The sequence below is a fragment of the Dehalobacter sp. DCM genome, from assembly GCF_024972775.1.
Lineage (GTDB): Bacteria > Bacillota > Desulfitobacteriia > Desulfitobacteriales > Syntrophobotulaceae > Dehalobacter.
Window position 1 is genome coordinate 3,854,191 of sequence record NZ_CP092282.1, and the last position, 57,671, is coordinate 3,911,861.

Annotated in this window: 49 protein-coding genes, 1 other RNA gene and 1 pseudogene (1 of these 51 running past the window's edge); 10 read left to right on the plus strand and 41 right to left on the minus strand. The window is 44.7% G+C overall.

What is annotated here, in order from left to right; all coding sequences use genetic code 11:
• Positions 1-224: 224 nt before the first annotated feature.
• The 9 genes from LPY66_RS17880 to LPY66_RS17920 all read right to left on the minus strand — a co-directional run bounded on the left by LPY66_RS17880 (position 225) and on the right by LPY66_RS17920 (position 7,959).
• Positions 225-536, minus strand: coding sequence for a hypothetical protein (locus tag LPY66_RS17880; protein WP_337985599.1), 312 nt, complete (start codon positions 534-536; stop codon positions 225-227).
• 199 nt (positions 537-735) lie between these two features.
• Positions 736-2,118 carry an MATE family efflux transporter gene (locus LPY66_RS17885; protein ID WP_337985600.1) on the minus strand — a complete coding sequence of 461 codons (1,383 nt, stop codon included), beginning with the start codon at positions 2,116-2,118 and terminating at the stop codon, positions 736-738.
• A gap of 537 nt (positions 2,119-2,655) precedes the next feature.
• A complete protein-coding gene (locus LPY66_RS17890; protein ID WP_337985601.1) occupies positions 2,656-2,793 on the minus strand; it encodes a hypothetical protein in 138 nt (45 codons plus the stop codon).
• A 161-nt stretch (positions 2,794-2,954) separates the two neighbouring features.
• Positions 2,955-4,385, minus strand: coding sequence for an IS1182 family transposase (locus LPY66_RS17895; RefSeq protein WP_337985602.1), 1,431 nt, complete (start codon positions 4,383-4,385; stop codon positions 2,955-2,957).
• 248 nt (positions 4,386-4,633) lie between these two features.
• The gene (locus tag LPY66_RS17900; RefSeq protein WP_337985603.1) at positions 4,634-4,786 is read right to left on the minus strand and encodes a DUF3102 domain-containing protein; all 153 of its coding nucleotides are present in this window, start codon (positions 4,784-4,786) and stop codon (positions 4,634-4,636) included.
• 273 nt (positions 4,787-5,059) lie between these two features.
• Positions 5,060-5,467, minus strand: coding sequence for a hypothetical protein (locus LPY66_RS17905; RefSeq protein ID WP_337985604.1), 408 nt, complete (start codon positions 5,465-5,467; stop codon positions 5,060-5,062).
• The gene (locus LPY66_RS17910; RefSeq protein ID WP_337985605.1) at positions 5,457-6,086 is read right to left on the minus strand and encodes a GTP-binding protein; all 630 of its coding nucleotides are present in this window, start codon (positions 6,084-6,086) and stop codon (positions 5,457-5,459) included. Before LPY66_RS17910 ends, LPY66_RS17905 begins: the two co-directional genes overlap by 11 nt.
• A 51-nt stretch (positions 6,087-6,137) precedes the next feature.
• A complete protein-coding gene (locus LPY66_RS17915) occupies positions 6,138-6,410 on the minus strand; it encodes a helix-turn-helix domain-containing protein (RefSeq protein ID WP_337985606.1) in 273 nt (90 codons plus the stop codon).
• Positions 6,400-7,959: a PucR family transcriptional regulator gene (locus tag LPY66_RS17920; protein WP_337985607.1), complete on the minus strand. Its 1,560-nt coding sequence runs from the start codon at positions 7,957-7,959 to the stop codon at positions 6,400-6,402. The genes LPY66_RS17915 and LPY66_RS17920 overlap by 11 nt, the downstream gene beginning before the upstream one ends.
• Before the next feature lie 332 nt (positions 7,960-8,291).
• Between LPY66_RS17920 and LPY66_RS17925 the strand changes: the two genes are divergently transcribed.
• Positions 8,292-9,491, plus strand: coding sequence for an MFS transporter (locus tag LPY66_RS17925; protein WP_337985608.1), 1,200 nt, complete (start codon positions 8,292-8,294; stop codon positions 9,489-9,491).
• 116 nt (positions 9,492-9,607) lie between these two features.
• Here LPY66_RS17925 and LPY66_RS17930 read toward each other — a convergent pair whose 3' ends face one another.
• The 11 genes from LPY66_RS17930 to LPY66_RS17980 form a co-directional block, all read right to left on the minus strand.
• Positions 9,608-10,603, minus strand: a complete 996-nt coding sequence (locus LPY66_RS17930; RefSeq protein WP_337985609.1) for a uroporphyrinogen decarboxylase family protein — start codon at positions 10,601-10,603, stop codon at positions 9,608-9,610.
• 80 nt (positions 10,604-10,683) lie between these two features.
• On the minus strand, positions 10,684-11,661 hold the full coding sequence (locus LPY66_RS17935; RefSeq protein WP_337985610.1) for a uroporphyrinogen decarboxylase family protein: 978 nt from the start codon (positions 11,659-11,661) through the stop codon (positions 10,684-10,686).
• Between the two features lie 60 nt (positions 11,662-11,721).
• Positions 11,722-12,354 (minus strand): corrinoid protein, encoded by a 633-nt coding sequence (locus tag LPY66_RS17940; RefSeq protein WP_337985611.1) that lies wholly within the window; start codon positions 12,352-12,354, stop codon positions 11,722-11,724.
• 71 nt (positions 12,355-12,425) lie between these two features.
• The gene (locus LPY66_RS17945; protein ID WP_337985612.1) at positions 12,426-13,229 is read right to left on the minus strand and encodes a methyltetrahydrofolate cobalamin methyltransferase; all 804 of its coding nucleotides are present in this window, start codon (positions 13,227-13,229) and stop codon (positions 12,426-12,428) included.
• Positions 13,230-13,423: 194 nt separating this feature from the next.
• Positions 13,424-14,242: a methyl-accepting chemotaxis protein gene (locus LPY66_RS17950; protein WP_337985613.1), complete on the minus strand. Its 819-nt coding sequence runs from the start codon at positions 14,240-14,242 to the stop codon at positions 13,424-13,426.
• Positions 14,243-14,295: 53 nt separating this feature from the next.
• Positions 14,296-14,589 carry a hypothetical protein gene (locus tag LPY66_RS17955; RefSeq protein ID WP_337985614.1) on the minus strand — a complete coding sequence of 98 codons (294 nt, stop codon included), beginning with the start codon at positions 14,587-14,589 and terminating at the stop codon, positions 14,296-14,298.
• Positions 14,590-14,774: 185 nt separating this feature from the next.
• Positions 14,775-15,122: a 4Fe-4S binding protein gene (locus tag LPY66_RS17960; RefSeq protein ID WP_337985615.1), complete on the minus strand. Its 348-nt coding sequence runs from the start codon at positions 15,120-15,122 to the stop codon at positions 14,775-14,777.
• On the minus strand, positions 15,109-17,430 hold the full coding sequence (locus tag LPY66_RS17965; RefSeq protein ID WP_337985616.1) for a molybdopterin-dependent oxidoreductase: 2,322 nt from the start codon (positions 17,428-17,430) through the stop codon (positions 15,109-15,111). The genes LPY66_RS17960 and LPY66_RS17965 overlap by 14 nt, the downstream gene beginning before the upstream one ends.
• A gap of 164 nt (positions 17,431-17,594) precedes the next feature.
• On the minus strand, positions 17,595-17,942 hold the full coding sequence (locus LPY66_RS17970; RefSeq protein WP_337985617.1) for a 4Fe-4S binding protein: 348 nt from the start codon (positions 17,940-17,942) through the stop codon (positions 17,595-17,597).
• Positions 17,929-20,247: a molybdopterin-dependent oxidoreductase gene (locus LPY66_RS17975; protein WP_337985618.1), complete on the minus strand. Its 2,319-nt coding sequence runs from the start codon at positions 20,245-20,247 to the stop codon at positions 17,929-17,931. Before LPY66_RS17975 ends, LPY66_RS17970 begins: the two co-directional genes overlap by 14 nt.
• Positions 20,248-20,320: 73 nt before the next feature.
• On the minus strand, positions 20,321-20,509 hold the full coding sequence (locus tag LPY66_RS17980) for a hypothetical protein (protein ID WP_337985619.1): 189 nt from the start codon (positions 20,507-20,509) through the stop codon (positions 20,321-20,323).
• Positions 20,510-21,005: 496 nt separating this feature from the next.
• Between LPY66_RS17980 and LPY66_RS17985 the strand changes: the two genes are divergently transcribed.
• Positions 21,006-22,997, plus strand: a complete 1,992-nt coding sequence (locus tag LPY66_RS17985) for a sigma-54 interaction domain-containing protein (RefSeq protein ID WP_337985620.1) — start codon at positions 21,006-21,008, stop codon at positions 22,995-22,997.
• 72 nt (positions 22,998-23,069) lie between these two features.
• Here the strand turns inward: LPY66_RS17985 and LPY66_RS17990 are convergent, their stop codons facing one another.
• Positions 23,070-24,296: an MFS transporter gene (locus LPY66_RS17990; protein ID WP_337985621.1), complete on the minus strand. Its 1,227-nt coding sequence runs from the start codon at positions 24,294-24,296 to the stop codon at positions 23,070-23,072.
• A 405-nt stretch (positions 24,297-24,701) separates the two neighbouring features.
• Here LPY66_RS17990 and LPY66_RS17995 point away from each other — a divergent pair, with 405 nt between their 5' ends.
• Positions 24,702-26,285 carry a PucR family transcriptional regulator gene (locus LPY66_RS17995; protein ID WP_337985622.1) on the plus strand — a complete coding sequence of 528 codons (1,584 nt, stop codon included), beginning with the start codon at positions 24,702-24,704 and terminating at the stop codon, positions 26,283-26,285.
• Between the two features lie 241 nt (positions 26,286-26,526).
• Here LPY66_RS17995 and LPY66_RS18000 read toward each other — a convergent pair whose 3' ends face one another.
• The 6 genes from LPY66_RS18000 to LPY66_RS18025 all read right to left on the minus strand — a co-directional run bounded on the left by LPY66_RS18000 (position 26,527) and on the right by LPY66_RS18025 (position 36,162).
• Positions 26,527-26,913 carry a 4Fe-4S dicluster domain-containing protein gene (locus LPY66_RS18000; protein WP_337985623.1) on the minus strand — a complete coding sequence of 129 codons (387 nt, stop codon included), beginning with the start codon at positions 26,911-26,913 and terminating at the stop codon, positions 26,527-26,529.
• Complete coding sequence (locus LPY66_RS18005) at positions 26,883-29,321, minus strand: molybdopterin-dependent oxidoreductase (protein WP_337985624.1); 2,439 nt, start codon at positions 29,319-29,321, stop codon at positions 26,883-26,885. Before LPY66_RS18005 ends, LPY66_RS18000 begins: the two co-directional genes overlap by 31 nt.
• A gap of 209 nt (positions 29,322-29,530) precedes the next feature.
• Positions 29,531-30,859, minus strand: a complete 1,329-nt coding sequence (locus tag LPY66_RS18010; RefSeq protein ID WP_337985625.1) for an MFS transporter — start codon at positions 30,857-30,859, stop codon at positions 29,531-29,533.
• A 79-nt stretch (positions 30,860-30,938) separates the two neighbouring features.
• A complete protein-coding gene (locus tag LPY66_RS18015) occupies positions 30,939-31,277 on the minus strand; it encodes an oxidoreductase (RefSeq protein WP_337985626.1) in 339 nt (112 codons plus the stop codon).
• Between the two features lie 10 nt (positions 31,278-31,287).
• Positions 31,288-33,711 carry a molybdopterin-dependent oxidoreductase gene (locus LPY66_RS18020; RefSeq protein ID WP_337985627.1) on the minus strand — a complete coding sequence of 808 codons (2,424 nt, stop codon included), beginning with the start codon at positions 33,709-33,711 and terminating at the stop codon, positions 31,288-31,290.
• 444 nt (positions 33,712-34,155) lie between these two features.
• Positions 34,156-36,162 (minus strand): sigma-54 interaction domain-containing protein, encoded by a 2,007-nt coding sequence (locus tag LPY66_RS18025; RefSeq protein WP_337985628.1) that lies wholly within the window; start codon positions 36,160-36,162, stop codon positions 34,156-34,158.
• Between the two features lie 304 nt (positions 36,163-36,466).
• On the opposite strand from LPY66_RS18025, the gene LPY66_RS18030 reads away from it, so the two are divergent.
• Positions 36,467-37,456 carry a uroporphyrinogen decarboxylase family protein gene (locus LPY66_RS18030; RefSeq protein WP_337985629.1) on the plus strand — a complete coding sequence of 330 codons (990 nt, stop codon included), beginning with the start codon at positions 36,467-36,469 and terminating at the stop codon, positions 37,454-37,456.
• 239 nt (positions 37,457-37,695) lie between these two features.
• Here LPY66_RS18030 and LPY66_RS18035 read toward each other — a convergent pair whose 3' ends face one another.
• Complete coding sequence (locus LPY66_RS18035) at positions 37,696-39,762, minus strand: sigma-54-dependent Fis family transcriptional regulator (protein ID WP_337985630.1); 2,067 nt, start codon at positions 39,760-39,762, stop codon at positions 37,696-37,698.
• Between the two features lie 320 nt (positions 39,763-40,082).
• Between LPY66_RS18035 and LPY66_RS18040 the strand changes: the two genes are divergently transcribed.
• The 6 genes and pseudogenes from LPY66_RS18040 to LPY66_RS18065 all read left to right on the plus strand — a co-directional run.
• Complete coding sequence (locus LPY66_RS18040) at positions 40,083-42,416, plus strand: molybdopterin-dependent oxidoreductase (RefSeq protein ID WP_337985631.1); 2,334 nt, start codon at positions 40,083-40,085, stop codon at positions 42,414-42,416.
• Positions 42,417-42,418: 2 nt separating this feature from the next.
• The gene (locus tag LPY66_RS18045) at positions 42,419-42,913 is read left to right on the plus strand and encodes an oxidoreductase (RefSeq protein WP_337985632.1); all 495 of its coding nucleotides are present in this window, start codon (positions 42,419-42,421) and stop codon (positions 42,911-42,913) included.
• A 3-nt stretch (positions 42,914-42,916) separates the two neighbouring features.
• Entirely contained in the window at positions 42,917-43,360 is a 444-nt protein-coding gene (locus tag LPY66_RS18050) for an FKBP-type peptidyl-prolyl cis-trans isomerase (protein WP_337985633.1), read from the plus strand.
• A 163-nt stretch (positions 43,361-43,523) separates the two neighbouring features.
• Positions 43,524-44,807: an MFS transporter gene (locus LPY66_RS18055; protein WP_337985634.1), complete on the plus strand. Its 1,284-nt coding sequence runs from the start codon at positions 43,524-43,526 to the stop codon at positions 44,805-44,807.
• 100 nt (positions 44,808-44,907) lie between these two features.
• Positions 44,908-46,122 carry an MFS transporter gene (locus tag LPY66_RS18060; protein ID WP_337985635.1) on the plus strand — a complete coding sequence of 405 codons (1,215 nt, stop codon included), beginning with the start codon at positions 44,908-44,910 and terminating at the stop codon, positions 46,120-46,122.
• Between the two features lie 141 nt (positions 46,123-46,263).
• A pseudogene (locus LPY66_RS18065) lies at positions 46,264-46,377 on the plus strand (helix-turn-helix domain-containing protein); the annotation flags it as partial.
• A 147-nt stretch (positions 46,378-46,524) separates the two neighbouring features.
• On the opposite strand, the gene LPY66_RS18070 reads toward LPY66_RS18065, so the two are convergent.
• The 13 genes from LPY66_RS18070 to nirJ2 all read right to left on the minus strand — a co-directional run.
• Positions 46,525-46,764, minus strand: a complete 240-nt coding sequence (locus tag LPY66_RS18070; RefSeq protein WP_337985636.1) for a DUF2922 domain-containing protein — start codon at positions 46,762-46,764, stop codon at positions 46,525-46,527.
• Positions 46,765-46,802: 38 nt separating this feature from the next.
• The gene (locus LPY66_RS18075; protein ID WP_337985637.1) at positions 46,803-47,030 is read right to left on the minus strand and encodes a DUF1659 domain-containing protein; all 228 of its coding nucleotides are present in this window, start codon (positions 47,028-47,030) and stop codon (positions 46,803-46,805) included.
• A gap of 92 nt (positions 47,031-47,122) precedes the next feature.
• A complete protein-coding gene (locus LPY66_RS18080) occupies positions 47,123-48,031 on the minus strand; it encodes a DUF3102 domain-containing protein (RefSeq protein WP_337985638.1) in 909 nt (302 codons plus the stop codon).
• 206 nt (positions 48,032-48,237) lie between these two features.
• The gene (locus LPY66_RS18085; RefSeq protein WP_337985639.1) at positions 48,238-48,999 is read right to left on the minus strand and encodes an SDR family NAD(P)-dependent oxidoreductase; all 762 of its coding nucleotides are present in this window, start codon (positions 48,997-48,999) and stop codon (positions 48,238-48,240) included.
• Between the two features lie 49 nt (positions 49,000-49,048).
• A complete protein-coding gene (locus tag LPY66_RS18090; protein ID WP_337985640.1) occupies positions 49,049-51,094 on the minus strand; it encodes an aldehyde ferredoxin oxidoreductase N-terminal domain-containing protein in 2,046 nt (681 codons plus the stop codon).
• A 34-nt stretch (positions 51,095-51,128) separates the two neighbouring features.
• Positions 51,129-51,605: a 4Fe-4S dicluster domain-containing protein gene (locus tag LPY66_RS18095; protein WP_337985641.1), complete on the minus strand. Its 477-nt coding sequence runs from the start codon at positions 51,603-51,605 to the stop codon at positions 51,129-51,131.
• Positions 51,606-51,852: 247 nt separating this feature from the next.
• Positions 51,853-52,659 carry a formate dehydrogenase accessory sulfurtransferase FdhD gene (gene fdhD, locus LPY66_RS18100; protein ID WP_337985642.1) on the minus strand — a complete coding sequence of 269 codons (807 nt, stop codon included), beginning with the start codon at positions 52,657-52,659 and terminating at the stop codon, positions 51,853-51,855.
• Between the two features lie 181 nt (positions 52,660-52,840).
• Positions 52,841-53,201: RNase P RNA component class A (rnpB, locus tag LPY66_RS18105), an RNA gene on the minus strand.
• Positions 53,202-53,639: 438 nt separating this feature from the next.
• On the minus strand, positions 53,640-54,794 hold the full coding sequence (locus tag LPY66_RS18110; RefSeq protein WP_337985643.1) for a Nif3-like dinuclear metal center hexameric protein: 1,155 nt from the start codon (positions 54,792-54,794) through the stop codon (positions 53,640-53,642).
• The gene (locus LPY66_RS18115; RefSeq protein ID WP_337985644.1) at positions 54,779-55,735 is read right to left on the minus strand and encodes a tRNA (adenine(22)-N(1))-methyltransferase; all 957 of its coding nucleotides are present in this window, start codon (positions 55,733-55,735) and stop codon (positions 54,779-54,781) included. Before LPY66_RS18115 ends, LPY66_RS18110 begins: the two co-directional genes overlap by 16 nt.
• A gap of 225 nt (positions 55,736-55,960) precedes the next feature.
• The gene (locus tag LPY66_RS18120; RefSeq protein ID WP_337985645.1) at positions 55,961-56,251 is read right to left on the minus strand and encodes a carboxypeptidase-like regulatory domain-containing protein; all 291 of its coding nucleotides are present in this window, start codon (positions 56,249-56,251) and stop codon (positions 55,961-55,963) included.
• 13 nt (positions 56,252-56,264) lie between these two features.
• Positions 56,265-57,287 (minus strand): siroheme decarboxylase subunit beta, encoded by a 1,023-nt coding sequence (gene ahbB / locus LPY66_RS18125; RefSeq protein ID WP_337985646.1) that lies wholly within the window; start codon positions 57,285-57,287, stop codon positions 56,265-56,267.
• Positions 57,274-57,671, minus strand: partial view of a putative heme d1 biosynthesis radical SAM protein NirJ2 gene (gene nirJ2 / locus LPY66_RS18130; protein ID WP_337985647.1) — the final stretch only. 616 nt of this gene lie beyond the right edge of the window; only the last 398 of its 1,014 coding nucleotides appear in the window; its start codon lies beyond the right edge, outside the window; the stop codon is at positions 57,274-57,276. The genes ahbB and nirJ2 overlap by 14 nt, the downstream gene beginning before the upstream one ends.

A 57,671-nucleotide genomic window follows, 5' to 3' on the forward strand; every position in this document is an offset into this window, starting at 1 on the left:
GCAAGATACTATCATCGTGTTTATATTTGACCTGATTTTGTCGATCACGCCCAGTATTTAATTGAAACGAATAATATAAAGACGGTGTCGCAAAACTACAAAGTTTGGCGGCACCGCCTAATTCTATCGGAATAGAAAGTCTAACTAAGGTATATAAATTAAGCAACTATCACTGGAAGGTGTAACGAAAAAACCTTGAAGGCCCAACTGCCTAAAGGATAAATCTATCTTTTCAATACTGACTGAAGATTTTCACTTGCTTTTTTAATATCCTGCATCAAGCTATAAATATCCTCAATCTGGGTATTTTGTTCCGCTGCTATGGCCAAATATTCTTCAGTTGAAGCCGATTGTTCTTCCGAAATGCTTGCTATATTATCCATTTCCTGCCGAATCCGGGAAAAGATTAGTGTTGTATTCTCAACCATACCACTTTCATTGGCGATATATCTGTCAATATCCTCAAAAGATGCTATGATATTCACAAAACTTTCATTTACCTGCTTGACAATGGCCTCCCCTTCTCCGGATGCCATATCCCATCCCGTTTACTAAATTGGGGTGATATCGGGGTAGCTAGCTCTAAGGGAAAGACATTTCAGTGCCAATCAGTTGTCAATGGTATTAATAAGAATTTATTAGCTTTTGTTAAATAAATTAACTTGTATTTGGATGTTATTGATTTACAGAAATATGAATCAAGCCCTAACGCTTGAATGGATGGCATCATCTGCGTCAAACGATGCTCAAACTTTCCGTTTCCGGTTCGGAACTGGTCTTCTTTAATCCTCTGAAAATCGTTACCCAAACCCCAATCGAAATTATCATGATCAAAATGTCTGTAATAGCTTGGGAATAGATAAAACCTTTAAAACCAAAGAGCTTTGTTAAAATTAATATTGCGGGGATATACAATAGCCCTTGTCTGGAGATTGACAGAATCAAAGATGGAACGACTTTACCCATGGATTGGACAGCGGTGGTGATAGTGAATTGGATACCGAGAAAAGGAAGCGAAAGGATCAGCGCATGGAGTATCAACGTTCCCAGTTCAATTACTTCTTTATTACTGCTGAAAAACATCATAGACTGACGAGAAAAGAGCAGAAACAAAACAAAGAAAAGAAGACCTGTGATCGTACATAAGAACGTTGCCTTGTTCACAACTTCTTTTAAGCGTGTATAATTTCCTGCACCGAAGCTAAACCCCATGAGCGGCTGACACCCAATAGCGATTCCCAAAATAATAAAGAGTGGGATAATGAAAGCCCGTGTAGCTACCCCCATGGAAGCCACAGTAAGATCCCCATAAGCAGCAGCATAGTTATTGCTGACAATATTTCCGACACTCATCAGAATCTGCCCCAAAGCCGCCGGGATTCCAATTGACAACATTTGAAAGGTAATCGTTCTATCAAAAGAGAACTTATTTGGGGCTAAGGCAAACATACTTTGTTTGCTTTTACTGCGGTAACAGCAAAGATAATAAATGACTCCGATAAAATTAGCGATGACGGTGGCAATGGCCGAACCGACAATTCCCATACCCAGGATTAGAACAAATACAGGATTCAATACAATATTTAAAACTGTTCCGATGAGCATGCCATTTAAGGATTCTTTGACAGCCCCTTCCGACCTTAAGAGCTGACCGAGACTGAAATTCAGCATGATGACGGCGCTAAAAAGCAGAATAATAAAGCAAAAATTATAGGTATAGGAAAAGGTATGGGTACTTGCACCGAGTAACGTCACGAGTGGTTTGAGAAAAAGAAGCGAAATAATAGTCAGGAATATACCTAATGCAACACAATACAAGATAGAAACGTTTAACGTCTTTTGGGCTTGCGCAAAATTGTTTGCACCGATCATTCTGGATAAGTAGGCAGAGCCGCCGGTACCGATAATGCTGCTGATCGCCATGGTCAGCATGGTTATAGGCATTGCCAGCGTAATTGCCGCTAACTGATTGGGATCATTAAGTTTACCGATAAAAAATGTATCCGTAATGTTATAGAGAATTTGTACGACCATTCCTAGAACAGTCGGTAGAGCAAGCCGAGAAATGGCTTTATACACGGACATGGAATCTAAAATTTGGATTCTTTCTTGATTCACGATGTTTCTCCTTCTCATCAATATGGTGTTTGTTTTTATTAGTTATATTAGTTAGATATACTATAGTTTTAAATCTAACTATATAATATAATTATCCTTGCTAGTTGTCAATTATTTACCACCCCCAATAGTCAAGATTTTAAGTATGTTACTGTAATAAAGGGTGATTATTATCATCAGTTATCGACCTTTTTATAAAACCTTAATCGATAAAAATATAACGGAATAACAGCTTATTTTTAAATACGGCTTTTCAGCTAACATATTACACAGGATGAAGCATGGAAAAGCAATTACGATTAAGACCCTTGATACGTTATGAACATCCCAAAGAGTAACGTAGTTGAAATGCTGTCATATAGAGCTAAAGTTCATATAATAAATTACCGGCGAATAGGTAAAAAATGAGATGGGGGCGACCCCAACCGCAGCTTCTGCTCGCCGTCAGCCCGCCCCCTTGTTTATCGTGATGCTGGAACTGCCCGCCTACACTTACGGCGGGTCGTAAAGGTCATTGGTTGTTGTATCAATGACCTTTTATATCCCCCCGGCAATCAGCGTGTTCATCACCGTCACCGCTTCAGCCAGCTGAATATTCTCCGGACTCATTGGCATGGACAAAGCCTTTGCCTGCTCGTTGATTAATTCGGAGATTGTACTATCAATCGTCTCCAACCCCTTTTTAAGGGTATTATAAACCTGTAGGGCCTGATTCTTTTCCTGAAGCGCCTGCTCCTTGCCCGATTGGCTTGATCCCTGTCCTTAAGCGCTTGGGTGTAAGTCAAAATCGACATTGAGGGTCTGTTGACAAACCTGGTGCAAAAAAAAATATATACCTATCCAACGGTCCTCAACCAAAGGTTTCTGCATAGAACAAAATCTAGAACATGAAGAAGATATGGGACAGCTGGCAAGAGCGGCGCTGTCCCATATTTCACTAGTCTTTTAAGATTTAATGCCATCGCTGAAAAGAAGCATTGTTCTTGAACCTTCCAGACGCCTCGTTTTCGGGTAAACCTTAAGTTGTGACATCGTTTTTGCAAAGCAAAGTTTCCTTCACTGATTACTTGACGCTTCCGCATGACGTGTCGGTAGATAGCAGTACCAATCAAAGCGTGATTACGTTCCTGATCCTCTTGATAGAAATCCCGTCTAATTTCCTTGTAATTCGCTTTTCCGTTAATACAGCGGCTTTTCAAGGGACAAGATTTGCAATCCTCAGATCGTGTAACATAGTTCTTGCCAACTCTATAGCGCACCTTCCTCACACCTATGAATCTCAGTGTGCAGCCGTTTGGACAAATATAGCAGTCGTTTTGGGGGTTATATTTAAAATCATCAATACTAAAAAGTCCTTTTTCTTTGCGCCAATTGGCATTATGCCCATTATTTAGATGGATATATCCTCTCATACCGAGTTTATGCAAGCCATGATGTACAGCCACTGTATCATAACCGCTATCCAATCCAGCCCAGCGGTAAGGAAGCTTCAACGTTTGTTTCTGATAGGCTATACGTTCAACACAATAAGGTGCATCTGTGACATCACCTGGCGTAACATGCACGTCTGTTATGATACCATATTGAATATCCGAGCTTTGATGACAAAGATAATGAAAGCCTGCAGGCTTGGGATGTCTGTGCATCCATCCTGCTTCAGGATCGGATACGGCCTTTTTTTTTACGGTTACAGTCATGTCAGCATCTTCGCTTTTTTGCCTGATGTTCTGGCCATATTCGTCATTTAGTTTTTGCCAGTACTCACTCGGCCCCTCCATGAGAAGCACTTTCTCTGCATTGCCATTAGCGGCGTTGGCTTTAATATGCGTGGAATCCATAACCACACATTCACCGCCGATAAGTCCAGCTTCAGCACATTTTTTTACCACCGTGTTAAATATCTCCTGAAACACTTCTGTATCCTTAAACCTGCGTTTGCGGTTTTGGGAGAAGATGGAGTGATCCGGAACTTTGTCTTCCAGATCAAGGCCGAGAAACCAGCGATAGGCGATGTTGACTGTAATCTCTTCCACAAGTTTTCGTTCGGAATCTATCCCGTACAAATAGCCGATAATTAACATTTTTACTAAAATGACCGGGTCAACTGATGGGCGCCCAATGTCACTGTACACCGGCCTCATGATTTCATATATGAAGCTGAAATCTATTGCCGAATCCAGCTTCCGAAGAAAGTGTCCTTTAGGTACAAGGTCTTCCATTAATACGCACAACATTCGGTTTTGTCTGCTTTTTTGTTCTGTCATCATCGTCATCACCCTATTTAATTATACCATTTTGGAGGGTGATACTTCTTGGGTAAATTTGATCTATGGATGGCGTTTTAAAATTTGCCCTTTTTGAACTGTACTAAGCTTGCTTAGTGGATTTCAAAATGACCCAATTTTAAATTAGGGTTGTACTGGTCCTTTGTCAACAGACCCTTGATGTCGATTTTGAACTGTCGGACCCATCGGAAAATCCAGGCCCATATTCCTCGTAGAGCTTGATCAGTCGCCTATTCCCCCTGTTTAACCAGATCCTTTGCTTCCTGTAAACGGCGGCCGATTTCAATGGCACTGGCAAGCAGGATTTTTTTGGTTTGGGTGGTTATCATATTTATTTCTGCCGCAATGATAAGTGGTGTCCGTTCGGTAGTTAAATTATCCATATGTTCGTCCCTTCATTATTCGTTTAATGACAGCATATGAAGACGGGCTACGGTTGGTGAGAGCTTTAATAAGCGTATTTCAAATAAAAAAATCCCCATCAAACCTGATGGGGAACCGATTCCTTATGTAGATGCAAAGTCAACCTGTAATCCGAGTTATAGGAAGTCTAAGGGGTTATGGGTAGTTAGTTATTTTACGAATATCCACCGCGGATTCCATCCTTCTTTTTTAGATACAACAGATCACGTTTGCAATTAACGCCGGAAAGAAAATTATGAAGCCAGCTTAATAAGCATATCAGCAAACTTTTTATGAAGCAAGACTTCATTCTTCACAAAGACGATCGCTGCGATATTGACCATCACTTTCGGGTGCCGGGTTTCTTTGATTTGAACATTCCCATCCGTGGCAGACAACATGGCCGAATTACTCTGATCCGTCAAGAATGCCTTGATATGCCCCACTAAGCCGCCTTGGTCTTCGACCGCATCGGCAAGTGCTTTCAACTCTTTTTCCAAGGTGTCTTTCACCCATGTGTACTCCCGGGCTATCACACGTTCGGCAGCAAATATGACCGCACCCTCATGATGCGTCACGATGACCCCATCCTTATCCGCTTCAGCAATGGATTTATTATTTATGAATTCCAATCGCGGGTGAACGTTATAGTCATTCTCCATATTCTATCTCCGCCCTTTTCAATAATTCTTTCCAAAATTCATTTAGGAGCTCACCTGCTGCCGATATGGGATAGCATTGAGCGTCCGGGTTATATCCCCGAATACTTTCAGTCACCTTTTCTACGTCATCGGCTTCAACTAAATCTATTTTATTGATCAATACCGCGATTGTATCCTGCAGCTGTTCCGAAACAAAGTTCGCCATTGCCGCAACAAGCCGAAACCAGCGCTTGGTATCAACAAGCGCGATCGTTGACACCTTTAATTCCAATTCTTCTTCGACTGTTTTTTTAATCTTCACTGGGTTTGCCAGACCGGTTGCCTCAATAATCATCCATTCCGGGTTGAACTCTTTTTCAATAGCCTGAATGGAATCCGTCAGCTGGGCGGAGGATGTACAGCAAGCACAGCCGGCAAAGAGATTCTTTACAGTTAGCTCCGCGCTGTCTAAAAGCAGATTATCAACGCCGACCGAACCGATTTCATTTTCAATAATAACGACTTCAATTTTGTTTTCTCCGCCATGGGAGAAGTCAACTAAAAATTTAGCCAGTTGGATCAACACACTTGTTTTACCTGAACCCAGAAAACCACCTAAAATTATGACTTTAATGCTCATACCCTCCTAATCTCGTTCAAGCAGTAAAAATGATAGTTGCAAATAAAGTAACTATTTATTAGATTCAAAATCAATTTTTGCAATTTCCCGAATTCGTTCGATTCTACTTAGAAATGAACTGCGATCGATAAACAGTTTTTTGGCAGCGGCAGAAGCATTGAACCGGCATTCGAAATAAACAAACAAGGTTTTATAATACTCGGTTTCTTTCTCTTGATCGTGCTTTTTCAAGGCGATCAGTTTTTTGCTGCAAATTTGTTCCGCCGTAAAATTTTCTGTACATTTGCTAAGGATATATGCCAGTACGTAATTGTTAGAAAACATTGTAGTTGTTCAAATAGCGAAGGATCTTCAAAGAAAAATGAAGATGGTGACAAATATCCCTGTCCGTAATACTTAATTGTAAAACTTCCTGAATTTTATCAAGACGATAATGCATGGTATTGCGATGAATTTTCAATTCTTTAGCTGACACGACACTATTCTGAAAATTCTCAAGGTAAATATAAAGGCTTTGCGTCAGGTTGGTCAAATTCTTGTGGTCGTGTTCAAGCAATTTAAAAACAGCAGGGTGACAGTAATCCTTTAAGTCATCACCCAAAGCATGTCGATCGATAAAGTCATAAACAACATAATCGTCATAATTATATATTTGCTTACCTTTGTTGAGGTTGTGTCCCAATTTTAATGCACTTACAGATTGACGGTAATACCTACGCAATTCAGCAATATCATGAAAACATTGGCTGAGCCCGCTGAACATTTTATACTTTTTTAAAAAAGTGCTTAACTCCTTAAACTTGCCAGGCAAAAAGGGATTTAGATCATTACAGTCAAAAATAATAATGATGTGGTCATCATAGAGAACGGATTTGCTTCTATCGATGATACTCTCCAACTGGTCCCTGGCATAAGAGATTGTCGTGGTTTCAACATCACTCTCTTCGAAGCTAGCCGTCAGAATATAGAGGTTATCCATCATCTCTAAATCCGCATTGGATTCAATCTCTTTGATGGCCTCAGATTTGCTGATTTTTCCGTCTAACAAATCAGTAACAAAATGTTCATAGATGACCCTTTTGGCAAATCGGTATAATTTACTCTTCTGCATTTCCGACGATAGCAGCTTGCAAAGTAGTTCTACGATCTCAAGATCTCTTTCCTCAAAGGGTCGAAAATATTCAACGACAGCAACATGGCCAATAATATTATCTTCAACAGAAACCTTTTTCAAGATACACCTGTTCATAACAACAGGTGTATCTGAAATAAATGGGAGTTGACTATTGTACATTTTTTCGATAATACGATGCTGTTTAAAATACTGTAACTTTTTATCTGGGATACGGCCTTTTAACACCATTTCATTCCAAGCAGAGTCATAGGAAAAAATATCCTTTGTAAAAGCAACTAGTTTATAACTTGCATCGGTTAAAGCAATCGGATTATTAAGCAGTTCATAGGCCGTATCAATAATCTGCTGTAGACTGTAGCCTTTCAAAAAAGTATCAATTATTCTTTTTAAATCTTCAGAAAATCTTAACTGTTCGGCAAAGATATCGTTTATCAAATTAAAAATGAATTTGAAATCATTTTTTTCATCCAGAATAATGATATTAGCTTCGATATGCTTGAATTTATCCGTCTGTCCTACCTCTGTGGAAATGAATAAAATTATATTGCCGTGTTGATTTCTCAGTGCCTCTTCTGAAATGAGAGAATAATCTCCGATATAAATGATCGTTGGTTCAAAAGATATCTGCCCTTTGCTTAAAAGATGCACGGTACTATATTGGGTATTCTTATTATGAAGATATACTATCGGATCAAAATTACTCAATTTGTCAATTATTTTGGTAATAGGTATTTTCATAAACCTTCTCCTAATAAAAATATCATTATGGCTAAATAATCACTCTTCCGAAATCGTAAGCCCTTTTTGCACTGTTATCAGGCTTCTTGTCAATCAACAAAATTCTCATTATGCATTAAGCAATACAATTCTGAAAATAATTCAGTTCTTGGCCTAATGCTATTTATAATCTTTTTTGATAATCTGAGAGCGGATAACAAACTATTTTGGACTTACCCGTATTGCTCAATTGTTTTGTCAATTGTGAAAAACGGGATCGGACAATTTTTAGGAAAGGAGAAAATATCTTTAAGAAAAGTACTTACCGCATTTTTTTATGAAGAGGTGTAGGAATGAAAGAGATTAACAGAAACCTGATTAAACTTGCAATTCTCGGTGTTGCGATGTGCGACTCGGGAAACGGTGCCACATCACCTGCCCTTGGAACCATTATGGCCGGTATGCCGGATGTTGCGCCAAGCCTAGTTCAGATGATCATCGTTGTGCCTTCCATTTTTATGGCTTTAACGCCTATTGTTTATGCTAAATTACTCGATATTGGAGCGAGAAAAAGGACTCTTTTATTTATTGGTGCTGTTTGTTTTCTGGTCGGTGGCATTGGGCCTGCGTTGTTGCACAGCAACATCTGGGTTATCTTAGCACTCCGTGCTATTCTTGGTATTGGTAACGGTATCTGTTTGCCCATGTCTACCGACCTGGTTGTTGACTTCTTTGAAGGCCAGGAAAGGAACACTATGCAGGGATTTGTTTCCGCCACCATCGGGCTCAGTGGTATTCTATTTCAGCTCTTGGGAGGGTGGCTGGCCGGCATAAATTGGACCTATACCTTCTATGCCTATCTTGTTGCCATCATTTTCTTTGCAATTGCGTTCGCCTTTCTTCCTGAACCGGACCGCAAAGGTAAAATGGAAGCTGACGAAGGAATCAGCAATGTTCGTGAGCGGGCTAAACTTCCTGGAAAAACATATCTTATTGGTTTCATGGTTCTCTTCTATATGTTTGCCTGGATCGTTATGCCGACCAATGGGGCACCGGTGTTAGTCATGGATGGAATGGCTACTCCTGCACAAATTGGGGGAATCTTCGCCCTGATTACTGTTGGTTCATTTGTTATGTCTGTTCTTTTTGGCCCATTGTTTAAGGCTGTTAAATTCACTATGCTACCTATCTCTTTTTTGATTTCTGCATTTGGAATGTATGTTATCTATCTAACACATGATCTCACCATATTCTGTATAGCGACATTTGTTTACGGTATGGGATTAGGAATGGTTATGCCGTGTTTTGTCACCAAAATCACGGGAATTGTACCCTATTCTGCTCGTGGCGCAGCCGTATCAATTATCTATGTCGGTATGGGTATTGGTCAGTTTATTCAACCGATCCTCTTTAAATATTTCGGTGCTTATAGCTTCGGAAGACCCGCAATTCTGCTTGCAGCAATCGTACTTTTGGTTGGAGCCGTGATCGTCTTCATAATTGACAGAACAACACCGGCGAAGTATGTGTCAACAGAAAATGTAACCCAATAAGATATTACCTCCAATTCTTAAAATATCCGATACGAAGTCCAAATTGTTATCTAAGGGGACGCAAATATGAATGCGTCCCCTTCTTATATAATTGATGACAAAATGGCTAGATGGAACTATTTTTTATAAATAGCTTTTCCGTATTTTTCAATTGCGGCGTTTATCGGAATAAGCGCTTTAAAGAAGTCCATCGGATCCGGGCTATTCACCAAACGGTAAGCCATGATGACAAAGCCTCCGCGAGGTCCATATGTTTCAATTACTCGTTTAACCTCAGCATCGATTTCCTCATCCGTGGCATCCTCAGTACCGGGACGGCCATTCGTGTCATATCCGCCAATAATCGATAGCTTGTCTCCAAAATTTTCCTGAATCGCGACAATATTATTCATTGGCTGAGCCGAAGTCCAAATTACAGCACCTTCTTCGATAAAGTCAGGGATAATTTCCTCACATTTTCCGCAGGTATGCATTGCTGGAGTCATACCAAAAGCCCTGATCGCGTCATTCAGTCTCTTATGATGGGGTTTTATCAGTTCACGATAGACATTTGGTGCCATGAACAGACCACGTTCTGTCGCTGTATCGTCAAAACTAGTAAAAATATCTGGTTTGAAGTATTGTGATGCTCTTTCAACAATTTTAATTTTGTAATCCGTTATTGCTGCCATCAGGGCATAACACGCTTCAGGCTCCTCCATTAACGCGCAAAGCGCATTTTCAAAGCCCATAAGATGGGTTAGACGCAAAAACTGTCCATTCCAGCATTGGTATTCCACAGCTTTCAAATTCCGGTCTGCACCAGGCACTGCAAACTGCGCTGCAGCAGCACCTTTCCAGTCAAAGGTATCCAGATCCGGGAATTTTACAATATCCTCCCAGGCGGTTACATCATCAAGCACCGGTTTTCCTCCGGGAACAGACTGACCGCCAGCAGACGTTGATGCATGCCATACGACGCCAAATCCATCCAAGCCGCCGCCTAAAGGCCCATTCTCATAGGTTTCAAACATTGCTCCCGTACATATAACATCCGTCATTTGATTCGGAATATATTCCGGAATCTTATGTTCGACTGCTGCAAGCAGAAAATTTTCTCGTGGTGATAACATAAAATACCTCCTATCTACTAATCCTTATTTCCCCTCTTTAGAGGAAGATGGCCCAAGGTTTTCTTGAGCCATCTTTGATTCTAGAACATTTCTTTACTCATTCTGTCAATTTCTTTGCTTACACAATCATAGACACCGGGGAATGAGCTAATATTCATCCCTTGCGTCAAATTTGGAACAAAGAATAATTTCCCACATGTTTCACATGCTTTTCTAACATGTTTAGCACAGTTTTCCACCGTCCACCCGGGGAAGTCTATGACACCGCTGTCTAATTCTCCCATAAAGGTGATTTGTGGCCCATATTTTTTAATCAGTTCAGGTGTATTATTGGTAGTCATAACACCTTGCCAGATATCAATGCCCACTTCAATCATTGCGGGTATCAGATTGGCACTGTAAGCATCATTATGGTGAACTATCAGTTCGACACCGTTCGCTTTATAAAAACCATAGATCTTTTTATAAGCCGGCACAAGGAACTCATCAAACATTTCAGGAGAAACGAAAGAATTTTTCTGGCTTCCCCAATCATCATGATGGAATATACAGTCTGGATGTATTTTTTCAACTAAAATTTTTGCCACGTCCAATTCATATTGGGTAAGGTAGTCGATGAGTTCCTTCATTGCTTCGGGTTCTTCATACATAGCCATCAAGGCATCTTCTACGCCCATCAGGTGATGGGTCATTTCAAAGATCCCCGGTGCGATTACCGCTGCAACATATTCTTCTTTACGGTCAACGCTGTTGGCATGGGCAATTGCCGGTGCCCAGAATTCATCCGATGCTGGAATTTTGGGTGCTTTAACGTATTTCTTCCACTCGGTAATATCTTTGAGCACCTTGTGCTTCTCATCATGAAGAGGAAATGCGCCAAGTTGTCCTTCCGGCCAACTGAATGTAATACCCCAGCCGTCGACCACTGTTTGGCCAGGCATACACATTGTACTAAGATAAGCCTCATGAATAACGTTCATAAATTCAAACTGGTTAACAAACCGATCTGGGCTTCCACCCTTCATTGTTTCGATTAGGTTTTGTCTCTTCGTCAGCATTTAAACTTATCCTCCTTCATAATTGCTAAATAATTAATGAAGATTACTGTACTATGCTTGTTAAGCTTTAACCAGTTCAACTGCTTTTACCGCAGCACTGCCGGCATCCGGAGCAAATCCGTCAGCACCGATTTCGTTAGCAAATTCCTGGGTTACAGGCGCGCCGCCGACGATGACTTTGAAGCCAGTTAATCCGCTGCCTTTGATGGTCTGCACAGCTTCTTTCAGCGCCGGCATCGTGGTGGTTAAGAGTCCGGAACACGCAACCAGGGTTACGTTCGGATTTTCTTTGATGGCTTCGATCCATCTTTCAGCCGGGACGTCAACGCCGAGGTCAACCATCGTGAAGCCGGCACTTTCGATCATCATGGATACGAGGTTTTTACCGATATCGTGCAGATCGCCTGCGACAGTTCCGATAATGCAGGTTCCTAAAGAGTTGGAGCTGTCCCCAGACATTAACGGTTTTAAGACATCGACGCCTTTAGCCATGGCTTTTGCGGCCATCAACATTTCGGGAACGAAGATTTCACCAGTGGAGAATTTGTCACCGACGATACCCATGGAATCAACCATGCCTTGGAGAATGTCTTTGGCAGCACTACCTTCATCCAGTGCTTCTTGAACCAGAGTGGGAACCAGTTTTGTCTTTCCTGCTTCTACCATTGCTTTGACTTCATCGATTTTAGCCATTTTTAAGTCCTCCTTGATATTTGGTTATATTAAATTAAATAAAGAAACACAAGCTTAAGGTACGTTCGCCCTTATTTCTTTTGACCAAATTTGCCTTCTCTGAACCCACCGATGTATTCCATACAGTACTCGTCCTGACCCATGAGCGCTTCAGTGGCAAAGATCATACCCAAGAGGTCCTGGTTAGTCGGGTCAATGATACCGCTGTCCATACCGGCGTTCATCGCCAGTACAAGGAATGCCTGGTTGACAAGCTTACGAGCCGGCAGGTTGAAAGAGACGTTACTGCAGCCGCCGGTGATATGGATTGTTGGATACTGCCTCTTGATTTCTTTCATAACGTCCACGATCATATTGATGCCGTCTTCAGAGGTGCAGAGCATTTCAACGAGCGGATCGATATGCAGACGGGACGGAGCAATATTGAACTCTTTGGCGCGTTTCATGATGTAGTCGAAAACTTCCAGGCGTTTTTCAGCTGTCTTGGAGATACCGCTGTCGTCATTGAGCAGGGCGACGCATTCCCATTTGGTATCCGCGATGATAGGAAAGATCACATCGATTTTATTGCCTTCCCCAGATACGGAGTTAATGAGACCGGGTCTTTTGCAGAAAGGAATCGCAGCTACGATGGCCTGTTCGTTGGGGCTATCGATGCAAATCGGGGTATCGGTTACTTCCTGGACCAGGTCGATCAGCCATTTCAGGGTCTCCACTTCGATGTTGACATCCGTGGATGCGCAAACGTCGATAAAGTTGGCTCCAGCATCAGTCTGGATTCTAGCCAGATTGCGGATAAAGTCAGCGTTCTTTTCCGCGATGGCTTTGGCGACGGACGGAATCGCACCGTTGATTTTTTCACCAATAATAATCATGACGACTCTCCTTTTAAAATTTTCATTAGCATTTGTTTCAGAAAATCGAGAAAAAGTTCTACGATAATTACGGCATCATTATACAATTATTTTCGCAGTATGTAATTGTACGATTAGCTGTTAATTATTTATTCTTTATGTACGCATAATACAACACAGTTCAATGTTTTATGACAACCAGCAGTTATTGCCATTTATACTTTGGCAACCTGTGCTAACTTTTTCGAAACTACGACAATATCGTCAACTGTTGCAGATATTTCTTCATTTGCTGCAGCCTGATTTTGGAAAGATAAGCCTATTTTATTTACTTTCTCGCTAATAGTATTGATTGCTTCTTTAATCTCCATCAGCGATTGGCTGACCCTTTGAGCAGAATCTTTACTCATATTGGAGAGTTTACCAACCTCGCTAGCCACCACACTAAAACCCCTTCCAATATCTCCTGCGCGTGCCGCCTCAATGGCAGCGTTCAAGGCGAGCAAATTTGACTGCGAGGCAATTTCTTTTATCCCGCTTATAATTCCATCTATTTCCTTGATTCCAGACTGTGTCCGATTTGTATAGGAAACCATTTCATCAGTGAATAATGACAAGTTTTGGGATTCATTAGCAATATCACTAACACCTATACCAAGCTGTTCCAGCGAATTAAACATTTCCGATGATAGTTTTTCAATTTCTTTTTGGTTTTCATACGAATATGTTATGCCAATAGTATTGCAAACTATATTGTTATCGTTAGTAACCGGATTACTTATTGCTCTCAAATACCTTCCAGCAACTTCTGGCGGATAAATAACGGATTGACTTATATTTTCTCTTATAACTTTTTGAACAGCAGGATCAGCAATACCATCACCAACTTTTAGTCCCCCTGAATGCAGTTCATTACCCTCGAAAATATGTGTTACCTTTTCTAAGTCCGAGATAATGATCACGAAATCCATATGCAGTATGTCCTTCAAATATGGCGCTATCGCAATAAATTCCGGAAGATACTTTATATTCATAACTTAGCCACCCTCCTGAATGCAGATACAATACTCAGATTCTCTGAGCACAGCTACTGGTCGTCTACAATAGTATTTTTTACGAAAATGCGGTTTGAACATGCCTTGACTTCACCATGGGGCAAGCGCACTTTAGAACGGCTGCAGGCCCTGCCGCAGATCAATCCGGTATAGAGGCAGCGTACCGGCCGGTGGTACCCGATTCCCATATCGTTACCGCACTGATTACATTTATTATCGACGTAGTAGCCGCGAATGTTATACGCGCCGCAGGTTGGACACTTTTTTGGTGCTTTGAGTTCTTTACGGCATCTGCCGCATAACGGATTGCAGACCCAACAGCCCATAAGATTAGCTCCTTCCAGTCAAAGATTCTTAAGTAAGGATTCTGGGAATGTCCGGAATTAAACGTATCAAGATTATGTGGGATTAAATAAAGCGATTATAGAGGGCCACACCTTACGGGAGTGACCCTCTTTTCTCATTAAGCTAAAATTACGATGCAAAAAATATTTAGTTTAAACCTTATAGTTTATCTAGGCGCAAACAAAACCATTTTTGGTTTGTCTGCCATTTTTTTAGCAAGCTCTTTAACAGGGCCGTACGTCATAACATCTGCCTGACAGTGAGCAACACAGGTTGGGAATTTGCCGACTTTGACCAGATCTTCGCAAAGATCACAGAGAGAGGTTGGAATCGGAACATAGACGAATTCATATCTTCCATTTTCCAATTTGCGCGGGCCATCCTGGGCCAGCTTGATTCCCCATTGTCCGTAGGCTAGTTTATGCTCGACTTTGCAAGCGGCTTCACAGGTGTGGCAGCCAGTGCAGAAATCATAGTCAATCAACAATCCGTAGCGCTCATTATTTTTGGACATAGTTGAATCCTCCCAATCTTGTTACTTGTTCTGTCGGCATAATTTTACTGTTTTCTTCAGTTACTTTGTAGACCGTGCAAAGTTGGTTTTTATACGGAGCGCCATAGCCTGTGGGACCGTTCTGACACATCGTCGTCAAGTTGTTGCAATTAGAATCAAATACGCCGTACAGGGAAGGTTCAGCTGCTTCTTTTTCAGGGAACCACCAGCCATGCTCTGCATTCACGACACCGGGATGCAGCATTTCATACTTGACTTTTTGTTTGAAACGGCCGCGATAGTTTTCCACCCAGACCCAGTCTCCTTCTTTGACACCGAACTTGGCGGCTGTTTCCGGATTCATTTTGATCATCGGATCCGGATGGAACTCACGGTTCAACTTCAGCTGCCTGTGCTCGGAATGGAAGAATTCCCAAGAACGGTGACCGGTGGTGAGGACTAGCGGATACTTTTTGTGTAGTTCGGGCGTGGAGTACGGGCTTTCAGGGGGTTCCTGATACCACGGCAGCGGGTCAAGTCCCCATGCTTCAAACAGGCTGAGCTTCAGTTCGACCTTGCCTGTCGGCGTATTGAAACCAGGTTTGCCGTCGGGACGAAGCATCCCTTTTTCATATTTGTAGTATTCGAAGTCTTCATACTGGCAAACGACGTCGCACAATTCATCAAAGGTCATGCCCATTTTGCTGGTCTGATCGCTGATAATCCAGTCGATCCATTCCTTGTCGTCTTTCCACGGGAAAAGTTCCGGACTGAAGCGTTTGCCAAGTTCGAGGATCAGCTGTTCATCGGATTTTGCTTCATAGTATGAAGCGACTTTGCGAATGCTGGCAGTCGGCATCCACCAGTTTCTCTGGCTCCAACGCTCACTGCTCATGGCGCAAGGCAGGACCAGGTCGGCAAAGGCGACGGCTGTCGGGGTCATGAACATATCGACAACGACGTTAAAGTCAGCTGTCTTGATGGCTTTATAAAGACGCGGTGCTTCGGCACCCATATTGGCAATCGGGTTAGTGCTCTGAAACCAGAACATTTTGATCGGATACGGAACTCCGCCGGCTTCAATGACTTTGAGGAGGGTATCGGAGTGGGCTGTTGCACCGAAACCAAATTGCTTCAGGGGCAGATCCATCCCAATCCGTTTAGCGGTCACTTCCGGAGGCAAGATTTCAATACCGTAGTCATAGGCAAGGCCCTGGTCGAAGGCATAACGGATGATGGATTGGCCGCCGGGTTTATCCAGGTTGCCGCAAATCGCCCATAGCGCGTTGATTGCCTGGGCAGCAGAAATGCCGCATTGCGCCATGTCGACGGAGACGCCCCAAGTCCCTGCACCGCGCTCAGCTTTTCCATATAAACGGGCAGCTTCGACGATCGTGTCTTTGGGAATCCAACAAATCTCAGCTGCTCTTTCGGGAGGCATGGTGGCGACACGTTCGGCAAAATCGTCAAAACCGTGACACCATTTTTCTACAAAGGCATGGTCATAGAGGTCTTCTTTGATGATGACATCGTTCATGGCCATAGCCAAAGCAGCATCGGTTCCTGGTCTTACCCGGAGCCAAATATCCGCTTTAGCTGCCAGCCAAGTCAGCATCGGGTCAACAACAATAAGCTTGGAGCCCCGCTTCATACATTCAACAATCCAGTGGCCCAAGGAGCTGTCCGGATTGGATATGATGGCATTTTGCCCCCACAGCAGAATGACTTCCGGAAGCTTCCAGTTGGGATTTTCATACCTGTCCGGGAAATGAGCGGAATAATCACCGAAGGTGAATTCGCCTTCCGTTACAGCTTCAGTCACCAGACGGGGCATGGAGCAGGACTCGCCACTTAAGAAACCGAGCGTAAAGTTCGGGCTGCCGAAAGCGGCATAGCAGAGATAGGGAACCTGCCAAATAACGTTACGGCCGGTACCTTCCATACAGACGATCGATTCAGGACCGTAGTCTTTTTTAATACCGTTGACTTTCTCTACGATGATATCATAAGCTTCATCCCAGGAGATCCGTTCCCATTTGTTTTCGCCACGCTCACCGACTCTTTTCAGCGGCCATTTCAGTCGGTCGTTGCTGTCGGCAGCTTCGACATAGTTGATACAGCGCATGCAAAGTTTACCCAGATTAAACGGATTATACGGGTCGCCTTCGATTTTTTCCACTTTGCCGTTCTTCGTGTAGTAAACAACACCACAGCCGTTATGGCAGCCAGGGCCTGACCACATGGTTGTACGGGTACAGGTGTATTCGCCGTCCTGCCATTGGGCTTCGCCTTTATGCTTCTTATAATATTCGGATATTTCGTAAGCCATAATTTAACCTCCACTCATTTTCTAAAGAGATCTTTTCTGATCTTAAGGTCTAATGGAGCTTTTTCGGTATTTTGCCATCCGGATCCAAAAGCCTTTATCTGTGATCCGGATGGCATGGATCCGTCTGGATAAGGTCAAATAGTATTACATATCCCGGTTAGCTTTTATACAGGAGTAAAGATAACCTGTAAGGGTTTCTCCGACATTTTATCTGCAAGTTCTTTGACCGGACCGTAGAACATAACCGCAGCCTGGCAGTGTTGAACGCAGCTGGGGAGTTTGCCCATGTTGACGCGGTCTTCACAAAGGTTACAAAGCGAAGTAGGGATCGGTACATTGATAAATTCAAATTTTCCATTTTCCAACTGACGTGGACCGTCTTTGGCAACTTTGATACCCCATTGGCCGTAAGTTAATTTGTTTTCCACCTTACAGGCTGTTTCACAGCTGTGACATCCAGTGCAGAATTCGTAGTTAATTAATAAACCGTATTTCTCATTATTTTTTGACATAGGGAAAACCTCCTAACCGAGTTACTTGTGTTGACGGCATGATCTCGCTGTTTTCTTCGGTACATTTGTAGACCTTGGCAATCTGGTTTTTATACGGCGCACCGTAACCGGTCGGGCCGTTGTCGCACATGCTGGTCAGGTTGTTGCAGTTGGAATCGAATACGCCAAAGAGGCTGGGTTCAGCAGCTTCCTTCTCGGGGAACCACCAACCATGTTCAGCGCGGATTACTCTTGGATCCATAAACTGGTCCAAACGTGCTCTTTGTTTAAAGCGGCCTTTCCGGTTTTCGATCCAGACCCAGTCGCCTTCCTTAATACCAAGTTTTGCAGCAGAATCAGCGTTTATATCCATGATCGGGTCGGGATGGAATTCACGATTCAGTTTCAGCTGACGATGTTCGGAATGGAAGAATTCGTAAGAACGATTACCGGTTGTCATGACGAACGGATACTCTTCAAAAAGCTCCGGTGTGGAGTACGGGCTTTCTCGAGGCTCTTCATACCACGGCAGCGGATCAAGGCCCCACATTTCATAGAGCTCTATCTTCAGTTCAAGCTTACCAGTCACAGTATTGAAGCCCGGGTCTCCATCCGGACGGAGCAAGCCTTTTTCATATTTCCGATATTCAAATTTCGGGAAACTGTAGACTTTCTCCTGAAGCTCATCGAAGGTCATGCCACTTTCAGTCGCTTCATTCAACATGATCCAATCATACCAGTCTTTGTTGTCCTTCCAGGGGAAGAATTCCGGCTGGAGACGTTTACCCAGCTCAAGGATGATATCTTCGTCCGATTTTGCTTCGTAGTATTCGGCAACTTTAGTGATTGTTCTCAGCGGAGTATACCAGTTGCGGTTGCCCCAACGTTCGCTGCTCATCGCTGCCGGCAGTACGATATCCGCAAAGGCGACAGCTGACGGCGTCATATAGAGGTCAACGACGACGCAAAAGTCAACCTTCTTCATGGCAGCGTAAACACGCGGTGCTTCACCAGCCATGTTGGCAATCGGATTTGTAGTTTGCAGCCAGAGCATTTTAATCGGATAAGGTTTGCCGCTTTCCATTGCTTCTAAAACGGCATCCTCATGGGCGTTGGCGCCAAATCCCATTTGACGCAGGGGATATTCATTACCCAGTCTTTTTGGTGCAACATCCTGCGGTACATTTTCAAATCCGTAGTTATAGGCAAGACCTTGGCCATAGGCATACTGAACGAGGATATTACCGCCGGGAACGTCCATATTGCCGGTTATAGCAACGAGGGAGTTCAGGCTTTGCGCAGTGGAAACTCCGGTAACCGCCATATCGACGGCTACGCCCCAGTGAATAGCTGCACATTCAGCTTTGGCAAAAGCCCGTGCGGCGGCTACCAGTGCATCTTTGTCAACCCAGCAAACAGCTGCGGCTCTTTCCGGTGTCCATTCTTTGACGCGTTCGGCAACTTCGTTAAAACCATTGGTCCATTTTTCCACAAAATCATGGTCATACAAGTCTTCGGAAATGACGATATTCAGAAATGCCATGGCTAAGGCAGCATCAGAACCCGGTCTGATCCTGAGCCAGTAATCTGCTTTGGTGGCCAACCAAGTCAGTTTCGGATCAGTCACGATCAGTTTGCTGCCGCGCTGCATCAAGTCAGTAATCCAGTGGCCGAAGAAACCATCGGCATTAGCGGCCAGCGGATTACTTCCCCAAATCATGATATATTCGGGCGCGCGCCACTCTGGGTTTTCATATCGGTCTTCAAACTGCTGCGAGCAATCGACAAGGAAAAAGTCACCGTTGGTAACACCTTCAACTGCTGCTCGCGGCATATAGCAGGAATCACCACTTAAGAAGCCAAGCGTAAAGTTCGGGCTTTGAAAAGCCGAATAACACAGGTAATTGACCTGCCAAACGATATTACGGCCTGTCCCTTCCATAGCGACAATCGATTCGGGACCATAGTTTTTCTGAATGTCCCGAACATTTTTTACGATAATGTCATAAGCTTCGTCCCAGGAGATGCGTTCCCATTTGTTTTCACCGCGTTCCCCGACCCTTTTAAGCGGCCATTTCAGACGGTCCGGATGATTGGTTGATTCCAGATAGTTGATGCAGCGCATGCACAATCTTCCCTGATTGACGGGATTATTGACATCGCCTTCGATCCCTACGACTTTGTTGTCCTTTGTGTAATAAACAATTCCGCAGCCGTTATGACAGCCAGGACCGGTCCACATGGTCGTCCTGGTCGCGGTGACATCTCCCTCCTGCCACCGCCAGTCATTTTTATGTTTTTCATGGTAATCTAATACTTTTGACACAAGAAATCCTCCTTTTTTTGCCTGATACAAACCACAAAGTCAAATTAATAGGACTATATTTTGGATAACTAACCTAATCCTGCATAGGGGGTTTGCGGATAAACTTATTGCCGATATAATAATGACCGTCTCGTGCTAAGTCATCCTTTGTCATACCGATATCTTCTAAAATTTTGTTATAATTAATCCCCATCGTTGCCTGCTTATTTAAATATTTGAATTTCTCAGTCTCGCTCATCTTCAGATACTCTTCTCTATCCACCAAAAACACCTCCTTCACCTCTGTTTTCCTGAAACACACTATTTTTGCACCTCCTGATTAATACCTTATTGCATAGATTGTGCCGACATAAAAAAACAGGTAAATACTTATTTTTCGAGTTTAGAATTACAAATAAACTTTCTGATTTTTAACAAACTCTTTCAAATATTAAACTCCGGCTAGTGACAGAAAAAAATAGAACCGTTAACATAACGGTTCCTGGTAAATCCATTCTCTCGGTTTGCTTCAGTTCTAATTATTCGGTATGTCCGTTCTTCATACGAACAATACAAAAATCAACAAAAATATTCAACTTTTCGAACGATTACTTCTTATGACCCAAATTGTATAATATTCTAGTAATCCTGTGCCCAATAGAGGACTCTGTCTATTCCAAGGCATAAATATCTAATTGAATAACTTTCACTATTAGTATTAAAATTTGAAATTATTCTTTAGAGAGGTGTTTGTTTTGTTTGTATCAACTAATTCCCTTATGAACAAAAAGCTGAAAATCGATGACGAACTGTTTGAAAAAGCAAAAGAAGTAAAGAACCGGTTTTGGAGATATAATGAGGATCCCCGAGAATCACCCTATATTCCGGTTGAAGTATCCGAATCCTGGATAAGATCAAAAGATTATAATATTGACCCTAATGACACACGATTAAAGCACAAACTACCAGCTGAAGAATTTAAAAAACTATTGGAAGAAAAAAAACTGTTAATACAAACCGCTATACCTCTCATAAAGAAATATTTAAGTATCTTAAATGCTTCGGGCCACAGAATGACCCTTACAGATCGTAATGGGGTTCTTCTTTATACAACGGCAACAGGGAACGATGAAAATGACTATTGGCCGGAATTAGGTACCGTCCTTCGCGAAAACACGATCGGGACATCAGCCCATGAACTATGCATGAATCTTGGACAGCCTCTTCAGTTTATCGGTCCTTACAACTATTGCGTTTATTTAGAAGACTATATCGTCTCTGCCGCTCCGATTTTTGAAGAAAACGCAGGTATCATAGGCTCCCTTCTGATCTATCAGTTGATGAAGGATAACGATCACAATATCATGCAAACTCATTCCCTCGGTTGGGTCAGTGCCATGGCCTTTGCTATTGAACAACAAATGATGCTCCTAAAAGCGAATGACACTCTAAAATGGAATAACAAGATGTTACAAGCAACCTTGTCTATCGTCAACGGAGGTGTAATAACCCTAGACAAAAGAGGTATTATTTCCCATATCAATCAGGAAGGCGCACACATCCTATCATTTGATAAGAACAAAGCAAAAGATAAACATATCTCTGCTTATATTCATGATGCGAGCAATATTCTAATGACATTGAAAGATGGTTTGTCCGTCAATAACCATGAACTCATCTTACCAAAAGACAATACAGAAAGACGCTATCTCACAACGGTAACCCCGATCATGGACGATAGCAATATTGCCGAAGGAGCAGTCGTTCATTTAGTCCCAATTGAAGGAATCAAAAAGCTGGTCAATGATTTTCGCGGCGCCCAAGCCTCATATACATTCGCTAATCTAGTCGGAAATAGCCCCGTATTTCTGGAATCAATCAGAAATGCAAAACAATTTTCCAATAATTACGGGAATGTCCTGATTCAAGGCGAAAGCGGGGCTGGCAAGGAATTATTCGCCCAAGCGATTCATAATGACTATCGCCCTGACGGTCCATTCGTCTCCATCAATTGTTCGGCAATACCAAGAAATTTGATTGAAAGCGAGTTATTTGGATACGAAGGCGGCGCCTTCACTGGTGCCGAACGAAAGGGAAGGCCAGGCTTAATTGAGTTGGCTAACGATGGCACCTTGTTCCTAGATGAAATCGGCGATATGCCGTTGGAGATTCAACCAGTTCTGCTTCGTGTCCTTGAAGAAAAAAAAGTGTTACGGATTGGAGGCCAACGCTATATCCCGGTAAATTTCAGAGTTATAGCTGCTACCAACCAAAATCTCCGAACAATGGTTGCAGAGAAAACCTTTCGCGAAGATCTTTATTACCGTCTTGCTGTTTTCAAATTAAGAATCCCTGCACTGAGAGAGCGAAAAGAAGATATTTTAGAGCTGACCGACTTCTTTATCAAACGCGTCTGCAGGAAAATCGGAATTAATAAGAACCCCGATCTAAGCAGCGCGGTTAAAAAAACACTATTGGAATACCCTTGGCCGGGTAATGTCCGTCAACTGGAAAACACAATGGTTTACGCTGTAACGATGGCTCAGAATGGAATCATTAATCTGAGAAATTTACCCGATGACATTCTTTTACCGGAAACAGTGAAGGTTGAATCTGCAGACACGCTGACGATGGACGACGCTGAGCGGATAGCCATTGAAAAAGCGATGATCAGAGCCGCAAACAGTGTTGCAACTGCCGCGGATATCTTGGGCATTTCAAAATCTACGCTTTATTATAAACTCAGAAAATACAAAATCCCTTCAAACTAATTATCTAAAAGTCAGGTTTATATAATTAGGCCGGTAAATTCTTTACCGGCCTAAAACAATTAATTGAAAATACTATTTTGCATATTCCGACTGTTGTCTTACGGCTTTTTTGCTTCTGATCACTTGCAGGAGGACAGAAGCAATTATACCGATGGCGAGAATTCCCAGCAAGGGTATACTCACTGCATTCCAATTACCTTTAGACGCTTCAACGATCGGCCCTATGATAGCTGATCCCAGTATTCCACCAAGGGCAGACCCTAATGTTACGATTGAGATCGTGACGGGGATTGCTTCCGGCATCGGAGCAACATCCGGTGCCATAGTAAAGAGTATAGGGGGAGCCATTTGATAGACTACTCCGCAAACAATCACAAACGGTATAAGTATGCCATTTGAAGAAATATTAAATTGGACAAAAGCAAAGACTCCAGCCAATATCATACTGACAATCAATAAAATGCCATGGTTTTTATTTTTAATTTTATTTAATATAATACCCACTATAACCCCGCCAACGATACTTCCAATCGTCGTTATACTAGTTAATGAATTCGCCGAAGCCATATCAAGTCCCAGGCTTTGCTGAAGGAAAGTTGGATAGAATGAATTAAAAGCCGTATTGGTGATTGCAAAGGTTGCAAATGTAATGCCTAAAAGCCAAGCAGAAAGAGATTTGAATCCTACGCTCAAAGGTACTTTTGCTGTCACCGGCGATTGAGATGCCGTCTGGGCAGCCTCATTGGCAGGTTTTTTAATAACCAAAGCAAAAATTACGCCCATCATTGCGAGAAGAATCGCCGAGAGCCACCATAATCCTTTCCATCCATAACTTGGTACAACCATGTTTGTTAGATTAAAAATGATAAGCATTCCGATACTCATCCATAACGAAAAAATTGCCATGGGAAGTCCACGTTTTTCAGGCGGAAACCAAGCAGAAATAATGGCAGGAATGGTTATGAACATCATCCCGACACAAGCGCCTTCAATGATGCGACTGATTAACATGGTTGTAAAACTTGTGCCAATTATGGCGATAACGGTTCCAAGAATACTGATTATGATTGCGGCTATACCAAACTTTTTAAAACCAACCTTTTGCATAATTGCCCCACCTGGTAAAGAAATGACGGCAGACGCAATGGCACAAACACTCATTGTTAGCCCGATGATTCCAATCCCCACATGCAAATCTTGCATCAGCAATATCATTGTCGGCGGTACTTTGAATAACCCCATAGTGAAGACAATTCCAGTTATAAGTGCGACAGTAGCCATTAACCACGCTTTTTTCATATTATTCTCTCCCTTAAAAATTTAGCTCATGATTATCTCTATTTGTAAGATGATTCCTTCTGATAATATGCCCCATATTAGGGTTCCGGGTCATATTGAGTATCCGATGGTGTTTTAAATAGCCCCTCCCCCCTGTCTATTCTCAAAATATACTGCAGTAATAGCTTCACCTCCTAGCTATAAGCTATTTGCAAAAAGCATACCATGTTGAAAAACCACAAATTACGCGGAAATTCGAATATTGCGTAACAAGTAAGAGGTTTTAAATTTGAAATTCAAACAATAATTTTGTTAAATTCTGTTCTCTCTTTAAGATCTTTATGCCATACTACTGCCTGACTTATTGTATGTTTCATGTAATTAGCATAAAATATATTCATTACACCCTGGAAGGGATGATACTATATGAATATCAGCATCCAGATGATTGCTGAAAGAATACAGCAGTATAACCCAACCCTAAACAACACCGAAAATTGCAGTTATACATTGAAAAGCCTAAAATATCTTAAGAAAGATCAGTCCCAATTTGATGCCTTTCATGTCTATCTCGCTGAATCTTCGGATATTGATAAAAATCATCCTATTTTGCAGCAGGAAGCAAATTTAATTTACTACGGAAACCAATTGTCGAAAGATTTGCTTGACAATTCCCCATGCTATATCATCCAAATCGAACCAAGGTTTGAATTCCATGATATTTATAATGACATAAGCAGTATCTTTGATCTATTTAATAATTGGGAAAATGAACTTCAAGAATCCATAATCAATCAGCGAGGGCTCCAGGATTTAATAGATATTGCCTTTAAGATATTTCAAAATCCTATTTATTTGCTTGACACACACCTGATTACACTCGCTTGGAGCAAAGAAATCGGGGAAGATGAAGTTGATTACGCGTGGAAATGCATCGTTAAAGAAGGACATGCCGATATGAGAGTCATCAATTCATTGATTAACTCCGGTACTCTCAAGTTTCTGTTTGATAATCGGAAGGCTTCCTTTGTTATAAGACCGAAAGAATTTAGATATAAGGGCATCGAAATGAACATCCGAATTGATCATCAGACCGTCGCCCATTTAGGTATTTTAGAAATCAGAAAACCGTTTGCCGATAGTGATCTTTATCTTACTGAACAATTGGCTAAGTATATCGCAGTCTCAATTAAAACAGATCCCCATTACCAAAAAACTCAAGGACCTTTATTTGAACGTTTTATTACGGACCTTCTAGGCAATACTGCATGTGACCAAAGGATCATCCAACATTATCTTAACTATCTGGGCTGGCAGCCGACAGATCCCTATTGCCTTCTAATTGCCGTGCCAAATCAGGACGCACTCCTTGCTAACGCCCTTGGCTATTATTGTAGCTATCTCAAAAAGCTATTTGTAGGCATAAACACGATCATCTATGATAATAACCTCATTGTGATAATTAATTTGCGCATTAATATGAATTTTCAAGATACCGCAATTGAAAAATTAAAAGAGTTCTTTAAGCAGAATAATTTTGAATGTGGTCTAAGTACCTCATTCTATGATTTTTCACTACTCTCTAAATTCTATTCGGAGTCAACTGCTGCTCTTGAACTTGGAAAAATAATTGATCCCGATGAATTATTCTACTCTTATCGGGATTATGCCGTCTATCTTATTATTCAAAGCAGTTATAAACAAGTTGATCTTTTAAAGCTTTGCCATCGTGGACTTATAAAACTCCTCTCTTATGATCATAAAAATCACACCGACTTTTACAAATGTCTTCATGTTTATTTGACCAATAACAAGAGTTTGGTAGAATCCGCCAAAGAGTTAGGCATCCATCGCAATACCTTTGTTTATAGGATAGATAAAATTATGCACATTATTAACTTTGATTTGAAAAATAATAAAGAAGTCCTGCATATTATGTTTTCGTATTTGGTCATCGAATATGTGGAAAAAACCTCTTCTCTTGCCAAAGTTCTCTCCTATTTAGACTAATTATAATTGTGTCTACTTATATTTGCCTCATCCAAAATTAATTCAAATTGTTAAATTCAAAAGACGGGCGGCAGGGTTAATCATAGTAAAGGGGGAGCTGGGAGTGGCGTGCTATTGTTGAAATTTATGCGGTAAATGCGGAAAACTGACTAGAAAAACAAGCCAGCCAAGGCGTTTTGTACCCTGGCTGGCTGAATTTTTCGGGAGGCCTGTTCACAGCGGCTGTGCCACCAAAGGCTGCCTATCCCCGAGGAACCCAGAGAACCTGTTTCGGTTTTTTAGTGAGCTCTGCCGCGAGTTCTTCGATGGTGCCGAACTTCATCACAAAGGCTTGACAGTGATGGACGCAGGAAGGATCCTTTCCCGCCTTGACGCGGTCTGCGCAAAGGTCACAAAGGTCGGTCGGAACAGGAATCTTATTCCAGTTGAAATTTTTCCCCTCGTCGTCGACATCGTTTTTCTGCCAAGGTCCGTCATCCAGGACGCGGATGCCCCATTTCCCAACAGGCAAATCGTGCTCCTCCTTGCAGGCGACTTCGCAGGTCTGACATCCTGAACAGAATTCATAGTCGATAAGAAGCCCATAGCCAACTGCCATTATTTCACCAACTTTCCAAATTTCTCCCATATCATGCTCATATCAGCATCCAGGTTCTCATTGAGCGGCCTGATAGTGCACGACATACATTTATGCGGCGCGCCATAGCCGAGTTTGCTGTTGTAATGGTTTGGCACAAGGTCATTGCAGTTGGATTGCCAGACACCGAAAAGATTGGGTGCCTCGCCTTCCTGCTCCGGGAACCACCAGCCATGTTGGGCATGAACGGTACCCGCACGGACGATGGGCGATACCCTGGCCTTGAATTTCGCCTTGCCGAATTCATTGGCGATTTCCACCCACTGGCCGTCGGTGACGCCGATTTTCCGCGCGTCTTCGGGGTTTATTTCCAGCAGTGGGTTAGGGTTCAGCTCGCGCAGGCGCGGTATCTGCCGATGCTCACTGTGGAAGAAGGCATAGGTGCGCGCTCCGGTGGTAAGGATGAACGGATATTTTTCCCCTCTTACGGGATCCTTACGGGGGCTGAAGGCCGGTTCGCTGTAATAGGGCAGAGGGTCTTCCCCATTGGCCTCAAAAGCCGTCGAATAGAGTTCGACGCGTCCGGTGTTGGTAAGGAAACCCGCCTTGCGATCAGGACGAAGCAGGCCTTTCTCGTATTTACGGTAATTGCAGCCCCGCTGGTAGTAGACAACATCACCCAACGCGCGGATATCCATGCCCGCGATAACGGCGCGATTGTCGCTGGTGTATTCCGCACCCGTCGTGTAGCGGCCCGCAATGCGCGGGGAGCCGAGAATATTGCCGAGATCGACCAATATCTGCGCATCACTTTTTGCCTCACCGACATCAATAGCCTTGTTAATCGCACCCACCATGACCGGTGATCCGGCATAGTGCGTCATATTGACATCGTCTTTCTCCGCGCAGGACTGTATCGGGAGGAAAAGATCAGCGCATCCCTGAATCGAAGGCGTCAGGAACACATCCGTTGCAATACAGAACTCCAGGCCGAGCAGACCTTGATACCATTTGGACGGTTCGGCGCAGCAGGTCGGGGAAAGCAAATTTGTCGACTGTATCCATCCCATACGCACCTTGTAAGGCTCACCGGTTAAGAGCGCGTCCAGCATCATGTCGGCATGAGCCATGCGGATGTTGTTGCAGTAGAGAGGGTATTGATCCATACCGATGGTCTTCTGGGTAAGCTCTTCGCCGATTCCTTCCCAGCCGCCCTGTGCAGTCTCATCGCCTATTCCGCCAAACGAGATTACATCCGTCGAATCGCCTTCCCAAGCACCGTCGGCCTTTTCGATCTGGGCCCCACCCGCGCCGGCGGCCATCTCAGATTCCATGCCCATATCAGCCGGGACTTCGCCGATGATCTGTCCACCGGGGACATCGACGTTGCCGGTGATGGCCATAATAGCCAGCATGGCGTGTCCTGCCTGATTTCCATTCTGATTCTGGTCAAAAGCCAGGCCCCACGCGATAGTCGCCGGCTTCGCCTTGCCATACATCCGGGCCGCCGCATAGATCTTAGCGACATCGACATCGCAGATTTCAGCAGCTTTTTCGGGCGTTATGCCTTTTTCAGGATCATTGATACGGTTTTTAAACTCCTCAAAGCCATAACACCATTGATCGACAAAGTCGTGGTCGTAAAGGTCTTCATTGATGATGATGTAGCACCAAGCCATTGCCAGTGCGGCATCGGTTCCCGGACGGACCCGCAGCTGGATTTCGGAGCGGGTCGTCAGCCAGTTGACCCGCGGATCGACCGATATGAGCTTGGCTCCTTTTTTCATCAGGTCGAGAACGACATGGCCGAAAAGGCCATCGCCATTGGAAGGGAGTGGCTCTTTGCCCCAGACGACGATGACTTCCGGCACAACATACTCGGGATTGTCATAGCCGCCCTCAAGCCCTCCTGCATAGTCGATCTCCGGATAATAAGCTCCCAGGACGCAGGAGCAGGCCGCCGAGCGCGGCTGATAACACGCAAAGCCGGACTGCGTATAGCAGGCGTTGGGAGTGCCCAGGACTTTTTGCGCCATCTCCTGGCACATGATCCCCCCGCTTCGGCCTGTGCCTGAGAAGACCGCCATACATTCGGGACCGTAGGTTTGAGCAAAGTAGTCACGTTTTTCCTTGATGATCGCATAGGCCTCATCCCAGGAGATGCGTTCCCAGGCATCCTTGCCGCGGTCTTTGGGGTCGCGCTTCATAGGATAGAGCACCCGGCTCGGATTGTAGACGTAGTCCGGCAGCGCCAGACAACGGACACATAACCGCCCTTTGGTGATGGGGTTATTCTCGTCGCCTTCGACGTGATCGAGCTTCCCCTCCTTATCAACATAGAGCTTCAGGCCGCAGCCTACCGGGTGGCAGCCCGGAGGCGACCACATGGAGGTGCGTGTGACGGTGAAGCCGTCTTCCTCATATCGCCAGGGTTTGCCTAAATCGTTCTTATATTCCATATCGCATTCTCGCTCCTTTCACCGCTCCTTGCCATCCGTGGCCGTCGCGGTATTAGTCCATCCATAGATTTTTGTTTGCTGTGTTAATTTGATTTGCTGCTTTGCTCCCGGATTAAGACTCCCCCGGCGGTTTGGATTCTCCAGGGGGTTTGGAAGCGCCCGGGGTGCCTCTCAGCAGGGGCGGCGCGTTGGTGAGATCCGCTCCGCACTCAGGGCCAGTTTTGAGCTGCGGTTTGCACTCTCTCCCATTCCAGTTTTTTTCTGGTCAGGAAGGCAAGGAATACCAGCACGAGCGCAGCCAGCGATATGACCGCCCCGAACAAAATGGAATTATCGAAATTGTTCCCACTCATTGAGTAGATCGAAGCGATAACCGGGCCGGAAAAGCCGCCGATCAAACCAATACCGATTTGGATATAGCCCAGAATCTTCGAATAATCCTTGGGGCCAAACGATTCTCTGACTAAAAGCGGTGTCAGCACGCCAACCACCGGGTCGGTAAAGGTGAAACAGAAGACAAGAACGAGCAGCAGCCAGACGGGGGCATGGGCTAAATACAAGCCGACGCTGGCCAGCATGGAAAGGAACAGACAGAGATAGGTCGTTTTGAACGCACCGATCTTGTCGATAACAAGCCCGATAAACGGACCGGTGACATTAAACAAGGCGGTGGTAGAGATGAGGGTCGCGGTCATAGAAGGATCATACCCCCATTGTGCAGTCGCCAGGCCCCAAAGATTGCGGTAGCCGCCGAAAAGCGCAGCCAGACCAGCCGCAATAAAGATGGCAATGAACGTGACAGATAATACGGCTTTCTTAACTGGGACGCCCGGAGCATCTGTCGCGCCGGTGGTGATGTCCTCCATCCCGGCCTCCCAGCCAATGGGTCTCATCTTTTTGTCTTCGGGCTTGAAACGGATCACCAGCAAGATCCAAGGTACAGCGATGACCAAGCTGATCAGGGCAGCAATCAGATAAGCTGTTCTCCAGCCAAAAGCCAGAACGAGGGAGGCATGGATGGGGCTGAGGACGGCGATGAGGATAGAACCCAAGATTCCTGCAGTTCCCAGAGCCAGCCCGACGCGTTTGGCAAACCAATTGGTGATAATGATCGGTGCCGCCACCATAAAATAGCAGCCGCCGGAGAGGCCGATGATGAAACCGCTGATATAGAACTGCCACGCGGCATTGTAGAAGCTCATAGCCGCCATCGCTGCAATCGATATAACAAAGGAAACTAACATCAGCGGAACCGTCTTAACTGTAACCCAGAGTTTTCCCACGTAGGTCATGGAGACGGCCATCCCAATGGCATACATCGTAATCCAAAACGTCAGGGTGGTCGGATCTATCCCCAGGCCAGCCGCCGGTCCGACCCAGCGCGAAGGGTCGTCGGGCGGCGCGATAATGGCGGGAATAAAATTCCCGCATCCAGCGAGGATTGTGCCCAACCCACCGGCCATGATGAACCCGAAGCCGACGACGATGAGCCACCCCCAAAAGGTTCCGTTTTTCAATTCTTTCGTTTCTGCCGACATATTAATTCACCCCTTGCAAACGTAATTTATTGATGCGGGGCACAATTTCACGGTACCCCGCAATGCAGGCAGGATGTAATTACCGGACGAGCAGCGCCCAACGAGATTTGCCGTCAATTTTTTTAACGAGTTCTTCGATCTCGCCATGATACAGGCACCATGCCTGGCAGTGCTGCACACATAGAGGCAGTTTATTGACGGCGACGCGATCCTCGCATAGGTTGCAGGCTTTGGTCAGGGCAGGAAGATACGTCCATTCCCACTTTTCCGTTCCTTTCTTGCCCACGCGTTCCCATGGCCCTAACTCTGTCACCTTAATACCATATTCCCCTATAGGCAGATCATTGTATTTTTTGCATGCCACTTCGCAGCTGTGGCAGTTGGTGCAAAATTCATAGTTAACCAGTATGCCTTTCATAAAGAACCTCCTAGTATCCTTGGCCGGGGGTGTATTGAAAGAAGCCGCCTTCTTCCACCACCACGGTGTGAGGCATTTTGTCGCCCTCTTTATAGGGGTAAATTCTGCAAATCATACACTTGATGGATGTTCCGATACCCGCCGGACCTGTCTCATAAGCCTTGGTGCAGTTGTTCGGGTTGGCATCAAAGGTGCCGAAGAAGTTGGGGGAGGCACCGTCCTGTTCGGGGAACCACCAGCCATGCTCGGCGTGAACCGTCTGCTCATTAACCGTCGGCGAGAGAAAGGCTTTCTGGCGGAAACGTCCGTGGTCGTTTTCTATCCACACATAGTCCCCATCTTTGATGCCGTATTTGGCAGCCGTATGGGGATTGATGGTAACGAGAGGCTCCGGATGAAGCTCGCGCATGGTTGGCATCTGACGGTTTTCGCTGTGGAAAAACTCCCAGGAGCGGCCGCCACAGGTGAGTATGAGCGGATATTCCTTCATTTTCTCAGGGGTGGACAGCGGGCTCTCCGGCGGCTCAATATGATAGGGCGTTGGCCTCAGTCCCCAGATCTCATACATAATCGGCGTCAGCTCAATCTTACCGGACTCAGTGGCAAAACCCACCGATCCGTCAGGGCGGCACAGGCCTTTCTCGTACTTCCGGTAAACGGCATTCCACTCATCGTAGGCAAAACCGCCGGCCTGGGAGAGTTCACTGAAACCTAGCTTGTTGGTAGGCCGATTCGCTTTGTCCGCTTCCAGCCTGAGGTTCGTCGAGGTGAATTCTTTACGTTCGGGATCCTCCGGGACGGTGCAGTCGGTCATATACCAGTCAAGAAACGCAATGACATCTTTCCAAGGGAAATACACAGGATTGAGGCGGCGCCCCATTTCCAGCATAATTTCCTCGTCAGACTTGGCTTCGTAATACTGACTTGTCTTATTGATGGTCCTGAGCGGCGTCCACCAGGTGCGGCAGGAGTCTCGCTCGGCGCTCATGCTGACCGGCAGGATGAGGTCGGCAAAAGCCGCCGAAACGGGAGTGACAAAGGGATCGGCGTTGACGATGAATTCAACGTTCTTAAACGCCTCATAGACGCGCCCCACGTCCATTGACGGGCAGGCCAGGGTATTCGATGTCTCTATCCAGCAGAGCTTAATGGGAATGGGCTGACCGGATTCCATCGCCTTAAGCACCGCATCCGAAGCGGCATGGGTTGTGAATTCCTCGGCGTTGTCGCCAAAAGCATATTTCATAGTAAGCTTCTGGGCGCGCCACTCTTCCGGGATGGCATTTTCCGTCAGTTCGATGTTCATGGCGTTGAAGGCGTTGCGAATAAGGATGTTGCCGCCGGGAACGTCGAGATTACCCGTAATGGCCATCAGGTCGCAGCATGCGAGATTCAGCGACATGGAACTCATCTGCTGATCCATAGCTAACCCCCACTGAATGCTTGCGGGTTTGGCGGCAGCGTAAACACGGGCTGAGGCGATGATATCTTCTTCGGCCAGTCCGCAGATTTCAGCCGCCCAGGCGGGGGTGAATTCCTGGACAGAAGCCGCCAACTCATCAAATCCAGTACACCATTTTTCCACAAACTCCTGGTCATAGAGCTTTTCGTTGATAATGACATTGAGCCAGGCACAGGCTAAGGCCGCGTCGGTACCGGGGCGGATCTGGAGGAAGTAATCGGCCCGGGCGCCCCACCAGGTCAGGCGAGGGTCTATGGAGATGATTTTCGTGCCATTTTGTATTAGCGGCACGAGCCAATGGCCGATGTAGCCGTCGGCATTGGATTTGAGCGGCTCGTTGCCCCAGACAACGAGAACCTCCGGCGCCTTGAATTCCGGGTTGGCGTAACGCAGCGCGCTGCCTTCCGAAGCATCGGCGATCATGTAGTCACCCACCGGTGCAAATGCGCCGAAAAGTCGCGGCAAGTAGCAGGCAAAGCCCGTGAACCCATAGGTAGCAATGTTGGGGGTTTTCAACGCGCAGTTGCCGAAGTAAGTCATTGGTCCGGTATTCCGCCCTGTTCCATGAATGAGCAGGATGGAGCTTCCCCCGTATTGATCCCAGACTCGACGGACCTCCCGCTCACAGATAGCGAAGGCTTCCTCCCAGCTGATGCGCTGCCACTTATTCTCGCCGCGCTTTCCCGCGCGCTTCATGGGATATTTCAGGCGGTTGGGGTTGTGAATGGCTTCCGCCATGTCAAGACAGCGCACACAGAGCTTGCCGTTAACAAACGGGCTCAAGGGGTCGCCTTCGATCTTGGCAAATTTGCCATCCTTGGTATAAATAAGAAGCCCGCACGAATTGTGACACCCGGGTGGAGACCAGTGGTTTGTCCGCGTCACGACATAGCCGTCCTCTTCCCACTGGAACTCGCCTTCGTGATAGGCTTGGCGATTGATGGTATCGAGAAATTCCTGATAATTAAACATCGGCACTCCTTTCTTTCAGTGCAATCATGCCACAATGTCTTTGCCAGCAGCGTTATACTTAACACTGCCTTAGAGGACATGCACACGTGATGCATAGATATGATATAGACATGTTGCTGCAGACAGTAAAATCTAAGAAAATGTGAAAGGCCTTTCAATTTAGACTTTTGCAAAAACTGTTCCACCGAAAGAATTTGGCAAAAGTCTTTAATCATGCCTTTATCAAGTCAACCTGCGATTCTGCCTGCACCAGAAATGTACATCGCCCTGAACAAGGATTGTTAAAAACTGAGATTGCCTTAGACAAGCAAAAATCCCACTGGAGCTGATTTTCAACTGGCAGTGGGATCTTCTTTATTATATATTTATTTATCTATTCAACTATCGTCAATTGAAATTCATCAGTACACCGAAAGAGTTTTGTTACATGCCACCAATGATTAACTAAGAATTGAACACGATATCATACTCTTTTATCTTACGATAAAGCGTTGTTCGGCTTAACCCAAGTATTCTGGCGGCATCATAGATATTATTGCCATTTTTTAAGAGTGTTTCTAAAATAGCATTTTTCTCAATTTCTTTAAGCGATGCGAAATCCGTGGATGTGCAACTATTTGATGTTGATTTCGCCGGCATTACCCCCCGAAATTGTATTTCCTTTGGGAGATCCTCATAGTCGATGATGTCGCCAGAAGACATATTCAATGCATAAATAACAGCATTTTCCAACTGTCTGACATTTCCTGGCCAATCATAATTGATCAGCTGATATTCAGCTGCCGAAGACATTGTGGGGATGGGCACCTGTTGTTTACTGCACGCTTTCTTTAAAAAATAGTTAATCAATAATTTTATATCCCCGTCCCTCTCTTTTAAAGGTGGAATCACCATTCGCAGTACAGCCAGACGATAAAACAAATCATGCCGAAACAGATTGTTTTCAACTAAACGTAAAAGATTTTGATTGGTGGCCGCAATCAACCTGAAATTTACGGGAATAAGACGTGTACCGCCAACACGCATCAAATTTCTTTCTTCCAGCACTCGGAGCAGTACCGGTTGTAGCTCCAGCGGCATATCTCCAATTTCATCAAGGAACAGGGTGCCCCCGTTAGCCATTTCAATTTTCCCTATCCTGCCTTTACGTTCTGCCCCTGTAAATGATCCGCCTTCGTAACCAAATAATTCACTTTCAATCAACGTCTTTGGTATTGCCGCACAATTTAAGGGAACAAATGGTCCGCCTAATCCACTCTCATGATGAATAGCTTGAGCAAACAGCTCTTTTCCTGTACCGCTTTCCCCTTCAATCAGAATATTTTCATTACAAGCGGAGATTTTTTTGGCTGTCTGAAGAGATTGTGTCATTTGAGGTGAATTACCAATTATCTTTTGAAATGTATATCTGGTTTCCGTGTTATTTAAAAGATTAATCGGTTTATTACGGTCTATTTTTTTTACAAATAGAACATATCCAACCGTTTTTCCAAGACTTCTTATGGGCTCAGCAGATAAAATTTGAACACGTTTATTCAACCTTTCAATCATAAGTTCTAAATCACGCATCGGATTTCCTGTCTGGAGTAAATTTCGAATTACCGGCTGATAGCCAAAGATGTTTTCATAATAATTGCCGTATAATTCCTTAGCTTGATTATTCAATATATCTTCTGCAATGGTATTTGTTCGGGTAATATACCCTTTCTGGTTGAGTATAACCATTCCCTTGTCGGAAACATCCAATGACATATTCAACAAATTATTATTTATTTCCGTGTACAGTTTATTTTGTATTGCCAAAGCCATGGCCATGACAAAAGCTAACGTTCGCGGGCTTTGATCCTGGCAATTACTGCTCACAGATAAGACGCCAGCGAGGTTATGATTAAAGTCAAAAATCGGGCAGGCAGAGGCGACGGCGCCGCTCCAATCTTCAAAATAATGTTCAGGGCCAAATAACTGTACCGGACATTCTTTAATGAGCGTAATGGACTGGGCACAGGTACCCACTGTATCTTCCGTGCCAATCTCACCGATAGAAATATAACGTTGATCTTTATAGGTATCCAAAAGATTAACACCATTCTCATCGGAAAGTAGCAATGTACAACTGGTATTAAAGAAAATTGGCTCTACCATTTGAAAATAGGACCGTGTTATTTCTATCAAATCCTCCTTTTCTGTCAGCACAATTTTCAGCTCGTCATCCGATAAAACCGGCCCCCGTTTCGGTTTACGTATATCAAGTCCCTTTTTGTAGGATCTGACCCAGGATTCAATAACATCTTTAGGGACTAAATTGATATCGTTGGGACGAATATGCTTACGAATCAAATCTTCTTTCATTCTTCTGATTTTCTCCATCAACTCCACGTCGTTAAAACTTTCCGAACTACTATAGCTTATTTTTCCGAGCATCAAATTGGTTTCACATTCAAGAGGCTGCATATGTTTTTCCTCCTAACTATTTGATTCCTCGTCTATGAAGCTTGTCCCTTGGTTTCGGCTAACCATATAATTACTTGGTATGTTAAATAAATATTGACGCTGAGTTCATTGCATACCATATCTGGACATTTAAATGAAGAAAATTGGTTATTTTTGATATTGGGATATCTGGCATTAGTCATATCGACTCAATCAAGAATGGCCCTTCCGGTCGTCACCGCTTCTAATTTTCCAGGCACAGTTATTGCATTTCTTATTAAATAAAGCGCACTCACTCTATTATTTTTATGATCAGGAGGTATTTATGAACTTAAGAGAAAACATGATGGCAATCTACAATCGCGAGCAGCCCGATTATTATGGGGATGTGATGACCGCACTTGAATTTATATTAGATCCAGTTTTTGTTCGGGATGCCATCATCCCACAAGATGGGAAAGAATACACCGATTCGTGGGGGACGGTAAGAATCTTTCTTCCCGGAGCTCCGGGACCACATCCGCATCAAACACCTGAGAATATCGTCATTAAGGATATTGAAAAGTGGGAAGAACAGCTGGCTGTACCTTCACTAATCGGTCTCGACTGGTCTGAAGCCAAGAGTCAGGCTGCATTAATAAATAGAAATGAAAAACTCGTCGCTTCATTTTGTCCCGGAGGACTTTTTGAACGCAGCCATTTTCTGATGGGGTTTGAAAACGCATTAATGAATTATTTGGAATATCCCGCTGAAATGAAGGCACTGCTCAGAACCATTGCCGATAATAAAATCGCGTACATTAAAAAGGTGGCTGAGGAATGCCACCCTGACATTATTTTCTATCATGATGACTGGGGCTCTAAACAAAATCTGTTATTGCCGCCGCGGGTATGGCGGGCTATCATCAAACCCCTGCAGAAAGAGATTGCGGATACGATCCACGCCTGTGGCATGATTTACATGCACCATGCGGATTGTATTTGCCAACCCATAGTGGAAGATATGGTCGAAATAGGTGTCGATATCTGGCAGGGCGTGATCGCACAGAATGACATCGTGGAAATCCAGCGCATCACCAAAGGAGAACTGGCAATGGCCGGTGGGATCGATGGGCCCAAGATCGACCTTGAGAACACTACGGAAGAGGCTATTCGTTCGGAAGTCAGACGGGCAATTGATACCTACTGCCCGGCCGGACGTTTCTATCCGTCTATTCCAAACGGTGTGTGTTTCAGGGAATGGAACAACAGCATTGTGATCGATGAACTTGCTTCTTACGGCAGAGAATACGCGCAGAAACATCCGATTAAATAGCACAAATTTCAGCCGCTATGACATGCAGTGTTCGTTCGGTTGTCATATTATCCATATGCCCGCCTTCATTATTCGTTTAATGACAGCATATGCAGACAGGCTGCGGTTGGTGAGAGCGTGTAATCATAACCGGTCCGCCATATAAAAAAATCCCCCTCTGTGATAGGGGGAAAACCACATGTCTGTACGGTTTAAATTGATTCGGATATAAGGATTGAACCAATGTAATATACTGATTTTTATATACTAATCGAATATTCCCTGATTTTTCTATACAGTGTTGATTTGCTCATTTCCAGCAACTCCGCCGCTTTGGCAACATTGTTGTTTGTCTGATGTACTGCTTGTTCAATTGCTATTTTTTCAAGTTCCTTTAGCGAAAGCTTATTTTTTAGTATCGGAATATCAGTTACCGGGCTCACCTTTTTTGGGCTCTCCATTGAAATAGGTAAATTGACAGATTGATAGATTTCCTCCGGAAAATCTTCTGGGCAAACAATTCCGTCTTTTGCCACATTAACAGCATAAGTTACCGCATTTTCCAATTGTCTGACATTCCCAGGCCAGTTGTACTGTAAGAGGAGATACTTTGCTGTCTTACTTAGAGTCGGGGCGGGAATTTTTTGTTTTTGTGCCACTCTTTCAATAAAGGTATCCACCAATTTAATAATATCGGGCCCTCGCTCCCTTAACGGAGGAATCGAGATTTTAAACACGGCCAGCCGGTAATATAAGTCTTGCCGAAATTGATTCTTTTGAACAAGCTCTAACAGGTCCTTGTTCGTTGCCGTTACCAGCCGAAAGTCAACCGGAATATAACGGCTTCCCCCCACACGCTTCACGACTTTTTCTTCAATAACTCGAAGAAGCACCGTCTGTACCTCTAAAGGCATATCCCCGATTTCATCCAAGAAAAGAGTACCACCGTCCGCAAGTTCGATTTTCCCCGGTCTGCCGTGACGTTCAGCACCGGTAAAGGCCCCTCCTTCGTATCCAAATAATTCACTTTCAATGAGCGTCCTTGGAATAGCCGCACAGTTTTCAGCAATAAACGGAGCATCCGACCGGCTTTCCATATGAATACACTGAGCAAATACCTCTTTGCCGGTACCGCTTTCTCCCTGGATTAAAATATTGCCGTCAAGGGGCGCAAATTTCTTTGCTAAATTTATTGCATGTTGGATTTGGGAAGAGTCTCCCAGAATTTTATCAAACGTATATTTAGGCTGCAAAAACTCAGCCTTCTTAACGTTCTTTCGTGAACGGTCTATTCCCTTTAAGGTGAAAATACAGCCAAGATTTTTTCCGTATTTATTTTTTACGGGTTGTGCCGAACTAATATGCAGTTTTTGGTTGGTTTTTTCAACTGTAATATCCATTCCGTACATCGGTTTTCCGCTTCTTAAAGCGGATTCAATACGGGTTTGGTGCCCAAGTACTTCGGTAAGAGGCAAGCCGATTAAACTATGTTCTTCATTAAATAATAGTTTCTCTGCCGCTATATTGGAATTAATGATGTTGCCAAACTGATCAACAGCCAGGATCGCATCCGGCGTTGTTGTAATGGTGGTGTTCAGCAATTCCTCTTTTGCCGATAATTGCAAATCCTTCTGAATAGCCCAAGCCATTGCGATGGCCAACCCTAATGTGTGTGAGTTCTGACCGTGTAAAAAAGGACATGCGATAGAGATGGTGCCTTCCAAATTATTATTGGCATCAAAAACCGGTGCGGAGGAACATGAGGTTTGCTGGAAAGCCTCACAGTAGTGTTCCGGTCCGGAAATTTGGATCGGACTTTTTAAGAGTATGCTCATGCTGTGCGAGCATGTCCCCACTGTTTCTTCTCGCCAGATCGTACCGGGAGTCAATTGAAAAAACGTATTCAATTCTTCGATTCTGGGGTTGTTGCCAATAACAACACGGAGAATGGTTCCGTTCTCATCCGTTAAAAAGACAATGCCGCTTGTGTCGGAAAACATATGTTCCAATTTTTCAATAAATGGATCGCTCACTCTAAGAAACTGTTCTTTTTCTGTGAGTCGGTTCAAAAAGGCATCCCGGCTTAATACGGGAAGGCTGGGATATTCGTGTAAAGTAACACCGTTGCGGTGTGATCTCATCCATGATTCTGCGATATCTGAAGATACTGTATTCACTTGTGACAGATCAATTTGATTACTAAGCAGATTGAGCTTTTGCTTTTTCATTTTCTCCATCAACAATACTTCACTATCACTCAGCAGTTGGGAACTTGCATTATTAAAATTTCTGATCAATGGGCTTAGCAGCTGTTCAATCGGTTTCACCGACAGTCACCCTTTCTTTCAGTAAGACCTGGATACAATAAGAGTCATCTCTAGTTTCGTGCAAAAGCTGAGGTTATTATAATCGAATCTCACAGAAAAGAAAAGCATTAATAGTATCAAAATAGTAAATCTACCGAATTATTTCTCAAAATAACCGCGATGTGTATCACTTCTTAGGAAATGATTCTCATTTCCTATTTTTTTAGCAGATATGTGATCCGAACACGCGCTAAAATAGCGGTTTTGATATCTTGGCATGGTTATTGCACTATATATTGCATGATATATATCACAAATCAAGACTAGGAGGAACATGAATCATGAGCACGGTAAAATTAGACACACTTGGCTCTGTCAACGACATGGGCAAACCGTGGCGCTTTGAAGAGGACGGACTGACTGTTACCCGATCTGCCGTCTGGTCGCCGCCGGGATGCCATCCGGTAGGCTGCGGACTTAAACTCTACACTAAGGACAACAAACTCGTCCGGGTGGAGGGAGATGAGAACCATCCGGTTACCCAGGGACGACTTTGCGTGCGCTGCATCAGCCTAAAAGACTACGTTTACAATGCCAGCCGGATCACCCACCCCATGAAGCGGGATCGCCAATACCGGGGGCAGGCGGATAAATGGGAACGCTGTACTTGGGATGAGGCTATCGATATTATCGAGAAAAACTACCGCGAGATCACTGCGAAGTACGGACGTGAAAGCATTATTCTCTTTGCGGGTACCGGGCGGGAGGGTGGTACCCTCAATCCCTATGGATCATTAATGCTGGGCACCCCCAATTACACCTACACCCAATCCGGTTACGCCTGCTATATTCCCCGCCTGGCAGGGACAGCCTATATGCTGGGAGTGACCTATCCTGAGATCGATTATGCCGGCGGCCTACCGGGACGCTATGACGATCCAGCCTATCAGGTACCGGAGGTCTTAATGCTCTGGGGTAAGGCACCCTTGGAATCCAATGGCGACGGCTTTTTCGGACATGCGGTGGTCGATCTGATGAAGCGCGGCACTCGGCTCATCGTGGTCGACCCTCGTGTTAACTGGCTGGCGTCCAGAGCAGACTTCCATCTGCGTCTCCGCCCCGGTACCGATGCCGCTCTTGGAATGGCTATGTTGAATGTGATTATCTCGGAAGATCTCTATGACCATGATTTCGTGGAGTATTGGTGTTATGGCTTTGAAGAGCTGACTGAGCGCGTAAAAACCATGCCGGTGGAAAAAGCGGCGGCCATCACGGGTGTCCCCGCTGACAAGATTGTGAAAGCGGCGCGTATGTATGCTGCCGGTACGCCCTCGGCGCTGCAGTGGGGACTGGCGATCGATCAGAAGGCCAATGGCATGCAAGCCGGTCAAACCATTGTGGCTTTAATGGCCATTACCGGCAACATTGATGTTCCCGGCGGTCAGATTCTTTCCGACATCAATTTCGGTCTGAATGAGGTGGGGTTTGGCATCGAAAAAGGTGTCGGTAAAGAACTTATGGATAAGATGATCGGGCTGGACAAATACCCGGTATATTGCAACACGATCCTGAACGCCCATGCCGATATGATGCTGGAAACCTGTGAGACCGGCAAGCCCTATCCTATCAAATTCGGATTCTATGCCGGAAACAACCTGATGTCCTGTACTTCGGCCGAACCCAAACGCTGGCATGACGCCCTGGTGAAGACGCTGGATTTCTGCTTCACCATCGACTGTTTTATGACACCTTCCGCCGAGGCTACCTGCGAGGTATTTCTGCCCCTCTCCGCAGCCGCCGAGGAAGATGGTGTTTCTTTCACGCACTACAGTGGTTCGCCGGTTACCACCAATTTTATGAACCAAGCCTTTACAACCGGAGAATGCCTCTCGGATATTGAAGCCTGCGTCAAGATTGGCAAACGGCTTAATCCCCATTTGTTTGAGGAATATAACGATTATCACGATTTCATTGACCATCTGCGCTTGAGTCGCCGCCTGAAGTTTGATGATGTAAAAAAAGATGTGACGATACAGCGCGACGTTGTTTACTACAAGTACGAAACCGGCGATCTGCGTATGGATCACACTCCGGGATTCAATACGCCCACAGGGAAGGTGGAACTCTATTCCACTGTTTTCGAGCAGTTTGGGGAAGACCCGCTGCCCTATTATGAAGAACCCCAGTACAGCCCCCAGAGAACGCCGGAATTACTGGAAAAATACCCCTTCGTATTGACCACCGGCGCCCGCACCTTTGCTTTCTTCCATTCGGAAAACCGTCAAGTTCCTTATACCCGTGAACTAAACCCGGATCCGCTGGTGGAAATCAATCCAGAGACTGCACACCGTCTTGGCATTACCGATGGTCAGTGGTGCGAGGTCTGGAATCAGTTTGGCTCTGCCAAGCTCAAAGCCAAAGTATCAGAAGTCGTAGATGAAACCACTATCCACTGTCAACACGGCTGGTGGTTCCCCGAGGAAGACGGATCAGAACCCAATCTATATGGTACTTTCCGGTCCAACGTAAACAACCTGGTTCCCAATTTCCATACAGGTAAATTGGGTTTCGGAGCCCCCTTTAAGTGTCTGCTCTGCAATATCAAGCCGATTGATGAGATGTTGGATACGGACATGACAAAAGTATGGGAAAAATTCAAAAGGGAGGATCAGTAACAATGGCCGAGACATACGGGCTTCTTATCGACTACGAGTATTGCACCGGCTGTGAGTCCTGCGAAGTTTCATGTAAAGAGGAACATAACTATCCGGTAGGCAAATGGGGTATCCGCGTCTTTGATGACGGACCCTGGAATATTGAAGCGGATCGATTCAATTTTAATCGGATCCCCGTCCCCACCGATCTCTGTGATCTCTGCGCGGACCGTACAGCTACCGGACGCGAACCGATCTGCGTCCATCATTGTCTGGCAAACTGTATGACCTACGGGCCGGTAAAGGAACTGGCAGAAAAATTAGCCGGCAAAACAAAACAGGTTCTTTGGGTGCCGCAATACAAACCTTTGGAAGCAAAGGGCGAATTTGTTTCCAAAAATGAGAAACGCCATATTGCCGCTCATATTGATGTTCGTGCAGTTGAACATTTTGAGAACACGGTGCATCGCGCTGAAGACCGGGTGGAAATGGTGGAAATCAAGAAAGTGGATGACTAGTCAATGGAAATGAAGTACAGACAGCGCTCAGGAAAATGTGCTCTTGTCCGCTACCGAGGTGGCCCCGTAGATGGCGAAATAGTGGAAGACCGCTCCCTGGGCGAACCGGTGCGGATTATCATCGGTGCCGGTCAGGTACCGCCGGGAGTGGAAGATATTCTCAATGAAATGGAGATTGGCAGCCAGGGAGAATATATTATTCCCTGCGCCAAGGCTTACGGCGCCCATGATCCGGAGGGTGTGAGGACTTACCCTCGACTGTCTATTAAGGACGGTCAAAGCTTAGACGCGGGGAGCGTCATTCCCTGGAAACATCCTGTCTCACAGCAGTTAGTACCGGTTAAAGTCATTGCTGCAACAAAGGACACAGTAACTATCGACTTTAATCACCTCCTGGCTGGGACGGATCTGCGCTACTGGTTTCAATTGGTAGATATTTTGGATTAGTTGTAAGTGAACCGTTCCGGGAGAGTAAAGCGATTTAAGAACTTGCTCTGATTGCTTTATTTCTCCCGGAGCAAAACTAACATAAGCACCGATATGATTACTCGCTTCTAATTCTCCATTTTGGTTAGCTATGTGAATTTAATAGCAAAGGAGAACCAATAAAATGAGTACGGATACTCAATTCCCCAAATTTCGCTGGTTTGTTATGACAACCATGTTGATTGGTGCCATTGCCCAGGGGGTAATTATGATAGCACCGTCACCATTAATCGGTGAAGTTGCTAAATACTTAGGCAAAGACTTAGGATTAGTTACATTTACCGTCATGGGGCTCTGGACGATAACTGTTTGTATCGGCGGTATTATCGGAGGTGTACTGGTCGATAAAGTTGGCGTCATCAAAGTGTATCTGGTTTGTGGACTGATATTGATTATCTCTGCTGTCGGAATACCTCTTGCCGGCAAATCACTTCCAGCCATTGTCTTCCTAAGACTCCTTGGAGGGGCTGGCACTGGCCCAATTATTTCATCCATTGTCCGAGTAGCAGCTGAATGGTTCCCAAGTAAAGAACGCGGATTAATCAGCGGTGTTCAGGGTATGTCTACCGCATTAGGGATATCGGTAGGTTTTGCAGCTTCTCCGGCAGTTTTTGCTGTTAATCACTCCTGGCCGGAAACGATGGTATTTATGGCAATTCCCTCTGTCGTTTTTATTATCTGTACCATCATCATGGCGCTTGGCCCAAAACCGCCGACAGTGATGCAAATCAATAGTCAAAAAATAGAGCATAGTACTGATTTTAAGCGTGCCATGAAAGATCCCACGATTTATTTATGTATTCTTTATATCTTCTTATTTAACTGGCTCGTCCAAGGGATCAATGACCTTACACCCGGGTATTTCGCGATTCCATCACCGGTCGGTGTCGGTTTTGGGCCAACGACAGCCGGTAATTTGATGATGTTGTTCCAAATGATGTATATGATAGCATCCCTTCTCAGTGGCTGGCTTAATACCAAGGTCTATAAAGGCAATTATCGAATTCAGATCATGTTAGCTTATCTCATAACCGGTCTATACTATTTCATCAGGTTTTCTGAGGTGACCGGAACCGGACCCAATTTCTTATTAATCCTTATCTTACTCATAACGGCGCTTTTCTTAGGTCAGGGTATCGCAACGATTATTACGTATATTGCGAATAGCTATCCTGAGCATATTACCGGTAAAGTAGGTGGCGTTGTCGTCGGATTCGGATTATTCGGTGGAGTAATCGGCGTAGCCTGTGGTTCAAGTGCTTTGACCGTAACCCATACCTACCAGCTTTCAATTATTATTGTAACCATTGTCACATTGCTAGGGTTTGTCACATCGTTTCTGTTAAAAGCCCGTCCCGCTATGGTCGCAATAAAGTCTTCACTTGTTGCAGATGAAAAATCATCGTGACGGATATGCCACGTCACTCTCACACTTCCCCTTATTTTCAGCAAAATGCTTTCAAATAGACACATGAAGGGCCTCAATATTTAATATAGGAGGAAAAACTATGAAAAAAGCCTGGTTAATGGTTATCATTGCAATTCTCACTTCGATCACCTGTGCCATATCATTTCTTAAGATTCCACCCACAATGGTATTAATCATGCAAGGATTCGGGGTCAGTCTGACCGTAGTGGGACTGACAATGACTGTCGCAACGATTGCTCAAGTCATCGTTACGTTGCCTTTTGGTGTTGTCGTCGCCAAAATTGGGCCGAAAAAAACAATGTATATTGTTCTGGCGATGGGCTTTATCGGCAGTGCCATAGGCGCTTTAAGCACGAATTACACGATGTTGCTCGTGGGCAGGATCTTTGACGGCGCCTGTTTTGGTGTTGCATCCATTGTCGTCCCGCCCATTATCTCAATGTGGTTTCCGCCTCAGAAGCGCGGACTTCCAATGGGTATATTCTCTGTTTGGGTCGCACTCAGTATGTTGATCATCTTTAATGTTGCCAATCCGATCGCTGCTCTTTTTACCTGGCGAGGCGTATGGTGGTTCAGCTGTATCCTTACCGTAATTCTGGGTATTGTCTTTGCCTTTATACTTAAATATCCCAAAGAAGGCGAAGGCTCAGGCGAAAGTTCGGCTCAGGCGGAACAAGAAAGTAAACCATCACTATCTGCAGGATTTAAATCAGGAGCCGTTTGGAATGTCGCCATCTCATTTTTCTTCTTTACACTCCTGTTTAGCATTTTCAATAATTTCTACTCGACTTATCTTGTTCAGGGAGCGGGTCTAGACCTTGGTGCAGCAAATAAAATCTACGTCTTTGCCATTATTGGTATGGCTATTGGCGGAATTTTCTCCGGAGCAATTCTGAATAAGGTCAATCGAAAATACCATGCCGTTTTATTAACAGTTTCATTTGTACTGGTTGCCATCTGCGCCTTTTTTGAATTCCGGATTACCTCACCCTCTGCGCTGATTCCCTTCTTATTGATCGCCGGTTTTATCTACATGCTTTCTGTTCCAATTGTATTTACACTCGGATCCAGTCTTGCCAAACGCCCGGAAGAGGTTGGTCCTATTATGGCCGTCGTTAATTTTGCCAACGGGGCAGCGGGAGTTGTCAGTCCGCTAATTGTCGGACCGATGGTAGCCGCATTTGGCGGATGGAGCGGTTTGAGCTTGCCACTGCTTGCCTTCGTCGTATTAGCAATTATCGGATGTCTATTATTGCAAAAGACGTATGCCAAAAGATTTAAAGCAGCTGAATAGGTTATAAACTATTAAATAGTGCTTAATCCTGTAAGAACTGATATAGGAAACCTTAATGGGTCAAATGCTGCCCCAGGCACCCGGCGTTCTTGATATCAGAGAGGATAATAGCTGAGGGCTGATTAATACGGCTTTTCAGCTAACATATTGCATAGGATGAAACATGGAAAAGCAATTACGATTAAGACGCTTGATACCTTATGTGATATATTGAATTGCGAAGTATCGGATGTCATTGAACACACTAAAGAGTAAAGCAGCTTAAATGATGTCAAACAGCGCCAAACTTCATATAATAATATTACCGGCGAACAGGCAAAAACGAGAGAGGGCGAGGCCAACCGCAACTCCGGATTACCGTCAGCCCGCCCCCTCGTTTATCGTGATGCCGGAACTACCCGCTTACACTTGCGGCGGGTCGTAAAGGTCATTGGTTGTTGTATCAATGACCTTTATATCCTTGATGCCCGTAAGCGTACCGTTTGCCGTCAAGAATATCCCCCCGGCAATCAGCGTATTCATCACGGTCACCGCTTCAGCCAGCTGAATATTCTCCCGTGGTTGGGGAACCGTCAGGGAAAACGTGTTCCCTGCGCTTGTCGAAAAGGTTAATCTGGCTGTTCTGTTAGTCGTGATAGCCACTATGCTCACCTCCTTCTGCCCGGAAAATTGACCTCGGCTTAGGTCTCATCTGTCAACTCGTTGGTTTTTCTGAAGAAAACGTCGATAAGGCTATACTGGGATAAGCCAAAGATGGCATACGCCGCGTCGTAGACAGCTTGATCCGGGGCCGTGTAGATAATGTTGTTAAGGGTTAGCTGTCTGGTTATCGGGGTACCGCCTGTACCGACTCCAGTCTGGTATACCATGACCAGCGCTGCGCTGGATGGCGTAGAAACGACTGCCAATCCTAACATCTCCTTTCTTTATAGCTTGGACGGCTTAACGGCCGCCTGGTACATACTATGACTTGGCTTGTCCAAAGGTTCCAAATAAAGAATTAGGAATTCACTCTAAGCGGCTTTCTGGGGGGCGGCCATTCTTGAATTGTCTCTGCCATGTAGGTAATCAGCCGGTTGGCTTCTTCTCGTTTCTTTTCTTTCAGCTTTGGGTCGATATGGTTAAGATTGGTAAGCGTTGTGGTCAGATCAAAGAAGGTATCCGCGATGGTTTTACAGTAAGCGTCGCATTTTTCTACATATTTGATGTGATCGTTGGGGTCACTTTCAGTTTTAAGGTTGTGGGTAAAAGGGACTGCTTGCACGGAGGAGTTATTCCCTTCAGAGGAGGCACTGTTGGCAGATGGGAATTCTGCTTTATTATTTTCCGGATTCATTGGCGTTGACAAAGCCTTTGCCTGCTCGTTGATCAATTCGGAGATTGTATTATCGATAGTCTCTAACCCTTTTTTCAGTAGCTGATTCTCTTGAATCGCCTGATTCTTAGTCTGAATGGCCCGGTCCTTTTCCTGAAGTGCCTGGTCCTTAGCCTGATTGGCTTGATCCCTGTCCTTTAGCGCTTGCTCCAGCTCCTGGATCGTCATGCCCCCGATATTATTCTGCACGATGAACTCTTCACGCTCTTCTGCCGGCAATCCCAGCAGGAGAAGGGCTTGCGTGTAAGTCAAAATCGACATTGATGTCGATTTTGAACTGTCGGACCCATCGGAAAATTCAGGCCCGTATTCCTGGTAGAGCTTGATCAGCCGTTCGGCAGTCTTTTGGGAATAGCTCACAGACTCTTCCAGCCACTTTCCCCATTCCCCGTGTTTAACCAGATCCTTTGCTTCCTGTAAACGGCGGCCGATTTCAATGGCACTGGCAAGGAGGATTTTTTTGGTTTGGGTGGTTATCATATTGATTTCAGCCGCAATGACATGCGGTGTTCGTTCGGATGTCAAATTTTCCATACGCCCGTCCTTCATTATTCGTTTAATGACAGCATATGCAAACCGGGTTCGATTGGTGAGAGCGTGTAATAATAACCGGTCCGCCATATAAAAAAATTCCCCCTCAGTGATAGGGGGACTAATTCCTTATGTCATGCGAAGTTAACTTGTAAACCGGGTTATAGGAAGTTACTTTCTAATCCATTGTTTTCGTTCCGGGTTTGTCTTCAACTGATAAATATACCGCCGTCAATCACGATATTCGAGCCTGTCATAAACGAAGATTCATCAGAAGCAAGGTAAACAGCTAAATAAGCAATATCTTCAGGTTCACCGAGTCTTCCTACCGGAAGCAACGCTTTAACTTTATTTTGTTCTTCTTGATTGTTCCTGACTGCTTCGGGAGTCATATTAGTACTAATTGGTCCTGGACAAATGCCGTTGATTCGAATCCCCTTTGGGGAGAATTCTTTGGCAACGTCCATATTCAACTTAGCGACACCTGCTTTAGCTGAACCATAGAAATAGGCGTTTAATTCAGGCTTATAAGCTGAAATCGACGCAACATTGATCACAGAGCCTTTGCCGTTTTCAACCATAATGGGTAGAACTTCCTGCATCGTCCAGATATATCCGCGTAAATTTGTTTCAATAATAAAGTTAAAATCGTCAAGAGTTTGTTCCAGGAACGGCTTATGCACCAGGACACCTGCAGAATTGAATAGTACATCAATACGGCCGTATTTTTCTTTGGCTACTTTTACCAAGGCTTTGATATCCTCCTGGATTCTGACGTTGCATTTTACAAAGAGTGCATCCCCGCCATTATCTATGATGGATTGGGCGGTCGCAGCTCCGTTTGCTTCATTGAAATCGGCAACGACAACCTTGGCTCCTTCCTCGGCGAACATCAGTGCAGTTGCTCTTCCTAGTCCTGATCCCGCCCCCGTTACGAGAGCAATTTTCCCCTCAAGTCTAAGTCTGAACATAATAAACTCCTCCTTTATATGTTATCTATAGAGCCTTTAACACGAACTATTAAGGAAGCTTACCTATAGTCTCCAGCACATCCGCTACGTCATTCAATCCATAGTTCTCATAGGTTTCTCTGGTAGGCCAGCCGGTTTCCTTATCCCAACCACGCAGGGCGTAGTAGAGGTCGACCAGATCGTTCCACTCATCCCAGGTTACGGTTTCCCCCCAGGGATCGGGAAACTGCATAATTGGAAAGATCGCATTGACTTCCAGTTCCCGAGTCCGATCGTAATTTCGAATGATAATCGCGCGGAAAAGGTTTCTAGAACGCTCAGCGGCTTTATTGAGTTCTTCCTCTGTCATCGGAATCCCCGTCGCGGCCGTAAACATTTGAGCTTCCATATCGGTCCAGAACAAGTTCGGGCTTTGCCAGTCGCAGCAGGTTACGGAATCCTTCAACTCAGCCTTATTCTCGCCCATAACCACAGCCTTGGCCGTAAGCGGGCTGCGGCACGGATCGTCCTTTAACTCAAGATAGTTTTCAAATTTATCGTGATGATGTTGAATGGTCTGCGTATCACGGGTGGCGGTCATTTGATGAAGGTTGGTCGCTACCCAAGCAGGTTTGGCGATTGACGCTTCAAAACCGCGGCCCTGCCAGTGGACACTGTGTCCCCATGCCGTTTCCAGGCTGATGGGAAGGTCCAGCTGTTTATTGATCTGCCGGGAATAACGGCCATGGTAAATGGTATCGCCAAATTTCTCCTTACCTAAAACCCGGATGGCTCTGGCCATCCCTTCTGCGAGGAGATTGCCGTAATATCCTTTGCGGTAGACGATCATATCCATCAAATACCTGACAAATTCCTCCGACTCCACATCGATTTCCTTACCAAAGTCGATATCGTCAAAGACGCCTTCTTTCTTGCCCATGGACAGCCATGGCAACAGCCAGATAATAACATCCCATTTATCGACACCATACTCATTACAAAGATCATTGATAACACTGCCCTTATCAAAATCATGTTTCCAAAAATCTAAGATATCACCGGGGCCAGGGGTAAACTCTTGTTTGAAATAGGGGTCACTTGTGTCCGGCGGATCAACTTCGCGGGCAATCATCTTACACGCAGGAAAGTGATTCTGCTCCGTCTGGAATATTCCACCGGGTCCGCCGGGTCCGCCGTAGGGTACGTCCTGGTCGAAAGCAAAGGCGAAGATACTAACGCATTTTTCTACATGGTTAACCTTTTCTTCAGTAAAAGCCGATTTCATATCGAGCATCAGGCACATGCAGTGCTGATTGCAGCCATAGCTGCAGGCAACCTGGGCACGCTTCCAGCCGCCGGGGACTAGGTTTTCTGCACCGGGTAACCCATGATGAGTTTCGTTAATAACCGGTCGTTTAAGCATCGAAGGATGTGCCATCTTCATCCGCAGTTCAAGCACTTTCTTGCTATCGGCCGGAACGACCGTCCCGGTACCGCGCACCGTTATTGCTTTCAGATTCTTTGAACCAAAAACAGCCCCTAGTCCTGCTTTAGCTGCCACATTATCATTACTGGTGGTGACACTGGCGTTACGAATCAAGTTTTCTCCGGCAGGACCGATGACGATGCTCTTGACATCGTTGCCATGGATCTCTTCAAGTCTTCTCTGCGTAGCATGAACCAGCTTTCCCCATAGATTTCTTGCAGAAAGAAATGTGATGTCGTTGTCCTCAATATAAAGGTACGTAGGCTCGGGGGCTTTTCCTTCCAAAATGAAGCCGTCATATCCCGCAAATTTTATTTCTGCGCCAAATGAGCCACCGATTCCACTCCATGCATACTGCTCAGGAAGGCTGTTCGGAGAAATCGTCGTAAATACCGTCCGCCCGCCGGTCGGTATTCCCGTTGCGGTTGTTGGTCCGGTCATATAAATAACCTTATTTTCCGGGTCAAAAGCTTTTACTCCGGGTTTAACCTCATCCCAAAATATCTTATTACAGACGCTCCGTCCCCCGATATATTCCGGTACGTATTTTGTCGTCGGTATAACAGAAACCGTACTGTCCGTTAAATTAATGCGGGCAATCTTGCCGACATACCCATAAAGTTTATCCATAGCTAAAAAGCTCCTCCTCACAGATAAGATTGCTTTATTTATCACTTACACTGAGACAGGACACCTGGCAATATTGTACACAGGCGGGGCCTTCAGGGCGATTGCGGCAAAGGTCACACTTTTTAGCCTTGCGTTTGGTTTTATCCGTGCTTTTTATATAATTTATACGTGGCGGGTCAAAGACACATGCTTTTATGCAGCGCTTGCAGCCGATACAAAATTCTTCGTTAATATAGGCGATACCATGTTCATCTAAACACAGAGCCTGATCTTTGCGGGCACATGCCTCGTAGCATGGGTGATCGGAACATTGCTGACAGGTGTTTATAATGCTAACCATGGTCTGGGTACCTTTTTCCATAAAGATTCTGTTATAACAGGGCCCCACTACACCGTCATGAACAAGTGCACAGACAATTTCACAGGCATTGCATCCCGCACAGAATGAAACATCCGAGGGAGCCTGAACGATATGCTGGCCATAACTTCTCACTTTTACATTATCCTCCATATATTCCCACTGTATAATGTCAATTGCATTATACTTCACCTTTCGCAAGATTATGCTTATCAAAATATAATGCAAAAAACATGCCAATTATGATAAAAAAAATAGCCTTGGTCTATCAGGCTATTTTTCTCGTATTTCGTTTCATAAACTTTTTTAGGATGTTACTTTAATTACTTATATTTCTAAAAAAACTACTAATTTGTCCAAATTTTAGAAAATTTATAATTATCAATTAAGACATTTATCATTAATCAGTGATTCTGTGAGAACCCGAATAAACAATACCATAATCGCCTTTGACATACCCTAATAACGTGATATTATATTGACGGGCCAGACGGATCGTCGCTGTTGTGGGAGTGGATTTGGAGACCACAATGGGAGCATCGAGACGAATCATTTTCATCAGCATTTCCGAGGTTAGTCTGCCGCTAATATATATAATGCTTCTTATGGCGATTTTTGTTTTATTCTGTATTAACAGCATTCCTGCAATCTTATCGAAACAATTATGCCTACCGATGTCTTCTGTCTTCAGTTGAAAGCCGTCCGTAGCAAATAATACACTGTGTACGCCGCCAACTTCATTATAGAGTTCCGATTCCTTAATAAATCGATTCATCGTGTTAAGAATCTCATTGGCAGAGAAAGTCAAGTCATTTTCACTAATGTTGTACAGTCTTTGCTTCAAGGGATTAATATATGTATAACATTTACCACATCCGGATGTCATGCTCCTTAGACTCTCTCGCATGTCAATGACCACATATTCCTTTAGTTCAATGACTACCGCCAACATGTTTTCAACATAGTCTATACTTTTGATATCATCAATGGCGTTGATGACACCTTCATTATACAAAAAACCTAAGGCGAGTTCCTTTTGATATTGATTCAGACAAAGTAAAGATACAAGTTCCATACCGTTGACAATGATTTTGAGAGATACTTCGGCGATAACCTTAATTTCCTTTTCATTACGAGTGATGCCCATGTTTTCTCTTTTAATTTCTATAACATCAAAATCTTCATAGACAATCCCTTCCCCAATCATCGCAATCCCTCCGTAAGTAGAATTAGTTGATATTAAAAAATACCAACTGCAAATATAACACAAGCACTCGTATCCTGCAACAAGACAACCACAGCTGTTTTGGACAACGCTACATAGTAGGTGTTTTCGTTAGACAAACAAAGTCCCCATCATAACCGATGGGGACACATTCCTTATGTAGGTGCGAAGTCAACCTGTAAGCCGAGTTCTGTACCTCTTGCGAGGTGATGATCATCTATCTGGGACTGCCGTTACCGACAGCCTCAAGCGACCTTACCCGGGAACAGAGCGGGCAGCTCCATCGTTCCTCTATTTGGTCTTGCTCCAAGTGGGGTTTGCAGGGCCAATCAGTTACCTGACGGCCGGTGAGCTCTTACCTCGCCTTTCCACCCTTACCGCTAATCTAGCGGCGGTATATCTCTGTTGCACTTTCCTCGGGGTCACCCCCGCCGGGCATTACCCGGCACCCTGCCCTATGGAGCTCGGACTTTCCTCAGAAGCGACCTTTCGGTACTTGCTCCCGCGATCATCCGGTTGACTTCGCCACACAATTTTACTGGATTAATTGCTTCAAGTCAATTGCGATAATTACTGTATTACTTGCTACTGGTGCTGTTTATCTTATTGCGTTGATATATTTGTTATTTCATATAGGCCAGAACAATTGCTTAGTATACTACATTATTAGATAGTGTATTTGCTGCAGCCACTGTTTCGTCTCTTGCTTCTTTGCTGTTAAAATGTTAAAAAATACGTTGAAACGTCTCGACAATATTGTGTGTTTACATAGCATAACATTTTTATTTTCAATGTCAATCTACAATTTTTTACATAATAATATTATTCTCGATTCAATGTTATAATTATTTTAATTCTACTTATGCACATATTGTTAACAATTTGTGGATAAGTTTTTTACTAATTACACGGATATTACTGTATTCGATACACCTTGCCGGGTTCTTCTGTTGATAACTTTATCACCATTTTAACCAAGGCACTTTGTTCATCGTGCTAATGATTAATTCTGCGTCGGTCATTGTCCGATCCGCTCTAATATAATCATAAAGCGCATGGACCATCGGAATTTCGCTAAGGAAGTGACCCAGTTCTCCCACTGCCATGCCTGATTCGAGACATTCCAGCACATTATGGTAGTTGAACTCGCCGACAATATACAGATCGGCACCTTTAAACGCGGCTTTCTGCACAAAACTGCTACCGTTGCCGTTTAATATGGCAATTTTTCTTATTTTCTTCTTTGGATCCCCAGCCAGTCTCACCGAAGAAAAATCGTAGGCTGTGTAGTGATTTTTCAACCGGGTGATAAACTCCTGCCAGATATCGCCCAGAGCCCGGGGCTCAAGCAGCAAACCGACCGCACCATATCCACGGGCTTTGCCAGTGTTTTGGAGCGGAATAATGTCGTAGGCCGGTTCTTCATAGGGATGGGCTTTTTGTAAGGCTTTGACTGCCCGGGACAGCGCGCGTTCTTCAACAATGCTTTCCATCCGAATCTCCGGCACACGGGTCAGTTCCCCGATCTTGCCAATAGCCGGCATAGCACCGACCAATGCTCTGAACATGCCTTCGCCTTTTGTCTGATAAAAGCACTCGGTATAGTTGTTGCTGTGCTCGCCGTCAGTGATTCCGCTGCCGACACCTTCCGCAGCCAAGGCCAAGCGAAGCGCGTCAGCGGATTCTTCCGGGACAAAGGTAACCAGTTTTACCATTTTCTCCGCGGCAGTCATATCCAGAAATTCCACCTTTTCCAACTGCAGCATGTCGGCAAAGGTCAGGCTGGAGGATAGTACAGATTGATCGAGATTGGTATGCGCAGCATAGCAGGATATGCCGTTACGAAAAAGCGAAAGCGGGATCAAAGCCGACGGATTGTCCATCCGGAGGTTTTTTAATGGTTTAAAAAGCAGCGGATGATGGGATACGATCAACTCGGCATTTTCTTTGACAGCTTCTTCAACTACTTCCGGCGTCACGTCCAGGGTCAGTAAGATCTTTCTAACCCGCTGGGCACTGCTGCCAACCAACAAACCGGGATTATCCCAGTCTTCAGCCCAGGCGCGGGGGGCAAGCTTCTCAATGAGTTGTTCTACTTGTCCTACCGATACAGCCATGTTTTCATTACCTCCACCATCGCAATTTCCTTTTTCATCTGAGTTGCTTTCGCAGTAACCTGCGCTCTGTCGGTCCGCGTCATTTCCAGGACTACCCGCTTTAGATTGGTACTTGTCTCGTCAAGGATACCGCAGATCAGGGCTTCTTTTCGTTCCACGATGAGCGGCCCGATCTGCCAGATGAGCTGTGCCATCATTCTTTCATATAATGCGATTCGTTCTTTAGCATCTTCAGATACCGTGCTAGTCTCTCCTCGTCCTGCTGCAGTCGGTGTCATAGTATCTTTCTTCTCTTCTACGGCAGAGTCCATATCGCAATGATACGCCATTATCTTTTGGACGATTTGGCGCGTACGTTCTTCAATATCATTTCTATCATGCCCCTCTGATCTGGAAAATTGGATAACGGTGTAGATACGATCATCTTCCTCAACCAGACATTCCTGCTTAAGCCTCCACCCCTGAGACAGCAGCACGTTCCGAACTCGGCTTTCGGCGCCCTGGGGCTGGAGAATCAGTGTGTCGATTCTTTGGAGCACCTCGGGCTTGCTTGCCAGAATCTCAAGCATTGTGACGCCGCCCATGCCGGCTATCACCAACGTATCGACTTCGCCTGGAACGAGCGGGATTAAACCGTCGCCATGGCGGATGCGGAGCACATTCTGAAGACCGTAGGCATTGACGTTTTCCATCGCCGATATATATGGCCCTTGGTGAACATCAATCCCGACAGCTTCCCGGATAATCCCTTGCTGGATAAGAAAAAGGGGCAGGTAGGCATGATCCGTCCCGATATCTCCAACTTTAGACCCGAACGGAACAAAGGAGGCAATGGTCTGAAGACGGGCACCCAGTTTGACCGACAGTTTTTTCAGATCCTCTCCGCAGGCGCCGTTAGAGGCTATCGATTGATCAATAATACTCTTATCTTCACTATCCATTGCTGTATTCCTCTCTTATTCACGCGAAACTTCTCGACAATAAATAATTTAAAATAATAAACTCCGGCTCGCACCAGAGTTTTATTTCTATCATCGTCATTATTTATTCTTTTTTCAAACTGTAATAACCTTTAATAAATCATTAGTACCCTATTTCCCCTGGTTTTTTTAGTATACACTTTCATCTAAACATTAACAAGCCGAAAACCCGTTTTTCCTATCCATTTAATCTGGGCGATTAATCTTTGTTCTCATCATAGGAATATCTACAATCTTTAAGCTATCCTTCTTTAGTTGAATGCTTTCAATAATTACTGTCTCATAACCGTCGGCGGTGACTTCAAGCGTATAGTTCCCAGAATTTAGTCCTTGAAACCTGAAATCTCCATAATCGTCACTTTCCGTAGACGCATCTAAGCCATCTTCTCCGTAAAGTGTCAGCTTCGCTCCTTTTATGATCGCATCACGAGATGAATCCCAGACTCCACCTGCAATTTTCAGTTTTGGCAGGTTCATGATCTCTATCTCCTTAAACAAAATACCGCATGCTGCTTTTCTTTAACTCCCTGTGGCTGAATAGCATCGTATGATCCGTGATTCCTGTTTCTTTGGACAATTCGTTCATAATTTCCCGGCACCCTTCATCCGAATGCCCATGAATCATCGTAAAGAGATTATAGGGAAAACCGGGGAGCCTAGGACGTTCATAGCAGTGGCTGACTTTCGGGGAAGCAGCCATTTTTAACCCCACCTCCACTACCAACTTCTCCGGCACACACCACACACCCATCGCATTAGAAGTAAAACCGGCTTTTTGATGATAAAGTATGGCTCCTATACGCCGCAAAATGCCTCTTTCCAGAAAATAATCGATCTTTTCCAGTACTTCTTTTTCACCGATATTGAGTTTCTCTGCTATAAAAGAAAAAGGGGTAAGGGTACTTGCCAGGTCCCCCTGAAGCAATCGGATTAACGCCTTTTCCTCATCGCTTAATCCCCTATCCGGAGATACTTTTTTAGCATTATTCCATGCTTGATCCGTATTCACACAATGTTTAATAAGGGATGTCCCTGATACCCGGTTCTCTTCCTTCTGATCCATGTCTAAGAAATTCAAGCAAACCTTAATTTTAAATACATTTTTCGCCGGGATACTGTAAACTTCATCACTGCCTAACGCCTTCTTAATCTCGTCTAAAATTTGCTCCATTCTTTGCGGAGAACAGGCAATAATCGTAAACCACATATTATAGGTATGATTACGGATATAGCTATGCGTAATTTCGGTGATACTCTGCATGAGTTCCGCCAGAACCGGAATTTTGTCTGCAGGAACTTTTGCCGCACACAACGTACTGATATAACCTAAATGACAGGAATCAAAGATTCCACCAACACGCCGGATTATTTTTTCGTTTTTTAATTTTTCAATTCTTAAATAAGCTTCCATTTCGGTAGTGCCTGTTTTTATTCCGATTGTTTGATACGGACGAGAATCCACCGGAAAAGCCCCTTGAATGAGATTGAGTATTGCCTTGTCAACGGAGTCCATTTACCTGTCCTCCTCTGCGGTTATAGTAAAGGCACCAGGGCTCCTCGGCCATAAAATCTCCTTCATGGTAATAGGCTGCACGGGCCCGGCAACCGCCGCAGATTTTTTTATACGTACAGGATCCGCAACTGCCTTTATAGTCTAGGGTGCGAAGTTCATGGAATACCGGATGGGTTTGCCAGATTTCATCAAAAGGTGTTACCCGCACATCACCCAACGGAATATTCAAATATGCGCACGGCTGTACCTGTCCTTTGGGGCTGATGATACAGTAAGCTGTTCCAGCCAGGCACCCTCGGCTAAAACGAGTTTCCACTCCCAATTGCTTCGCTATTCTTGTGAACTGGGGGGCACAGGTAGGTTTAAGTTCAATGTTAACGCTCT

Coding starts and splice junctions, on each gene's coding strand:
- LPY66_RS18055 (WP_337985634.1), top strand. CDS start 43,524: ATGAGTACGGATACTCAATTCCCCAAATTTCGCTGGTTTGTTATGACA.
- LPY66_RS17970 (WP_337985617.1), bottom strand. CDS start 17,942: ATGTCAAAAAATAATGAGAAATACGGTTTATTAATTAACTACGAATTC.
- LPY66_RS17945 (WP_337985612.1), bottom strand. CDS start 13,229: ATGATTATTATTGGTGAAAAAATCAACGGTGCGATTCCGTCCGTCGCC.
- LPY66_RS17995 (WP_337985622.1), top strand. CDS start 24,702: ATGAATATCAGCATCCAGATGATTGCTGAAAGAATACAGCAGTATAAC.
- LPY66_RS17985 (WP_337985620.1), top strand. CDS start 21,006: ATGAACAAAAAGCTGAAAATCGATGACGAACTGTTTGAAAAAGCAAAA.
- LPY66_RS18095 (WP_337985641.1), bottom strand. CDS start 51,605: ATGGAGGATAATGTAAAAGTGAGAAGTTATGGCCAGCATATCGTTCAG.
- LPY66_RS17905 (WP_337985604.1), bottom strand. CDS start 5,467: ATGGAGAATGACTATAACGTTCACCCGCGATTGGAATTCATAAATAAT.
- LPY66_RS17895 (WP_337985602.1), bottom strand. CDS start 4,385: ATGATGACAGAACAAAAAAGCAGACAAAACCGAATGTTGTGCGTATTA.
- LPY66_RS18080 (WP_337985638.1), bottom strand. CDS start 48,031: ATGGAAAATTTGACATCCGAACGAACACCGCATGTCATTGCGGCTGAA.
- LPY66_RS17940 (WP_337985611.1), bottom strand. CDS start 12,354: ATGGCTAAAATCGATGAAGTCAAAGCAATGGTAGAAGCAGGAAAGACA.
- LPY66_RS18010 (WP_337985625.1), bottom strand. CDS start 30,859: ATGTCGGCAGAAACGAAAGAATTGAAAAACGGAACCTTTTGGGGGTGG.
- LPY66_RS18005 (WP_337985624.1), bottom strand. CDS start 29,321: ATGGAATATAAGAACGATTTAGGCAAACCCTGGCGATATGAGGAAGAC.
- LPY66_RS17990 (WP_337985621.1), bottom strand. CDS start 24,296: ATGAAAAAAGCGTGGTTAATGGCTACTGTCGCACTTATAACTGGAATT.
- LPY66_RS17880 (WP_337985599.1), bottom strand. CDS start 536: ATGGCATCCGGAGAAGGGGAGGCCATTGTCAAGCAGGTAAATGAAAGT.
- ahbB (WP_337985646.1), bottom strand. CDS start 57,287: ATGGACTCCGTTGACAAGGCAATACTCAATCTCATTCAAGGGGCTTTT.
- LPY66_RS17955 (WP_337985614.1), bottom strand. CDS start 14,589: ATGGGCTGTTGGGTCTGCAATCCGTTATGCGGCAGATGCCGTAAAGAA.
- LPY66_RS18025 (WP_337985628.1), bottom strand. CDS start 36,162: ATGCAGCCTCTTGAATGTGAAACCAATTTGATGCTCGGAAAAATAAGC.
- LPY66_RS18115 (WP_337985644.1), bottom strand. CDS start 55,735: ATGGATAGTGAAGATAAGAGTATTATTGATCAATCGATAGCCTCTAAC.
- LPY66_RS17930 (WP_337985609.1), bottom strand. CDS start 10,603: ATGTTATCACCACGAGAAAATTTTCTGCTTGCAGCAGTCGAACATAAG.
- LPY66_RS18120 (WP_337985645.1), bottom strand. CDS start 56,251: ATGAACCTGCCAAAACTGAAAATTGCAGGTGGAGTCTGGGATTCATCT.
- LPY66_RS17925 (WP_337985608.1), top strand. CDS start 8,292: ATGAAAGAGATTAACAGAAACCTGATTAAACTTGCAATTCTCGGTGTT.
- LPY66_RS17960 (WP_337985615.1), bottom strand. CDS start 15,122: ATGTCCAAAAATAATGAGCGCTACGGATTGTTGATTGACTATGATTTC.
- LPY66_RS17920 (WP_337985607.1), bottom strand. CDS start 7,959: ATGAAAATACCTATTACCAAAATAATTGACAAATTGAGTAATTTTGAT.
- LPY66_RS18060 (WP_337985635.1), top strand. CDS start 44,908: ATGAAAAAAGCCTGGTTAATGGTTATCATTGCAATTCTCACTTCGATC.
- LPY66_RS18090 (WP_337985640.1), bottom strand. CDS start 51,094: ATGGATAAACTTTATGGGTATGTCGGCAAGATTGCCCGCATTAATTTA.
- fdhD (WP_337985642.1), bottom strand. CDS start 52,659: ATGATTGGGGAAGGGATTGTCTATGAAGATTTTGATGTTATAGAAATT.
- LPY66_RS17935 (WP_337985610.1), bottom strand. CDS start 11,661: ATGCTGACGAAGAGACAAAACCTAATCGAAACAATGAAGGGTGGAAGC.
- LPY66_RS17900 (WP_337985603.1), bottom strand. CDS start 4,786: ATGGATAATTTAACTACCGAACGGACACCACTTATCATTGCGGCAGAA.
- LPY66_RS17965 (WP_337985616.1), bottom strand. CDS start 17,430: ATGGCTTACGAAATATCCGAATATTATAAGAAGCATAAAGGCGAAGCC.
- LPY66_RS18045 (WP_337985632.1), top strand. CDS start 42,419: ATGGCCGAGACATACGGGCTTCTTATCGACTACGAGTATTGCACCGGC.
- LPY66_RS18020 (WP_337985627.1), bottom strand. CDS start 33,711: ATGTTTAATTATCAGGAATTTCTCGATACCATCAATCGCCAAGCCTAT.
- LPY66_RS18000 (WP_337985623.1), bottom strand. CDS start 26,913: ATGGGAGAAATTTGGAAAGTTGGTGAAATAATGGCAGTTGGCTATGGG.
- LPY66_RS18015 (WP_337985626.1), bottom strand. CDS start 31,277: ATGAAAGGCATACTGGTTAACTATGAATTTTGCACCAACTGCCACAGC.
- LPY66_RS18110 (WP_337985643.1), bottom strand. CDS start 54,794: ATGGCTGTATCGGTAGGACAAGTAGAACAACTCATTGAGAAGCTTGCC.
- LPY66_RS18030 (WP_337985629.1), top strand. CDS start 36,467: ATGAACTTAAGAGAAAACATGATGGCAATCTACAATCGCGAGCAGCCC.
- LPY66_RS18040 (WP_337985631.1), top strand. CDS start 40,083: ATGAGCACGGTAAAATTAGACACACTTGGCTCTGTCAACGACATGGGC.
- LPY66_RS18050 (WP_337985633.1), top strand. CDS start 42,917: ATGGAAATGAAGTACAGACAGCGCTCAGGAAAATGTGCTCTTGTCCGC.
- LPY66_RS18085 (WP_337985639.1), bottom strand. CDS start 48,999: ATGTTCAGACTTAGACTTGAGGGGAAAATTGCTCTCGTAACGGGGGCG.
- LPY66_RS17950 (WP_337985613.1), bottom strand. CDS start 14,242: ATGAATATAAAGTATCTTCCGGAATTTATTGCGATAGCGCCATATTTG.
- LPY66_RS17910 (WP_337985605.1), bottom strand. CDS start 6,086: ATGAGCATTAAAGTCATAATTTTAGGTGGTTTTCTGGGTTCAGGTAAA.
- LPY66_RS17915 (WP_337985606.1), bottom strand. CDS start 6,410: ATGTTTTCTAACAATTACGTACTGGCATATATCCTTAGCAAATGTACA.